Consider the following 57,671-nt stretch of genomic DNA (forward strand, 5'->3'; position numbering starts at 1 on the left):
GACTTTCATTGACGAGATACCTTGTATCTCTTTATTACGCTTGGCTTTTGTTCAGTTTTCAAAGAACTCGTTTGCGCCGTTCTCTCTTGGCGACTTCAATATAATAACAAGAATCAACAACAATCGTCAATAGGTTTTATAAACTTTTTTAAAAAAGATTTAAAAGCTTTAAAAATAGAACTAGAAAAATCACTTAAAACCTTACTAAAATAACTGTTAGCCAAGTTTTCTATTAAATTTATTTAGTAGACGTAAATAGGCCCCTGATGTTTTTAACATCAGGGGCCTGGCCTATGCTTCTACTTTTAATGATGTAAAAAGCCTAAATAAATAATGAATACAACGAACAATAGGTACATTAAAGGATGTAACTCTTTCGCTCGTCCTTTTACTACCATTGTCAAAGGATAAAGTACAAATCCTAGCGCAATCCCTGTTGCAATGCTATACGTAAGTGGCATTGTCACAACTGTAAAAAACACAGGAATAGCAATCTCCATCTTTGTCCAGTCAATATGGCGAAGTGCTGTTGCCATCATAACCCCGACAATAATAAGAGCAGGAGCAGTTACTTCATTCGTAATCACATCTAATAAAGGAGAAAAGAATAGAGCTAAAGCAAAAAACAAACCGGTAAAAACAGCCGTTAGTCCCGTACGACCACCTACAGCAACTCCCGAAGATGATTCAACATAAGCCGTCGTTGTTGAAGTTCCGAAGATGGAACCAATGGTTGATGCACTTGCATCAGCAAACAATGCCCGACCAACACGTGGTAAACGATTATTCTTCACAAAGCCTGCTTGAGTTGCTACTGCAAATAACGTTCCTGCTGTGTCGAAAAATACGATAAAAAGAAATGTTAAGATGACAATAAGCATTTGCAAAGTAAAGATCTCTTCTGTCCAGTTCACATCAAATGCCGCACCAAAAGTAGGAGCTAAGCTTGGTGGCATTGATAACACACCATTGGATAGCTGGTTAATTCCCGTTACAATTCCCAAAATAGCCGTCAATGCAAGGCCGTAAAAAACCGCACCTTTTACTCCACGAACAACAAGAATAATTGTGACAACAACACCAAAAATGGCTAGTAGCGTTGGCGGAGTCGTTAAATCTCCTAAAGAGACGAGAGTTGCGGGGTCTCCCACAACAATTCCGGCATTTTTTAAGCCAATAAATGCTATAAATAGCCCAATCCCTGCACCCGTTGCATACTTCAACTCTTCTGGTATTGCATTTATAATCATTTCACGTAGTTTAAAAATCGTTATAACAACGAAAATAACACCTGATGCAAATACTGCAAAAAGCGCTGCTTGCCACGACATCCCGTAACCAATGACAACCGTGTAAGCAAAGAAAGCATTTAATCCCATCCCTGGAGCAAGCGCAATCGGATAATTCGCAATTACTCCCATCATAATGGAACCAACTAGTGCAGCAAGTGCTGTTGCCACAAATACAGCTCCTTGATCCATTCCAGCTGCCCCAAGTATTTGCGGATTTACAAACAAGATATAAGCCATCGCTAGGAAGGTTGTTAGCCCAGCTACTCCCTCTTGTTTGATTGATGTTTGGTTCTCACCTAATTTAAAGAAACGATTCATCCTTTTCCCCCCATAATTAAATAACCCTAGGTGGTTTCTACCTAGAGCTGACATGAAGAGGTTGTTCTATGCAAAAGAACCCTTCACATCGTAGTCAAGCCATTTACGGTAGCCCGGTAGAAACGTGCAGACCTTATTTCTGCGTTTATACGATAGTATTAATGAAAATTTGTACTAGATCAGTTTAGCAACACAGTGAAATAAAGTCAATAAAAATACGAACAATACAATCGTTTTTAATTTAATCATTCGCTTTTATCCATTTTCTTGCTTTCCATTTTTAAGTATAATAGGATGGAAGGACTAGATGGAGGCATTACAATGTATGCATGTAAAGTAACGTGTCGCACTACTCTTTACCATGATGTTGGTGAGAATGAGATTGATTTATCTTCAACAAAAGCGTTTTTTGAAAAGCATTTTTTTAAAACGATTACACCTATATTGCGTGTGACCCAGCTCTCAGACTATAAGTATTGGAAAAATAAGTTTAACGAAATAGCCGGAACTGCAGTTGTTGAAGTACTCGTGCCCTATGACCAGCGCCTTCAATATATGGCTGATTATGAATCAATCGCTTGTCGAACTGTCCGCAGACTCTTACCTACGCAAGGTGCCGCTATTCAGGTTACATCAAGTGAATGGTTAACGCCACCACGAAAGAAAGGTTTTTCCTAAATCAACCTATAATGAAGAAAGACGACAATACAGATTAAAGGAGAGAACAACATGATTCATAAAATTACAATTGAACTCGCTATAAAGAACCTTGAGGATCGTGGTGTAACAATAGAAGACATCATGGATCTCGTCTACGATTTGCAAACTCCTTATGTGCCGCACTTAACAAAAGAAATGTGTCGCAATCACGTTATGAAAGTACTCGCAAAACGAGAAGTTCAAAATGCGCTCTTAACTGGAATTGAACTGGACCGACTTGCAGAACAAAAAAAGCTCTCTTCGCCACTCCAAGAGATTATTGAGTCCGACGAAGGTCTTTTTGGGATTGATGAAATTATTGCGCTCTCTATTGTAAATGTGTATGGCTCAATCGGTCTTACAAACTTCGGTTATGTGGACAAGGTTAAACCAGGAATTCTAGGGAAGCTTAACGAACATCAGGAGAATACATGTCATACGTTCCTAGATGACATCGTTGGGGCGATCGCTGCCGCTGCATCAAGCCGTCTTGCACACTCCCAAGAGGGTGCGGGTGTAAGAGATTAAAGGTTTAGTAGTAAACAAAGAAAAACCGCTTCCCTTAAGTGGTTTTTCTTTGTTTATGACGTTTTTTCCATTTCGTTGATTTACACATTATCTATCCCCCAACTTTTAAAACGCCAAGCGGACCAGTACTAAACTTACTTTCACAGTTCATCATAAAACAACCCATTTCGCTGAATTTAGGTTATTAGACTAGTTCGTCACACCCCTCATCTCCATACAATACGATAAATGGTTTTAAAGGAGGGGAAACTCAATGGGATTTAGTCGAAAATGTACTTGCGGAAAATACAATGGCGACGTTCACTTTCATGAGAGTGAACCCGTTGTTCATCCAACCAAACATCGGGTAGTTGATGAAACAGAAATCGTGATTATTCCAGAAATTCATCCAACTCACACCACTGTAAGAAAAAAACGAGTCTATCGTCATGTGCATAGTTATCCAGAGTCCATCTCAATCGAAGAAAGTTCAGATGTTGAAAACGTTGTTGATCGTCGTCCTAGACGAGATAACGGGGAACGACGCGGTAGAGGTTGGAGCTGGATTTAAAAAGATCCTGTCCATTCGGACAGGATCTTTTTTAATAAACTTTATCACCATTAAAAATAGAATTTTTTACAATCACATAGTCTACATTGCGAATGGACTCTAGCTTCGTTCCACCTGCGTATGATATTGATGATTGTAAGTCTTGCTCCATTTCCTGAAGCGTATCTGCTAAAGAACCTTTATGCTCTACAAACATCTTTTTTCCTTCAACATTCTTTTTCTCACCCTTTTGGAATTCCGATGCCGAGCCAAAATATTCTTTTACTTGTTTTCCATCAATAACAGATGTTTCACCAGGAGACTCTTCGTGCCCAGCGAACAATGAACCAATCATAACCATAGTTGCTCCAAATCGAACGGACTTGGCAATATCTCCGTGAGTTCGAATGCCTCCGTCTGCAATGATCGGCTTACTTGCTGCTTTGGCGCACCAACGTAAAGCTGCTAATTGCCAACCACCTGTGCCAAAACCTGTCTTAATTTTTGTAATACATACTTTCCCTGGTCCAATACCCACTTTTGTCGCATCAGCGCCTGCATTCTCTAGTTCACGAACGGCTTCAGGTGTCCCAACATTACCAGCAATAACAAAGCTAGCAGGTATGTGCTTTTTAATATGTTCGATCATATCAATCACTGCATTTGAATGGCCATGAGCAATGTCTATTGTGATGTACTCAGGTACAGTATTTTCCGCTGCAAGTTGTTCAATAAACGCGTACTCTTCACGCTTTACACCAACGCTAATAGAAGCATACAACCCTCGACCTTGCATGTCTTTAATAAAGGCTAGACGAGTTTGTGGTTCAAAACGGTGCATTACATAAAAATAATTGTTTTCTGCTAAATAAAGTGCAATCTTTTCATCTATAATTGTTTGCATATTCGCCGGAACTACTGGAAGTTTAAAAGAGCGTCCCCCAAGCTCAACACTTGTATCACATTCAGATCTACTATTTACAACACATTTTGCAGGAATTAGCTGAATATCTTCATAATCAAATACATTTTCCATTTGATACACCCCTAAAAACGAATAATAAATTCATTAGGCGATTAAATTGTTCGCCCATTTGGTAATATACAGGATTAAACAAAAGATGTCAAAGCTTTCATACCAATTTATTTAAAGCGCTTTCTTTGTTATAATTATAAATTCAGTCTCGAGACAAGCAAAATTGTTATGAATAAGCGCAATTTCTTCCCTTTTATTTCGTCTATCAAGCGATAAGATTGGTTTAGGAGAGTGATACTAACGTGGAAAAACAAATCATTCAGACAATAACAAATCAGTTTCAAGCTACTCATACTAAACAACCAGACTCGATATACTTTGCCCCGGGGCGTGTAAATTTAATTGGTGAACACACCGATTACAATGGAGGTTACGTATTTCCAGCTGCACTAACGATTGGAACATACTTAGCAGTAGGAAAACGAACTGATCAGATTATCCGTCTACAGTCAGCTAATTTTGAACAAATAATTGAGTGTTCCGTTGATGACCTCTCATATCAACAGTCACATCAGTGGGGCAATTACCCAAAAGGTGTGCTCAACGAATTTCAGAAATTAGGCTATGACCTTCCAGGGCTTGAGCTTTATTTTTATGGAAATCTCCCAAACGGAGCTGGTCTCTCGTCTTCTGCATCGATTGAGATGGTTACTGCTTATTTTCTTGCTACGTTGCTAAATGCACCTTTAAGTCGAACGGACTTAGCTACATTATGTCAGCGGGTTGAGAATGGGTATATTGGTGTCAACAGTGGAATTATGGATCAATTCGCAGTTGGTTTGGGTAAAGAACACCATGCATTGTTTTTAAATACGCACACCCTTGAACATGACCTCATTCCTCTTGATCTGGCAAACTACAAAATTGTCATTACGAATTCAAATAAACAACGCGGCCTGTCCGATTCAAAATACAACGAACGTCGTTCAGAGTGCGAGCAAGGATTATCTGACATCCAAGCCGCGGGCTATGCCATTGAGACCTTAAGCGATTTATCTGTTCATCAAATTCAAGAGGTGGCGTCCGTTGTTCGTTCAGCTGAAATTGCCCAAAGAGTTGCTCATGTTGTTAGTGAAAATGATCGTGTTACTCGAGCAGTTCAGTTACTTAAAGAAGGAGATCTGGAGGGATTCGGAAAACTCATGGGCGATTCTCATCAATCCCTTTCAATTGACTATGAAGTAACTGGCCCTGAACTTGACTTACTGTTTTCACTTCAAGCAGACGCTCCAGGATGTATTGGAACCCGCATGACCGGCGCTGGATTTGGTGGATGTACAGTTAGTTTAGTCGATCATCAATCGATTGATAGTTTTACTGAGCACGTTAAGCGACACTATACAGAGAAGACTGGCCTGACACCAGAATTTTACATTAGTGAGGCAGGCGAAGGCGTTTATCAATTATAAGAAGGGGGGATCTCATGACTCATTCCATCCATCACCAAGTTGAAGCTCTACTCGCCTATGGGCAAAACAAGCAGCTTTTCGCCAAAGAAGATACAGAATACGTGCGTAACCGTGTTCTTGACATGCTTGGTCTACAAGCACCTTCTTTTGAACAAGTGCCACCTGACGACATGAACGCTTTACCTGATATACTTGGTCCCATTCTTTCTTGGGCTGTTGACCATTCACTAATTAAATCGGACACCGTTACGTATCGTGATTTGTTTGACACAAAACTCATGGATTTACTGTTACCTCGGCCAAGTTCTGTAATCAACACATTTTACACAAACCTTTCTAAATATGGAGCAGAACAAGCAACTGCTCTTTTTTACGCGTTTAATCAAGATTCCAATTACATTCGAACCAATCGGATTAAGTTGAACCAAAGTTGGTCAGTCCAGACTACTTACGGAGACTTGGAAATCACAATAAATTTGTCTAAACCTGAAAAAGACCCTGTTGCCATCGCCGCTGCAAAAAACGATAGTCAATCTATCACCTATCCGGGTGGACCGTTAGTGAAAGAAAATGTTGGCTTTGCTGGTAGTGTACAGCATCCTGCACGACAGAACTTGCGTATCATCCCCATTAGGTTAGCTGATGAGCAGTGGTATCTTCAGTTTTCACCCTATGTTTACTACAATCAACATGCTATAGCATTTTCCGGCATTCAAAAACCTATGGCAATTACCGAGAAAACATTTCAACGACTTGCTGATTTTGTTGATCAGTTTCCTCATTACTTTATTGGCTCAAATTCAGACCTACCAATTGTTGGCGGTTCTATTCTAAATCATGACCACTATCAAGGTGGGGACCATTCATTTCCAATGGCTAGGGCTCCGCTTAAAGTCGAGTTCCCCATTCCAGATGCTGATCTTAAAATAGGTATTGTAAAATGGCCAATGAGCGTCATACGATTAACAAGTACCAATCGCGAGCGCATCATCTCATTTGCCACGACTGTACTAACAACATGGCGGGGCTACAGTGATGCACATTCCGATGTATTTTCGCATACGGAAGGCGAACCACATAATACGATTACACCGGTTCTGCGAAAAAGTGGTGTCCATTACGAGATGGATTTGGTTTTACGTAATAATCGTAGAACAGAAGAACATCCATTAGGTTTATTCCATCCCCATAAAGAAGTACATCCGATTAAGAAAGAAAATATTGGGCTAATTGAAGTGATGGGCTTAGCGATCTTGCCTGGAAGATTAAAAGAGGAACTTCAAGAGCTTGCAAGCATTTTACCTTCTACTAATGCGGAAGAAGAATTAACGAATTCAACTCTGGTCGCAAAGCATAAAGAATGGGCACTTAATTTCAAACAGCGTTTAGGAAAAGAGCTACTTACAGCAACAATCGAGCAGCAATTACAGCTAGAAGTAGGCAGGTTATTTGAAAAAGTGTTAGATCATGCTGGGGTCTTTAAAGATTCTGAAACAGGAACAGCACGATTTACCAAATTCATCTCGGAGTGTATTAATTCTTATAACAATTCTCGATAAAGAGCGCAAAAATGCGCTCTTTTTTTGATTAACTTTCCTAGTTGAGGGTATGCGATAACTGAGGAGGTCAACAATGGAACATTCTGTTCGAAAGAGCTTCGGGCTAACAATAAGTGCCCTTGGCTTGATCCAATTTATCTTGTTTCTCTACTTATTTTTAACTCAGTTTTCATCAGAATTTATGCGCTCAAATTGGATTTCAGACTGGCGCACTACTGCGTTTATTTTGCCCCTTTTCTTTTTTTCAAACGGACTCTTTATTGCCTTCCAAAAGAAACCTTTATCAACGCAGCGTTTACTCTTTGTCCTAATTTTTTCGCTTGTACTGCTCGTTTCCTTACCTCTACTTTGGTTAACAGCTATCGTGATCACATTCCCTCTTGACCCAACATTACGTTCTTAAATTACGAAAAGAACCTCTGCTGGAAGCAGAGGTTCTCGTGTCTTAATACAATTAACGCGACTTGCTCCGGAGCATCGACAATTCCATCACTCAGCTTTCCCTTGCATTTTCAAATCTTCACTCGTTCGAACACGTTCATTGCCCATGAAAAAAGTAGCCAGAAGAGCTAGCGCAATGGGGATAATGGCTAAACTAAAAACAAACGTAATTGAATCAGACATCGCTTCAGTAATTGTCGCCAGCGCCTCAGGTGGTATTTGCGCTCTCCCTTCTGGTGTAAACAACTCTTGTGGGTCCATTCCGCTTGTGGGAAGAGCGGAATCGACAAACGCTTCCTGAACTCGATTTGAGAATGAAATGGTTTGAACCGTTCCGAAAATAGCAATTCCGACTGTCATTCCAAAGGATCGTAGAAATGAATTAGTCGAATTGGCTGATCCTCTAAAACGCTTTGGCAAATCATTAATAGAAGCTGCCGGTAACAATGAAAAGGAAAACCCAACACCAACACCAGCTAAAAACATATAAAGGGCTAATGCGAACCGGGAAATATCTGGACCCATTGTTGATAGCAAGCTCATACCTGTTAAAAAACAAATTGCAGAAAAAATCATCATCGTTCGGAAGCGAATTTTTGTTTGCAGCACCCCACCAGTCATACTTCCCACTACCGAACCAATCATCATTGGCATCAGCGTTGTTCCTGCACTTGATGCGGTTCCACCAAAAACGGCTTGAACAAAGATCGGAATAAAGATAGCTAAGATGACAAACGTTCCTCCGTAAATAAAGGCAATAATTTGTGATGTCGCAAAAAGCTTCTTTTTAAACATCCAAAAAGAAATAATTGGCTCTGATGCTTTTCTCTCGGCAAAAACGAAGATATTGAATGCTACAAGCGATACAGCAAATAAACTGAGTAATTGAGGAGATGACCATGCATATGCCCCTCCGCCTAATTCAAGTGCAAACATTAAGCAGACAACAGCAAGGACAAGCGTTCCCGCACCAAGCCAGTCAATTTTTTGCTTTCTTGTTTCCAGCGTTTCTTTGTAATAACGAGCAATTAAAAAGATCGCCACTGCACCTATTGGAACATTTATATAAAAAATCCAGTTCCAGTTGAATGTTTCCGTAATAAAGGCTCCCATTAATGGACCAAACACACTTGATACACCAAAAACAGCGCCTACCAACCCCGTCATCTTTCCACGTTTTTCAGGTGGAAAAATATCAAAAATAATCGTGAATGCAATTGGCATCAACGCGCCTCCACCAATACCTTGAATCACTCTAAAAGCAATGAGTTGATTCATTGTTTGTGCGAGTCCACATAGGATTGACCCAATTAGAAAAACGATTAACCCAAATAAAAAAAAGCGCTTCCTTCCGTACATGTCAGATAACTTCCCATAGATTGGCATACCGGCCATCATGGCAACCATATAGGCAGCAGTCACCCATACAAACTTATCGTAATTTCCTAAATCACCAACAATTGTTCCCATTGCGGTAGCAACAATCGTATTGTCGATAGCCGCCATAAAAATACCAAGTAACAACCCACCGGTTACGAGAAAACTTGTACTGAACTTATTCATATGTATACTCCTTAAAACGATAACTGAGGCAAAAAAGTAAGATTTGCTTATCTCAGTGTACGACATCTTTCATTCAATTTCCTAGCTCTATTTCTAACTCTTAATCCCTATTATTGTTGTAAAGCCTTCTAAAAAGTAAAAACCGCTTATGAAAATGCTAAACGGTTTTCACTTCTGCCAAGCGTTCAATCGCATGCCGTAATAAGGCAGGTGCCACTTCTGTTGAATACCTTATATGAAGGCGCTCTGTTCTTTTATGCGCATCTTTACCAAATGGGCCAAGGTTAATTGTCGGTATATCCAAATTACGAATAGCTTCTAATGGAATGTGGTAACTTTTTTTATAAAGTGGCATGTATCGTTCAAGAGCCTCAACCGCCATATCCTCTTCGCTTGTTCGACAATAGCTCACATCTGATAATCCAGGAAAGAATGTTTTATTTACTAACGTCTCACCATATTGATTCATTGCAATCTCTTGTAGTTCTTGCGTTAATGCAATCAATTCGCCATCATTTGCTGGGTTAAGTTGAACATGAGGATAGTAAGGTGGCTGTAGTAACATTAAATAAAACGGCGCTTGATCAAGAAAGTATGCTGAAATGCCTCTTGCTAAAGCAAGTGTTTGATTTGTAAAGTCATTCTCTTTTATACTCGCTTCCACGACTTCATCATAAGACTGTTTGAAGGAATCCCCGAACTTCTTTAATCCTCGCTGGTATAACTCAGGAAGTGTATAGACCTTTGGAGCTGACACAGCTTCTGCCATCGCTTCATTTCCGAATACGGAACGATGTTTGACAAGACGTTCATGAATAAGTTCACTCGCTCTCAAACAACTTTTCTTTACGTTACTCATGACTTCCTCTGGTCCGGAGTGAAGCGTTAATACATTGTAGTATAAATAAGATTCATTCGGCGTCTGAACATCATACGTTTCTTTTAAATCCCGTATCCGCAAGCAAGTTGGCGAAGGTGATGCCTCCACCCCTACTTTATCGGAAAAAGAATCAGACCACTCCATTTCTACAGCAAGTTGAGCTGCCATGACCGAAGCATTAATACCTTCCAGCGGTTGACCCACATGTGTCTCTCTTCCCACACAGTAAATAAAAGGTAACAATTTTCCCGTTGAGCCTGTGTAGATATATTTATTAAAATCATTTGGATAAGCAGAAAAATTCGGTTCAGAACAAATACAAGCTTGGAAGTTCCAACCCTCTCTTTCTTGCAGACTCTCAAGCTCTTCCACTGCCGCAAACATACCTGCTGACAACTTCTCTTCATCTGGTACAGCAACTAAACAAACGTTAGCAGTAGAATTTGCATCTTGTGCTATATCCTCCATTACTGAGAGCTGCATGGCAAGCCCTGCTTTCATATCCATTGACCCACGACCAAATAAATAGGATCCTGATGCAAGGTCTTTGCGAGCATCGTGATCAAGATACCCTTCCTGTTCACTTTTTAACTTTTCTTTCAATTCATCCGGTAAAAAAGCAGCATCTTTGTACATTCCAAAGTCATCGACTCCGACTACATCATAATGACTTAGTAACACGGTTACGTTTTTATTAGCGGGGTCTTTTATTTGCATCGCAACAACCGCATGACGTTTCTGCTGATCGTCTTTAAGGGGGACTTGCTTGATGTGACTTAGATTGTTTTTAAAGTATAGGTTGCGTTGAAGAATCGTACAGATAAGCTCCATCATCTTATTTTCTTGATCAGTTCCCGATATACTTGGTTGATGGACTAACTCCTTTGTTAAAGCGAGCACCCGATCTCCATGAGGATATTTGTTCCTTAATGTCATTCTGTTCCCCTCCAAACACGGTTTTGTTGAGGTACTACATTTTACCTGGATTAAAAAGGTGATTACTAATTGTTAACTTTAGCGTAAACAGAGAATCTAACGGACCGACTCTCTGTTTACTACTTTATTTTTCTAGACTATGTCTGAACCGCTTGTTTTGCCAGAAGAATCGCACCCTCAATTCCTGCGTTGTCTCCTAGTCCTGGAGCAACTATGTACTCATTAGGATTACCGATATCGACGTAATTGTTTAACTGCTTAACAAGTGATGCTCGAATTAATGGGTATAGTTGTTCTTGCTTCATAACTCCCCCGCCAATTACAATACGTTTTGGCGATAGGACAAAAGTATAGGCCGCAATGGCTTGAGCTAAATAATAAGCTTCTAGTTCCCAAACGTTCTGATCAGCAGCTAATTCTATCCCCGCTTTGCCCCAACGATCTTGAATAGCCGGTCCTGCCGCCATACCTTCGACACACCCGCCGTGGTAAGGGCACTTCCCCTCATATATATCCTCAGGATGACGTTGCACCGGTATATGCCCCATTTCTGGGTGGGTCAGCCCGTCTAGCACAGTCCCATTAACAACAGCGCCTGCCCCTATACCCGTCCCAACTGTGATATACATGCAGCTGTCTAACCCTTTAGCTGCCCCTTTTGTTGCTTCCGCTAGTGCCGCACCGTTCACATCGGTTGTGATTTTTATCGGTACATGTAATTCTGCAAATGCTTGAAGAAGAGGATAACCTTCCCACCCTTCTTTTGGTGTACTTGCCAATGATCCATATGTAGGTGACCCTTCCTTTAAATCAAGCGGTCCAAAACTTCCTATGCCTAAACTTGTAATATCGTTTCGCTTAAAGAATTCCACTATTTGCGACATGGTTTCAGTTGGGCGCTTAGTTGGTATCGTTAATCGGTCAATCCACTGACCTTTATCATCAACAACCGCACACACCATTTTTGTTCCTCCTGCTTCAAGTCCCCCGTAACGTTGTTCCATTGTCTCTCCTCCTAAACAGTGTCTCTCCTATAATTATAGCATTTCACTAAAAGGTTGGTCAGTCATTCTCATGAAATTCATAGAGAATTCTGCTTTACGTTTAAACAATTTATTTGAGACAATAAGGAGAAAAGGAGGCCGCTGATGACGTATAAACGAGCAAGGCAATATGGATTTACATTCGGCTCCATCCCCACGGGAAAACAAAACAGCATCACGGATGTAAAAGGGGTGAAAGTTGGACATCAAACCATCATAAAAGGGTCAGCTATTCGAACGGGCGTGACAGCCATCCTGCCCCATGGAGGAAACCTTTTTCAGAAGAAAGTAATCGGGGGCTCCTTTGTTCTAAATGGGTTTGGTAAAACTACTGGTCTTGTACAACTCGAGGAGTTAGGAACAATTGAAAGCCCCATTTTACTTACAAATACGTTTTCAGTTCCTGCTGTAACAGAAGGTGGCCTTGCTCACTTATTTGCCAAAAACCCTGAGATTGGTGTAGCCACGGGAACTGCCAATGTCATCGTCGCAGAATGTAATGACGGATATTTAAATGATATTAAAGGATTTCATGTTCGTCCTAATGATGCGGAACAAGCGATTAACCATGCATCTCGTAAGTCCGTTGATGAAGGATCAGTTGGTGCTGGCACCGGTATGTCATGTCTTGGCTATAAAGGTGGAGTAGGAACAAGTTCAAGATCAATTGGCTCTTATACAGTTGGCTGTCTTGTCTTAACGAACTATGGAAAAAAGGAAGATTGGCAATACAGTAGGCACGGCAATCGACTACAATCACAACCGTCCTCACAATCCCAAGCTTTGCCCGATGGATCGATTATTATTGTATTAGCTACTGACGCTCCACTTGACGCCAGGCAATTAAAACGGCTTTCAAAGAGAGGAGCGCTTGGACTTGGGCGAACAGGTTCTTATGCCGCAAATGGCAGCGGCGACATCGTTCTTTCATTTTCTACCGCTTTTAAAGTTCCCCATATTTTCCCAAGGCATTTAATGACTTATCACTTTTTGCATGATAGTGACCCCCAGTTGAATCAATTGTTCGCTGCAAGTGCAGATGCTGTAGAAGAAGCCATCCTAAATGCACTATGTGCAGCAGGACCAATGACTGGTTTTAACGGGCACCAACGCACATCATTTACAGATGCCTTGCGCAAGTAACTGGCACACACGCCCAGTTGTTGCATACCCTATAGCAACAATGGGAGGGGTTCGCATGAATAAAGATTATGAAAATAAAGCTACATCGTATTATCAAGGCATTAATCAACAGCTGTTTCATTTAATTGAACCATCTGTGAAAAACGTGCTGGATATTGGCTGTGGAGAAGGCGCACTAGGTGAAGCAATTAAACATACGTACAAAGCAGGAGTACACGGCTTCGAGCAATTTCCTAACGCCGCTGAGAGAGCACAAGAAAAGCTCGATAGTATAACGATTGGAAACATTGAAGAAGACTTATTACCTTATAAAGAAGCTTCATTTGATGCCATTATCTTTGCAGATGTTCTTGAACATATGATCGATCCTTGGGCCGTCCTTGAAAAAGTAAAACCTTATTTAAGCGAAACAGGTTGTGTGTATGCAAGCATTCCAAACGTCGGCCATATTTCCATCATTGAAGAGTTACTTAAAGGAACGTGGGGCTATGTTGATGCCGGTCTACTGGATAAAACACATCTACGTTTTTTCACAAAACATGAGATTCAACAGCTCTTCAACACAAGTGGCTATGCTGTCGAGATGATTGTTAATAATCAGAGCGCGCTTCCCCATCAACAGGAGCTTGTCGCAAAATTAAAAGATGCTGGCTTAGCAATTGGCTTGCCCATCCATGATTTTGAACAACGCGCCTTTGCTTATCAGTATATGCTCAAAGCCAAACCGATTTAATGAGAGATGCAACCAATGCGACTCTGCAGAGGTTGCATTTGCGTTGGACAAACTCAATTCTTGGTTTATGTTTCCCCCTATTCGGTTATAGAGGAATATTGGCATGAGGGAGAGGGGTGAATCGCATTGAGCTTAACAAAAGAACAAGAGAGCCGAAAACTACCGTCAAAACACCGTGGTGATGAAAAACGCGCCGAAGAAAATGAACGATTTGAGCAATTATTGGATAAACTAGAAGACATGACGACAAAAGGTCGTTTGAAAGATATGGCTTTTCATTTCACAGATACAAAACAAGTGATAAAATCAAATCTAATAGCGGGAATCGCGCGAGGCGTTGGTCTGACGATCGGAGTAGGAATATTTGTTGCTTTACTCGCGTGGCTCATAAGTTTATTTGAACCACTTCCGTATATTGGTGAGTTGCTTGCTAGACTCTCCAACATTATTGAAGCAAACCGCTAACAACAAAGGAGGATAACTTAATGGACTGGATAGGAATTGGTGTATTTGTATTAGCAATTGGCTTTTTAGTTGCTGTAATCTTTTTAATTCCGGCATTAAATAATTTAGCCAAAACGCTCGATAAAACCGCAAGTACTGTCGCGCAAGTGGAAAAAAGCCTTGACGAAATAACTGGAGAGGTTAAAGTAACGCTCTACAACGCTAATGAGACTTTAATGGACGTAAATGGAAAAGTGGCAAAGCTTGATCCATTATTTGATATCATCCATGATTCTGGCGAAGCTGCACATCGTGCTTCTTCTGCACTCTCTACATATACATCCACGCGCGTAAACGCAGCAAAGCAAGAAGCAATGACAGCTGAACCAAATCAGATACATGGCATTATTAAGAGCCTTGCTTTCTTGTATTACTTCCGCAAAGCGAAAAAGAAGCAGAATCAACCGCCAACTTTATAACAAAAAAGGAGCTGTCTTAAACGCCTGAGAAAGGTCGTTTAACGACTAAGCTCCTTTTTTATGGTTGGTCTTTCGTACCAAACCGATCAGTCTATGTCAGCAGACTTGATTTTCATTAAAAGGGATTAATGATAGACGTTTAGTAGCTCATCAATCGATTGAGCGAGCTGTTCTTTGCTAACATTGTACTTTCCGCCAAGCACAATTCGATCAAACTTGTCATTGTTTCGAAGTAACTCTAAATCATAAAAATCTTTTTCCGAATGATGAACACTTACAACAACTCGCTGCTCATTCCCTGCTGCTACATATAAGAGAACTCCACTATCCATCGGGATATACCCCTGTAGATTCCATTTAGAAAACCAGTCATGACCGTTCTCTTGAAGCGTTGCTAAAATACGTTCTGCCATATCCTCCACCGCCTGTTTCCCTCCTTTAAGTCGTCATAAGTTTATCACGACTTGGACTTTGCAAAAAAGGAGGAAAGGAACTTTTTCTCGGCACGAAGTGGTTCTTCTATTTGAATGGCTCTTCCTTCTAATAAGTTAGTTAAATTGGTTAGAATATAATCTCCGTACTTAGGACTGTGTTTACGAACAAATTCGTTAACTGTTGCACGATCATGTTCCTCTTCTAAAAGGATCTTTGTGTAATTTCCGACCATATGAACGAGCTGGCTATTTAATAAGGCTCGAATAAACTTCTTCTGTTGCTTGCTGCTTTTAATCATACTACTTGCGTCTATCAATGTGTAAGCTCCGCTTTTTACAAGTTTATACAAGAGGTCTGGATTCTCCTGAAACCGCTCGTCTTTTTCTGGGTAAAGAATAATCGGATAATAACCAGCAACTGCTAGGTTATAAAAGTCAGTTGTCGCGACTTGAAGAGACGTATTGCTCAAATCAATTAATACAAATTCCGTTTCGTTCAGCGGCAATGCTCGTCCTGTCATTAAATCATTTAATAGTTCAGGACTGAGCGTAAGTGTGTGACCTGCTGACAAGTTAAGGCCTGCAGGAAAAGATTCATCTTCACTATATTTTTCAACCGTTTTTTGTACAGCTTCTCCCCAAGTATTGTTATTGTCCATCTGAAAAGGAGGAATATAGCAGATTGAATCCATACCACTTTGCTGTAACACTCTGAACTGTTCAATTGTCTTAGATTTTGACCGCGAAACACCACTTAATTCCGGTAAAACATGACTTATTGTATCAAACATCGAGCACTCCTCCTTTTTTCTAAACCATCTCTATTTATTACACGTTTTGAATGAAAAATCCTTCTTCATGAACGCTAAAGACTTTTATCCATTAAAGTAAAAGAGCTGAAACAATTACAAATACAATCAACAAACCAACATGCACCCATTTGTACATTTCAATTAAAGCTAAAAATTCTCTCGTATAGGCATTCGGCAAGTAATACCATGTAGTGGGAGATCCTATTCCATCTCCTTCTATACCTGATTGTCTTGCGTAAAGGCTCGCTCGGAAAAGATGATAGTGATTTGTTACAAAAACAGACGGTGCAGCTGGATCCTGAAACAACGACTTGGAGTATTGAAAGTTTTCCATTGTATTAGTCGCTTTATCTTCAAGTATAATTTGCTGGGCTGGAATGTGTTGATCAAGCAAGTACCCCCTCATTGCTTCAGCCTCTGAGATGAGCTCATCTTCACCTCTTCCCCCTGTGACTATTATCTTCGGGGGAGGAGCTACTTTTTTCTGCATCTCATAGAAATGGCAAGCTCGATCTAAACGACTAGCAAGCAATGGCGAAATTTCTTTACCCTTTAATAATCCGGCGCCCAGAACAATAATGTACGACTTGTTTTGAGATGGGCGATTAAATCGATATAAGAAAGAAGATACGAGGTAACTGACAAATAAGAAACCATAAAAACCAGCATATAGCGTCATGCTGACCCAAAGAGGATCAACTGTATAGATCGTCAAGGCAACCAGGATTAAAAAAAGAAAAACCGCTATACTTAAACATAGCGACAGCAAATTAGACATTCGTTTTCCTTCTTTTCTTACTAAATCTCTCGCATTCTTAATTAAATAGACAGCTATCGTAATTAATACAAGTGGCGTTACCGCTGCTAAAATTAACAATGAAAAGAGAATTAATTGATCCAATTGATGAAGAGGACCGGATAAAATTATTCCTGTAAAACCAAGCAATACAAACAATCCGCTCGCTGTCAATAAAATCCCATTCCACAAACGACGCTTATCCGTTAACACGCTGATGAGAAATGCTAATAAACATATAATCCCATAAAAAAGAAAATCATCCACATGCTTGTTCCTCTTTTCTTTATTTGCTTATCTATTCCTTGTTAGAGATCCCATTAAACGTAGACTTATATTTTTAGAGAGTATTTGATATTCTAACAAGGTACTTGTTATTCCTGCTTAGATATAGAAGAACGATCCTTAACGCTTGTAAAGAAAGGAAGATTAGTATGAGATACATCGATAATCTATATGGTATTCCAATTCGTTACACTGATCAGATAACAGATCGCGTCCAGCTACTAACAAGTAGTCAAGGTCTATACATATTAAAAAAACATCCTAATTCATTAAAAGCAAAACAAGAGGCCGAGCTGTTACACTTCCTTCACACTAGAGGCCTTTCCGTACCACTTCCACTAGAAACCAGGCATCGTTCTTACGTTTTCACGCAAGAAAATAGCTACTATACACTTAAATCTTACCTGCCAGGTTCACCCCTACCAATGACCGATTTACTCTCAAAACCAGATTTGATGTCGATTGTTGGCTCAGAGTTAGCCACTTTACACGATCACTTCTTAGATAAAGAAGCGAACCTTTTTCGAAAGCGACATCTCATTCAATCATTGTTCTCGAATGTCATTCCTTTTTTGGAAGCTCATGAGATAGCACTTGATGTCGTTTCTGTTCTAAGACACCATGAAATGGAGATAAAAGAAACGTTCTCCTCTCTTCCTGTCCAACTTATCCATCGAGATCTCCATTTTAATCATTTTCTTTTTCATCATAACCAGTTTTCTGGAATGATTGATTTTGAACATGTGGAAGAGAATATTCGGCTCTTTGACCCTTGTTACTTTGCGACCAGTTTTCTAAACGAGATATACGCCGACCCGAACTTACGAAGCGACTGGATACCAGCCATACAAACAATGTTTCTTTCGTACCATCGAAAAAATCCCCTCACACATGCTGAGCGTAAATCCATTGGTTTTACGATGCTGGGAATTGAAGCCATCTTTATCGCCTTTTTTAGCCATGACCTTGACCTTGTTGAGAAAAACCGTTCGATGTTTTTCTGGATTTATAACAATAAACAGGAGATTGATCGTTTGCTTCATCTGCGGTAAGAACAAAAGAGCGTTGATACCCGGCAAAAATCCGTCAGAATAACATCTGACGGATTTTTATTTTTTCTAATGACCCTTACGATGTGCGGTCTCCTTCCAAAAGAGCACTTAACTGTTTTAATGCTTCTTCTTCATCATCACCTGTAGCTGTTAAGGTGACTTCATCACCAGCATGGAGTACAATGCTCATTAACCCTAAAATACTCTTAGCGTTAATAACTGAGAATCCTTTTTTTAAATGCACATCCGATTTAAACTGACTTGCTTCATGAACAAATGCACCTGCTGTTTTGGCGTGCAAGCCCTCTGTTAATCCAATCTGAATGATTTTTTCCATATTGAACCCTCCTTTGTTTGCCTTTCATATATATGCAGGAAATCAGAAGACATGAAACTTCTTTAAAAAAGTCATTTCAATCACATACGCTACATACAATTAAATGAATGGACAAGGAGGGTGGAAATTTTGACTGAGAATCATTTACTTGCTCATATTCAGGCAGTTAAACCGCTCGTCGCGACGTTAAACCGGACTGATACTGAATGTAATCAATTAGAGAATAAAATGAAAGGACTAGAACATGGACGCTTACGAAGTCTGTATCATTACAACTATTTAAATAGCCTCTTTGCACTCGTAATCGTTGTTTATTTTTTTGTTTTTCATCTTATCTTCGGCGACATGCTTGTTTCAACGTATCATACCTTACTCTTTTTCGATTCATTTGTACTTACGTTCTTTTTAGTGTTTTGCTTATTTCTTGCTGTTCCGTTAAGTCTTTACTTCCTTCTCATCTACGGGATTAATACTCTTATTAAAAAGACGAGCACTCATCAGAGTAAGTTGCAGCATGTTCGCTCGGCGTTAGCTGAAGCAACTTCTTATAGAAAAGCAACAAAACAAGAATTGCATGAGCTCACGGATATTCCAGCCTACTATTTAAAGCCTTATTCCATTGAAAAATTTGAGACCTACTTTAAACACCAACGAGCAGATTCCCTAAAAGAAGCGATTAACTTATTTGAAACAGAGAAAAGTTTTTTACTTCATCAATATACATTGTTTCGCTTTCACGGTGAAAAGAGACTTTATCAATCCTATGAACAAGCTGTACGATTTGAGAAGCAGACGCTTTAAGCCTGCTTCTTTTTTTGGTTTCTTTGCATTCTGGTCTCGGCGGTTTGAGCTTCAACTCGCTTCACTTGTATAAATCTTCTGTGTAAAATCCAGAAAGCTATAAGAACGATTCCTGTCAGCCCGCCTAGACTATCTAACACGATATCTTCCACTAATGGTGTTCGTCCCGGAGTCAAAGATTGGCGGTATTCATCCACTACGGCGTAGATGAAAACGAAACCTGCCGCGACAATCATCGCCATCCTAAGCTTGATTTTGTAAGCAATTAAGCGGCAAACAAGCGCTCCAATTAGCAGGAAAGCAAAGAAATGAGCTGCTTTTCTTAAAAAAAACTCAAGAAAGGATTCAACACTCATATAGGCTAGTCCAATTTGTTGATTTCCATAGAAAAAAGAGTAGTTTGCTAAACGAGTCTGTTCCAACCACGATAATGGCAAATGACTTAAATAACTGCGTATGTCTTGGTTTGCGTAAGGCGTTGAACTTGAGAATGCAATAAACCCAACAACACAAACAAGTATGCTAAACAATAGACCTATTTTTATTGTACGTGTCACGGCTCCACCTACACCTTTCGTAATTACAGCCTATTATAACTGAAACAATGTGGAAATAGTGCGTATGTCTAACAGACAAAAGCCCCCTTACTGTTCTTGAGCAAGGGGTTACTTTTGTCTTTTTTCTACTTTTAAATAAGTAAGAAGGGCATCACGCCAATGACGCATCTCTTTAAATCCATTTAGTTTTAAACTTTGATGAGCAAAAGCAGAATAGGCGGGACGAGGTGCTAAGCTAGGAAATTCTTCCGTTGTACACGGAATAACAGAGATTGGCTGTTTCGTATAGGAAAAAATAGCTTCTGCAAATTCATGCCAGCTGCAAGCTCCACTGTTCGAAATATGATACACACCAAAACAGTTTGACTTTATTAAGCTAAGAATAGCTTCAGCTAAATCCTCTGCATAGGTTGGTGAGCCTATTTGATCAGCAACAACTTTCAATTGCTCCTTCTCGTCTCCAAGTCGCATCATTGTTTTTACAAAGTTTTTTCCTTGATGACCAAACACCCAAGACGTTCTAACAATAAAAAACCGGGAGTGCAGGTCTCTCACATACGTTTCTCCAGCTAATTTTGATCGCCCGTAGACGCCAATAGGGGCTGTCATCGTCCACTCATCTATCGGCGCTTTGGCCTGACCATCAAAAACATAGTCTGTACTGATATACACGAATTTCGCCTGAATTGCTTCTGCAGCAAAAACTAGATTACGCGTCCCTACCGCATTTACTTGGTATGTTGTGTCCACTTCAACTTCAGCTTGATCGACGTGCGTGTATGCAGCGCAGTGAATGACAACATCAGGTTGCTCTCGAAATAGCATAGACTCTACTAGAGCACTATTCGTTATATCGAGCTCGTCTCTACTGTAAGCTAAGACTTCCATCCCAGCGCTAGAAGCACATCTTACAACAGCAGACCCTAACTGTCCCTTAGCTCCAGTTACGAGTATTCTCATTCCGCTCTCCGCCTGTACTCACCAGAAAGAACTCGCTGCCACCATTCTTTTTCTTGAATGTACCAATCAATGACTTCGACAATCCCTTCTTCAAAAGCATAATCCGCTTTCCAGCCTAATTCTGATTCGATTTTGCTCGCGTCAATTGCATAGCGCCGGTCGTGACCTAATCGATCACCTACAAATTGAATAAGAGATTTGGACACACCAAGAGTCTGTACAATTCGTTCGACAATTTCTATATTCGTGCGCTCATTTTGACCACCTATATTATAAACCTCTCCTGGCTTGCCTTTCCGCAAGACTAGGTTAATTGCTTTACAATGATCATCCACATGGAGCCAATCACGAACATGCAAACCATCTCCATAAACAGGTAGCGTCTTATTTTGCAGCGCATTCGTAATCATGAGTGGTATTAGTTTTTCTGGAAAGTGATACGGTCCATAGTTGTTCGAACATCTTGTAATGTTGACATCAAGTCCATATGTTTCATGGTAAGCACGAGCAAGTAAATCAGCCCCTGCTTTGCTGGCGGAATAAGGGCTATTCGGAGCGAGTGGCGAGAGTTCCGTGAAGTACCCACTTGTACCAAGGGAGCCATAAACTTCGTCGGTTGATACTTGAATAAATTTATGAATTCCGTGTTCCTTTGCTGCATTTAATAAGGTTTGAGTGCCAACAACATTTGTTTTAACAAACACATCAGCACCATTAATGCTGCGATCAACGTGAGATTCAGCAGCGAAGTGAATAATTGCTTCTATTTTATAGTCCGCTAATGTAGATTTGACTAAAGATTCATCACAAATATCGCCGTGAATAAACGTATACGCAGGAACTGAATTTAAGTTCTCTAAATTTCCTGCGTATGTTAATTTATCAAGTACATAAAGGTCATCTTCAGAGTGACGTTTTGCCAGAAAGCGCACAAAAGCACTTCCAATAAAACCCGCTCCACCTGTTATTAAAAGTTTCATTGCTTTCCTCCAATTAAAAATTCATTTCCGCTTGATGAAATAAAGGATGTACCCGGTCCTTCTTCGATAAAGTCGGCGCATAAGCGGGCCAGTCTATCGCAAGCTCAGGGTCGTTCCAGCGAATACCGCGATCATTTTTTGGTGAGTAAGCGTTATCTACTTTATACGCTACGATTGTATCTGGAACAAGTGTACAGAAACCGTGGGCAAATCCTTTGGGAACGACGAGTTGCGTTTGGTTTTCCGCACTTAGAATAACACCTACCCACTCTTTGTACGTCGGCGAATCTTTTCGGATATCCACTGCTACATCATAGATCGCCCCAGCAGCACAGCGCACGATTTTCGTCTGCGCATCTGGAGCCAATTGGTAATGAAGCCCTCGAATCGTTCCAGCTTGCTTGGATAGCGATTGATTATCTTGAATAAATTTTGAATCAACTCCAACTCGCTCGAATTGTTCTTGATTAAACGTTTCAACAAAATAACCACGATCATCACCGTATATTCTTGGTTGAAGTATGACAACTCCTGCTAATTTCGTTTTTTTGATCTCCAATGACGTTAACTCCTTTGCTCGGCAATTCGTATTAAATATGCACCATACTCATTCTTTTTCAGTGGTTGGGCAAGTTCTTGGAGCTTCTCAGCAGAGATATATCCCATCCGATAAGCAATTTCTTCAATACAGGCGATTTTTAAGCTTTGTCTTTTTTCAACCGTCTGGATGAACTGCGATGCTTCAAGAAGTGATTCATGCGTTCCTGTGTCTAACCAAGCAATTCCTCTTCCAAGTTTCTTTACATGAAGTTTACCTTGTTCTAAGTAAACACGGTTAATGTCCGTTATCTCTAATTCGCCCCGAGGAGAAGGCTTTAGCCCTTTAGCAATTTCCACCACTTGATTGTCATAGAAGTAAAGTCCCGTTACTGCATAATTTGATTTTGGTTTCGCAGGTTTTTCTTCAATAGAATTAACTCTCCCCTGTTCATTAAAATCAACAACACCAAAGCGCTCCGGGTCTTTCACATAATACCCAAACACGGTTGCTCCATCGTTCGATTGAATGGACTCTTTTAATAGTTCAGGAAGCCCGTGACCATAAAATAAATTATCGCCAAGAATTAATGCCACGTCTGATGTGCCAATAAAGTTCTCCCCAATTAGAAAAGCTTGAGCAAGTCCGCCAGGTTCTGGTTGGACTGCATACTCCAATTGAATGCCAAGTTCTTTTCCATTTCCTAACACTTGCTCATAACGTTCTGTATCCTCCGGAGTCGAGATAATCAGAAATTCTTTGATTCCCGTTAACATCAGCAAAGACAACGTATAATAAATCATTGGTTTGTCATAAATAGGGAGCAATTGCTTCGATATTGCTCTTGTAATTGGATATAACCTCGTTCCACTTCCTCCTGCAAGAATGATACCCTTCAAGTGAAACACCACCTCCCATTGAAAAGTACATATACATGTAATCTATGCGCCAAAATAAAAAACCTGCATCTTTTATGCAGATTCTTTCGTTAATGTCTTCTAGCAGATCTCTCACTATATCAAGCAAAAGAAAATACCGTTCGCATGCGAACGGTATTTTTTCACCCTTTTACTGAACCAGCGAGAAGACCACGAACAAAATATTTTCCTAAAAAAATATAAACAAGTAAAGTTGGTAAAGCAGCAAGGAGCGCACCTGCCATTTGTACATTCCACTGAACAATCTGACTACCAGACAAGTTCTGTAACGCCACCATAATTGGTTGATTTCCAGAATTCGTGATCGTTACAGCAAAGAGAAATTCATTCCATATGTTTGTAAACTGCCATATTGCAACGACCACAAAGCCCGTAATGGAGAGCGGTAGAATAATTCTGCGAAAGATCCCTAAAAAACTCGCTCCGTCTACCTTGGCTGCCTCAATCATTGTATCTGGAATGTTCGCATAAAAATTACGAAACATTAATGTGGTAATCGGTAGCCCATAGACAACATGAGCAAGAATTAAGCCCGGAATCGTATTGTATAAATCGATCGTTCTTAAAAATTGAATAAGCGGAATTAGAATGCTTTGGTATGGGATAAACATCCCAAAAAGCATACAGGTAAAAATAATTTCCGACCCTTTAAATCGCCATTTTGATAACACATATCCATTCATCGCACCGAGAAGTGCGGACAGAATGGTGGCTGGAATAACGAGGTACAGCGTGTTCACAAAATTAGGAGCTAGCGCATTAAATGCCTGCACATAACTTGAAAAATCAAGCGCTGATGGCAGCGTCCACATTGCGCTTAACGATACTTCATCCAGTGGCTTAACACTCGTTATTAAAATAACGTAAACCGGCGAGAGAAAGAAGATCGCTAGTGCAAATAAAACGATATATTTTGATACTTGGCTTAACTGACGCATTATCCTTCCCTCCTTTTATTATTCCATAAGTAAGGGACGATAAATAAAGCGACAAATACGAGCATAATCATAGCAATTGCCGCACCTTGACCATAATAATTTCCTCTAAACGTTGTCTCGAACATATACAACCCTGGAACATCTGTAACAAAATTTGCTCCTGGTCCGGTCATTGCATAAACGAGGTCAAATATTTTCAGCGAAATATGAGCCATAATAATGATGACGCTTAATGTTATCGGCCGAAGCATTGGAATGACGATCTTTCTGTAAATTTGACTTTCCGTTGCTCCGTCTACTCTAGCCGCTTCCCTTAGTTCATCGGGAATACCCCTTAATCCAGCCAAGTACATCGCAAGTGAAAACCCGGTCATCTGCCAGATCGCTGCAAGCACCACAGCTAAAATAGCAACAGGAACACCAAATTCTATTTCTCCCCACTGAAAACCTCCCAGAATGGTTGTATCGGTGTACCATAGTGGCTGTATATTAAAAAACGCCAAAAAATCATTGAATCCAGTTGAAGGATTTAACAACCACTGCCAAATAACACCTGTTACAACAAAAGAAAGCGCCATCGGAAAAAGAAAGATGTTCCTAAAGAAACCTTCTCCCAAAAGCTTCTTATCGAGCATTATGGCAATTCCTAAGCCTAAAATAATAACACCTGCGATAAAGAATAGAGTAAAAAACAGCGTGTTGCGTAAACCAGATTGAAACCGAAAATCTTCAAATAATCTCGTATAGTTTGATAAGCCGGCAAACGAAAAATCCGGAGCTAATGTGTTCCAGTTACTAAGCGATACGTATCCGGTCCAGCTAATGAAGCCATATACAAAGATTCCAATTAAGATAAGCGATGGCAACAGGAAAGCAATAGCTGTCCACTGATCTGTTGATCGTCGCTTTTTCTTTTTAGGTTTAAAGACAACCTCTTGCTCTGCAAGTGACGATTCATTGGCTTTCACTTGAGACTCCTCCTTTAGAAAAAACGGCCTGGCACTTACACCAGACCGTCTCTTGTTTATTCACTTCTTGCATTTTCAAGTGAGCTCAAGAATCGGTCTACGTCTCTTTGTGTAACAAAGATATTAACTGCTTGATTCGCCTGAGTTAGATATCCTTCTGACATGGCCGAACCATGAGCCAAGCTTGGCGTAAGCGCGCCATTTCGGAAGTCTTCAATAGCTGATTGACCATAAACATCGTAGTTGCTTTCATCTGCGTCAACTCTAGCAGGAATGCCGCCCTTAAGCGGATTGAATATATCCTGTGCTTCTGGTGTAGCTAACACACCTAAAAACTCTTTTACTTCATCTGGATTTGACACTCCACTAGGTAAACCAAATGTGTCACTTACCACATTAAACGATCCTTCTGTCCCCGGGAATGGGAAATAGCCATAGTCTTCGTTTACTGCAAGGTTAAGGTCATTAAGAAAGTACCCATGAGCCCAGTCACCCATATTAATCATCGCAGCTTCACCTTCGCCAACGAGCTGAGCTGAATCCTGCCAGTTTCTTGATGCATGATCTGTATTTACATAATCGAGTAGCTCACCAAATACTTCTGCTGCATGAACAACACTTGGATCTTCAAACGAAAGCTCCCCTTGCCACAGGCTGTTGTAAGCATCTGGTCCGAGCTCAGCAAGCAGGATATTTTCAAATAAATGAGTAGCTGTCCAAGGCTCCTGATCGCCTAGTGCGATAGGAGTAACTCCCGCAGCGTCTAGCACCTCTGCAACTTCTAACAGCTCCTCTAGAGACGTTGGCGGTTCAAGGCCATTCTCTTCAAACACGCTGAGATTATAGAAAACGACATTACTCCTGTGAATGTTCATTGGGACTGAATAAATCGTGCCTTCTGAACTAACCATTTCAATTAGTTCTTCTGGGAATTTATCCATTAGCTCATTTTCTTCATAAAAGTCATTTAATGGTTCCATCATATCAGCTGCAACCCATGTCTGAATTAATTCCTCTCCAGCATGAACTTGAAAAGTTGATGGCGGATCATTACCTTGCATTCTTGTAGCGAGAACCGCTTTAGCATTTGTTCCAGCACCACCTGCAACTGCAGCATTGTTAACGGTTAACTCAGGGTACTCCTCTTCAAAATAGTCAATTAGCGCAAGTAGCCCATCTTCTTCACCTGCACCTGTCCACCAGCTAAAAATTTCAATTTCTCCTTGCTCATCGCCACTACCGCTACCCTCTCCACCTACTCCTTCATCACTATTACAACCACTTAAAAAAACAGCTACTGATAAAGCTGAAATGAAAAACCAGCCCTTTCTCTGCATGTGTACACCTCCACTGTTATGATAACGCTTTCATAACTCAAGTATACGTTTCCTTTCTTTCAGGATAAACAGCCTGCATCCGCACTTTCTTTAGAAATGAAGTATTTTTTTTAGAATTGAAATTGACTTGGAGCGACTTGATAGTGTTTTTTAAACACCCTGCTAAAATAGTTCGGGTCATTGTATCCAACCATATAACTGATTTCTTTTAAACTATAGCGCTTTTGGATAAGGAGACTCATCGCTTTCTCCATACGTAGTCTTGTTACATAGTCAACGAAACTAAATCCAGTTGTTATTTTGAAAAGATTGGAGAAGTAAGCAGGACTGAGATGAACGTGTTCTGCTACTTCTTGTAAGGTAAATTGCTCATCATAATGATCTTTAAGCCATTGCTTAGCTCGCTCGATCTGGTTCATAGAATGATTATATACTTTGAATTGATCACAGCAATCCTCAATGTAGTGATACCAATCTCTTTCTGTTTGAAGCTGATGTAGTGTACGCCCTTGGCCATTTATGTTTCGTATTGTTAACAAGTGCTCAACCTGATAATAAAGCTGTTCTTTTTTAAAGGTGTCATTCCGTATTAAAACCATGAATTCTTCTAATGTCTTTGTTTTATCACCAGTTACAATCATCGTTAAAAAGTTGTTAAGGCGATTGGCTCTCCCCTCTTGGTCACTGCTTTTTTGCAGCATAGCCATTGCTTCAAAATAACTCTCTTGCAGGTTTTCATCGACTTGCTTTGGCTTACCAATACCAATCTCAACTTGTTTTCCATATTCATGCAAAATTCTTTTTCTCAATACATCCATATCTAAATGTAATTGGTTATTTTTGCTCAACGCAAGCACAATCCACCTGCAATCATATTCCTGTTTGTATACAATCAGATACCCATTTGACCAACTCTTTAAATTCTCCGTGACCTTTTCCATTACATAGCCTTCAGCTGGCTTGATTATCATTATAATTCCTGAAGAAGCATCTACTTGCATATGTTTATGGAGATTTAAAACAGCACCTTGTTTGTACAATAAGTTAATCATTAATAACTCTTCCCGTTGCGTTTTTTCTTGCTGCTTCAATCGCATTTTCTGCCAAACGGCTTCCTGGGCAGATTTTATGGCTTTGATCGTCTCTTCTTTTCTACTTGGTTTCAAGATGTAATCTCGGACCCCAGCAGAAAGAGCTTGTTTTGCATAAGCGAACGAATCATGAGCAGTTATCATAATAAACTGAGCGTCCGGTAAATAGGCTTTTATTTCTTCAATCGCTTCAAGACCATTAATTCCTGGCATATTAATATCCATTAAAAGCAAATCTGGTTTCGTTATTTTTGCAAGTTCAATTGCTTTACGGCCATTCTCTGCTTCCGCTACAATCTTTAAATCTGGAAATTGAATTTGTAAAAACTTAATCATCGCCTTACGTTCCAAAAGTTCATCCTCTGCAATAAGAACATTCATAGTATTCACCCTTTCCTACCTCTTATTGGTCAGAGGCAATCTCACACGGACCAATGTTCCCTCCCCCTCATCTGAATGAATTGATAGTAAATGATCTTCTTGGAAAAACAAGCTCAACCTTTTGCGGACATTAGCGATACCGATCTGAGTTGAATGACCATCTGCTACCTTATCCGTTACAAGTTGATCCATAACTTGTCTAATTTTCTCTTTTGTCATTCCAACTCCGTTATCTAGAACATCACAGATGATCTGATCCTGTTCACGGTAAATGCGTAATTCAATCTCCCCTCCCTCTTCAAGAAACTCAACGCCGTGAATACAGGCATTCTCAACTAATGGCTGCAAAATCAACCGGGGAACTAACACATCCAGCTGCTGTTCATCCTGTACAAGGCGAAAAGAAATTCGATCTTGAAAACGCGTCTGCTGAATATGAAAATAACTTTCAACAACTGCAACTTCCTCACTTAAGGCCACGGCCCGATCTGTTTTAGAATGGCTTAAATTATATCGAAGTAGAGCTGAAACAGAATCAATTAATCCTGAAGTTGTGTCTGCATTTTCAAGATATGCCATCTTTGAAACCGTATTAAGTGTGTTAAACAAAAAATGAGGATTCATCTGATTTTGTAAATGGCGAAATTCCAATTCAGATAGCAATCTTTCCATTTCCGCTTTCTCTTTTAGTTCTTCAATGTAAATAGTCAGGTCGTTTCTCATTAAATTGAATGAATCTCCCAGTAATTTAAGTTCATCATTGGTTTTTATATCAACTGGTGGACCAGAAAAATTCCCCTTAGAAACCTCTTTTGCAACTATAGAAAGCCGTTTTAAGGGTTTATTAATTCCTTCAGCAACCCATAAGGCAATTAAAGCTCCTAAAGAAACAGTTGTTGCAATGAGTGAGACAGTAAAATTGACATAGGTTTTATTCCGATCTTCCATCTCTTGGTACAGCGTTTGATAATCCGTTAATCTGATATCTATTAGATTTAATGTATCCGCTTGAATAAAGTTTGCTGTATTTTGAAGGTTTTGAAGAAACGAAGTATAACCTTCTACGTTATCTCGCAGGACAAATCCCACTGCAATTTCACTGTTCTGAATATGGGTATTAATAAGCTGTATATACGAATCGAGCTGAAATGCTTCTCCACCTTGTTCTGCCTTTAATTGATTTAGCATGGTTATCATATCCATACGATTATTAAAATAAGCTTGCAGCTGTTCGTCACTACGTTCGTTTAGATACGCTCTTGTATGTTCATATAAATCGCTGGCACTTTGTGATAGTTGATTATACAGTAAGAAGCGCTCAAACGACTCGTGGTATTCCGTCGATAATTTATTAGAACTTGCATACACAACAATAACAATGCCATTAAATAAGAGAATAAAAATGAAAAAACTTAATAGCAACTTCGTACGAATGGAGGAAAGTCGGTTCATTTCAGTCCAACTCCCTTTTCTCCTTCTAATATAAGTAACAGCTCTTCCATCGCTGCTTTTCCTAACTGTTCAGGTACCTCACCCTTGATTGTGAATTCTTCTCGCTCTAGATAATCAAATACATACATTGCTGGTTGACTTGCATTCATACTCTCTTGAACTCCTTGAATCATTCCGTTTCCATTTAATTCACTTAAACTTATTAAGGTTGTTAGCTGGGGGTTATCGCGCATTAAAGAATAAGTAGCTTGTGTAGCTGCAAACTCTGTGTGGGTTGCCTCAATTATGTCAACAACATGCATCCGCTCATTGTCAGCAAAAACCTGTTGTAAACCAGCCAATCTTTCCTGTTGATCTACAAGTTCCATTGATCCAGTTATAATACCAATAAACGCTTCTCCTTGTGATTGCTCTTCTATTTTATAGCCAAGCTCTTCACCTTCTGTAAAATGATTTGCACCTATGAATGCATGTCGCTGACTAAGAGGCATATCACTATGCACAGTTACAACCGGAATGCCCATTTCTTTTGCTTTAAAAACAAGTTGATTCGCTTCCTCACCAGCTATACCTTGCATAATGATGCCGTCCACATCTGTGGCAATCATACGATCTAAAGCTAATAGTGCTTCATCAATGTCCACATTCATTGATCCAACACTTTCTAAATAAATGCCGTTCATCACAGCTTCCGACCTTACACTCCGCTCAATTAATTGCCAGTAATGGCTTCCTCTATCAGTTGAAACAAATGCAACATGCTTCGTATATTGATTTTCCAAAGAAAGAGGCTCTGTTGAACGAAATGTCTCGTAGCCAAAAGAAATCGTTAGTAGTAAAAAAATTAAAAATAATGCACCGACTAAAAAAAATGCTCGAGGTTTTTGTTTATCTATTTTCATTAATCATCCACTCTCTTATATAACGTTGTTTAAAGACTGATAATGAAATTCAGTAATGGACTTTTACGGAAGCGCTTGCTTTTTTATGTTTTAAAAGACTTATCCACACTTGGCTCTATCTCTCCATACAATAGCACATCAATTTGATGCTATGGAAGCTGTCAATCAATAAAACCGTAGCGAGTGGGATTAAGCCCACTCGCTACGGTTTTATTCTAAATAACTTAAATCCACGAGTCCTTCAATATCCGTTGATGTCATTTGATCCGCTTCATGACTAATCTCTGCCATTTCTTGTAACACTTGTTCATTCACATCTGTGGTTGGGAACAATCGTTGCATGGACTGCTTAATTTCATCAATATCAAGCGTACTGCTCGTTTCTGCTTCAATATGCTGCACAAATAATTCAGCTGCTTCATCAGGATTCTCACTTACAAAATCAACCGCTCGTTGATGGGCGCGCAAATATGACCTTGTTAGTTCGTCATTTACTTCCATGAAATCATGAGTTGCTACAACTACTGTATTCGTCGATTCCTCACCCCATGCGAACTCATCCGCATCAAGCAAGAAGCTCGCATTTAGGTTATCCGCTAAATAGCTGCCCCAAGGCTCTTGAGTTGCCGCTGCTGCTACATCTTCTTGGCTAAACAAAGTAGATGTATCTGCAGGGGCTTGAGGGACAAGATTTACATCATCTGCATCAATTCCCGCGTCCGCTAACGCTTTTCGCAACATCAAGTCCTGAGTAGAGCCGTATGTTGGGATTGCTACACTTTCACCTACCAAATCAGCAACTGATTCAATCCCAGCACCTTCCCGTGCCATTAATACAGCTCCACCATTTACTGCACCTGCCACAATTGAGTGGGCTGGATTACGCGTATACGTATTCATCGCGGGCCCTGGACCCACTGTACCGATATCTACCTCGTTTGCCGTCATCGCTTCCATAAAGGCGCCACCGTCAGGGACTGTACGTGTTGTTATTGACACATCGTCTCCAAGCTCCTCCGCAAAATAATCGTTTTCTAACGCAACGATTGTTGCAATATGCGTTAAGTTTGGAAAGTACGCTATCCTCACTTCTCCTTCTGTTGCCCCGCTACCGCATGCACCAAGAATAGCCGCCGTACCTACAGCACCAATAGAGCTTTTTATCCATGTTTTCATCTTATTATCTCCTTATCTTCAGCTTTAATTTAAACTGGGCTTGAGACCCCATTTTTTCTGGACAGACCGTTCCATCCTTAAAAAGACCAGATTGTCTACAAGAGTTCCTACAATCCCAATGATAATCATAATAGATAAAACGAGATCCATATTTTGCAAGGATCGTCCTAAATTGAGTAAATAACCTAAACCACCAGCACCACCAAGCATTTCACCAGCCATAATGGCGCGCCATGCAAACGCCCATGCCATTCTTAATCCTGAGATTAAATGCGGAACCGACGCAGGTAAGATAACCGTTCTTGCTAAGTGACTTCCACTTGATCCTAATGTTTTTGCTACATTCATATATAAATTCGGTACGTTCTTAAAACCCGTACTTGCACTTACGGTCATTGTCCATGTAGCGCCAATTGTCACAATGAATAAAATCGATGCATTGCCCATACCAAACCAAATAATTGCCAGAGGAAACCAGACAATACTGGGAATTGATTGAAGTGCAGTTACCAAAAAACCTAATGTGTCATCAACAAGTTTGTAGCGAGCAATTAAGTAACCTAGGAATAAACCAAGACTAATGGCAATTAAAAAACCAATAAGCAAACGCCCAAGCGTAAGCCCCGTTGCCTCTAAAATTTGACCACTAAGAATCCCATTAATTAAGGTTCCCATGACCGTTACTCCACCTGGATCATTTGGTATTAGAAGAGGGGGAAACGATATGGTCGGAAATACACCTGATTTAGATATGATCTCCCATATGGCCACGATCATCGCGATGAACACGATTCGTCTTATAGCTGTAACCATCTCCAAACTCCTCCTTTAACACTTTTTCCATTTCCTCTTCCAGTTCTCCGAGGATACGCCGTTCTAAATCAACAACGTTGCTATCTGAAGGGTCTCGTGGCAACGCTGCCTGAACCGAGAATTCTCGCTTAATGTTTCCTGGCCTTGTACCCATTAATACAATTCGATTAGAGAGCATAACAGCTTCTCGAATATTGTGGGTAATAAATAAGATGGTTTTCCCTGTCTGCGCCCATATCTCTAACAATTCTTTATGGAGAACCATTCTTGTCTGTTCATCTAGTGCCGCAAAAGGCTCATCCATTAAAAGAATATCTGGGTCCATCACAAGCGCACGAGCAATCGCCACCCGTTGCTTCATTCCCCCAGAAAGCTCATGAGGATAAGCTTTTGTAAACTGTCCAAGGTGAACCATTCGGAGTCCTTCCTCGGCTTTTTTGTTTATTTCACTTGTGGATAAACCTTTTAATTTCAAACCGTATGTCACGTTTTCAAACACGGTCATCCACGGGAATAATCCTGCTTCTTGAAAAACAACAACTCGATCATTCCCGGGCTTTTTTACGACTTGTTCGTTTGCTATTACTTCTCCACTAGTCGGTTTTTCAAGCCCCGCAATTAAATTTAATATTGTTGATTTTCCACAGCCCGATGGTCCGAGCAATGATAGAAAATCACCTTGATTAATCGTTAAATTAATATCACTCAATACATGAAGTGATTCTTTTTTATTTTTCTGAAATGATTTTTCAACATGTTTTAATTGAACCTGCACGTTTATTCCCCCCCTTAAACCTACAAAACCTAGTTATATGATATGTTTAATAGTTTTTTAAGTTTAAGCCATGTATACAGGACCGTCAAGAATTTTGTGTAAATTACTTTCCTTCACAGTTTTTATTGATCTTTATGCTTAAATTCCTAGCGTATTTTTATCCATTCTAGATGTTAACAATCGATTTTTTGCCATTTATCCTTTTCGCTTATATGTAAGCGCCCTCTTTCATGATCGGATAAATACTTCCATTTTACACAACATAATAAAGATTAAACGTCAGCTTGTCATGACGAAATTTGTATGGTATGATTCGAAACTTATGACTGAAACTCAGGAGGAACACTTGAAAAACTTAAAACTTGACTGGCCAGTACTTGCACTATCTGGTGGTTTTTTGCTCTTATTTATTATTGCTTCTATTGTAAATGCAGGTTTTGTCGGCAACCTTGTTAACACGGGTTTTGCCTGGTCATCACTTAATTTTGGAGCTTTCTGGCAAGTTCTGATGATCGTAACCTTTATCATTGCGGTCTTTATGAGCCTCACAGAACTTGGGACGGTTCGATTAGGCGATTCACTTAAACCTAAATTCTCATACTTTAAGTGGTTTTCTATGATTATGATTACCCTACTCGCAGGTGGTGGCGTATTTTGGGCTGCTGCTGAACCCATGTACCATTATTTAGATACTCCTCCGATGTTTACTGAGATGGGTGCTGAAGCGACAGATGTACAGGCGGGTCTATCAGCAGGGTTCTTGCATTGGGGCTTTCTCGCGTGGAGTATTTTAGGAACTCTTGGCGTTGTCGTCCTCATGTATGCACGAAAAAAAGGGCAGCCCCTTAAACCACGAACTCTTCTCTACCCAATATTTGGTGAAAAAATCATGAAAAAGAGCGTGCTTGGTACGTCCATTGATGTTTTTTCAATCCTTGCTGCTTGCGCTGGCACAATTGGACCAATTGGGTTTTTAGGGTTACAAGCAGGCTACGGGTTAAATATGCTGTTTGGTTTACCAGATACATTTGCCATTCAGTTTGCGATGATTTTCTTTTTAGTTGGAATTGCTGCTGTCTCAGCAGCTACAGGAATCAATAAAGGAATTCAGTGGTTAAGTAGCTTTAACGTTATTGTTACAGTTATACTTGCAGCCTCGATCCTAATTCTTGGACCTGCACGCTTTATTATTGATTCATTCGTCAGTAGTTATGGTTCTTACTTACAAAACTTCCTTCCGATGAGTTTGTATCGGGGTGATGAAGGATGGCTATCTGGCTGGACCATCTTCTTCTGGGGTTGGTTTATTGGCTATGGACCAATCATGGCTATATTCATTTCTAGAATATCCGACGGAAGAACGATCCGTGAATTGTTTTTAACCGTTGCATTTCTAGCACCAGTCGTAACAAATTTCTGGTTCACTGTTGTTGGAGGAACTGGGATCTTCTTTGAAATGAATGACCCAGGATCAGTTAGTAACATGCTCAATGAAGGTGGATTACCCGCTTCCATTTTTGCGATTGTCAATCAGCTCCCTCTCGGTGCTATCTTTGCCTTCTTATTTATTTTTGTTACTTGTGTATTTGTAGCAACAACTGCCGATTCCATCTCCTATTCGATCTCAATGATTATTACAGGTTTGGAGACGCCACATAAAAGCATCCGTATTTTTTGGGCACTTGCATTTGGCGCAGTAGCAGCCGTTCTTCTTTACATTGGTGAAGGTAGTATTGATTCATTGCAATCATTTATTGTCATCACCGCTGTACCAGTGTCACTTGTTATGTTACCAACACTGTGGCTAGCTCCTCTTACAGCAAAGAAATTATTAAAAGAGCAGAAGCGCTCTCAGGAAAAACTGTAAACACCGCATAAAAGCCATAAGCTGAACCAAATGAAACTGGTCCAGCTTATGGCTTTTTATTGATTTTATTCTTTTTTAGTAATTGGTCTAATTGCATTGTAATTTGCATTAAAATCCCAGCTATAAGTCCAAGCATCACACCTAGTTGACCAGCTGTTACAAATCCAATCAGTACACCTGCTAGTAAGTACAGTATCAGAGAATTCATTAAACACCTCCTAAACATGATTGTTGACCTTTTATTTAACTACAACATTTCCTTGCTACATATCATGCCAGCTTTTGATTTCACTCAAAAGTTTACCTACAACTACTTCCCAGAAAGCTGGTTCAGACAAATTGATTTGAAAATGGTTTAGAATAAGGTCTTTTATCGGCATTTTCCCTGTTTCACTTAAGAGTAGGCCAAATTTATTAACAAAAGCAGCATCTTTGCTTGCTAACTCCACTAAACCTTGGCTTATTAAAAAACCAAAAGTATAAGAATAATTATAAAAAGGGAATTCCGCCATAAAGAAATGACTCTGCTTGATCCATTTATAACGCTCATATCCAGTAAAGACAGCACCAAAAGCTTCTTGCTGACTAGAAAGAGAGAGCTGTTCTAACTCTTCAGTGATTAGTGGACCATCTTTCCGTTTTTGACAAACAGCCTCTTCAAACAGAAAGGCAGAACGAATGGACATCAGGTAATGAACCATCTGCTCGATTTTCCAGCTAAGCATTTGCTTTCTCAAAGCTTTATTCCGTTCATCTGCAACCAATGAATCGATTACTATCGTTTCAAAAAAGATTGATGCCGTTTCTGCTGAAGTCATCTCAAACCTTTCGTCCGAGAAGTAAAGATTGTTTGCACATTCCATTTGCTTGAAATGCCACGCATGTCCAATTTCATGAGCAAGTCTGCGCACACTATCAATTGATTCATCGTACGCAAGGGATATTCTTGATTCTCCTTTCGTCAAGAATGGCGCGCAAAAACCACCTTGTTTACGCTCATGGAGCGTCGCATCAACCCAGCCCTGTTCAAGCGCCTTATGTACAAAACTACCCAATCGTTGATCAATAGCTGATAATGAATCACCAATTCTTTCAACCGCTTCATGAAAACGAATGTTCACTTGAACTTTTTTTGAACGAGTCATGTAGTCGTACCAGGATACCCGCTTCCCGTCTTCACGCTTTACAATGTACGATGTCAACGCAGGGATTAACTGATCGACTGTTTTCCACATAAGTTTGAGAGTATCATTCGTTATTCCATTACTCTTCAATGACTCGGCAAGCGGATTGGTTTTATCATATTGAGACTCTGTTATCCTCGTCTGAATTAATTGATTATACATTATCGCAAAAAAAGGAGCCTGCTTTTCAAGCGCTTGGTTCAAATCCGCTACTATAGTTTCATCGCTTTTTTCATTTGAATTATGAAGAGCAATCTTATTTGCTTCTGCAATCGAAAGTTTGCCTCCTGTTAAACGATTCGTTACAACTAATTGCTTTTTCATCTCATTTATCGCTAATTCTACTGATTTCTTTGTTTCTCCTGCCATTGAAAATAAAGCAGTCTCCGCCTCTGATGGAGTCGTGCTTGTTACACGACTTACATCAAATTGACCTTCCAGTCCTTCGTTAAATAGCGCTTGTTCATCAAGACTTAGTTTGGCATACAACTGACTCTGTCTGTTAAGAACGCGTTTCATTTTCATTTTTAAGCTTCGCTCATGCTCACGAACAATCGTTAAAACGGATTGCGCTGCACCTTCCATTAGAAGAATATAATAAAGCGAATCAAACGCTTCAATCTCGCTAATGGTTGTGGCAACGTCTTTCCATTCCTTAAGAGAAAGCAGCGATTCTCTGTTCTCCAATTGTCCTAACATTTCACTAAGACGTTTACTTTCTCTGTTTACCTCTTCTTCACCATTGTAAATGCGAGTCAAATCCCATTTTTGTAGATTCATTTCCACTCATTCCATTCGCTTATTATGTATGGCTTATAATAGCTTCTATATTCCCTCTTAGTTTAAAAGTAGAAACAATCTCCTTAGGAATCACTAGGTGGTCACCTTTTTTAAGTTCGAATGTTTTCTCATCAGCTTCCAAAACTCCATCACCTGTTAGAACACTGACGAGTAAATAAGGAGCATCAATTTGATTTTCCCACAATCCCGCTACCGTTACCTTGAATACTGAAAAAAACGGGGTAGTGACAAGTTTCAATAGTTGATTTCCTTCTTCAGCTAGGATTACCTCAGGCTTTACTGAATAAGGTTCATGGGGAACCATCGTTACTTGCTTCGCTTTATCAAGATGGAGTTCCCTTTTCTTCCCTTCGTCATCGGTTCGATCAAAGTCATACACACGGTAGGTCGTATCTGAACTTTGTTGTGTTTCTAAAATGACACTGCCAGCACCGATCGCATGAATTGTTCCACTTGGCACATGAAAAAAATCACCGGTCTTGATTGGAACACGCTTTAATAATTGACTCCACTCTTCGGTTGTAATACGTTCTTCAAACTCTTCAGATGTTGCTGCGGTATGGCCAAGTATTAGCTCTGAATCTGCTTCAGCACTTACAACATACCAGCATTCAGTTTTTCCATACGCTTCTCCATCTTCAAGTAATGAGGCTTGATCATCATTCGGGTGAACTTGCACAGATAAGTCCTCTTTTGCATCTAACAGCTTAACGAGCAACGGAAACTCTGTCGTCGTCTCTCCCCCAAACAATTCAGGTTCGGCCCGCCACAACTCTTCTAATGATTTGCCTTTAAACTGGCCAGACCGCACAATGCTCATCCCGTTTTGATGGGCTGAGATCCCCCAGCATTCTCCTGTCTTCTCATAAGGCAAATCATAGCCAAACGCACTTAATTTTTGCCCGCCCCAAATACGTTCTTGAAAAACAGGCGATAGATAAATAGGTTCGTCTATTTTCATTTTCAACCACTCCTTTAAAATTCCTCATAAAAGCGTATCACGAAAGGAACGATTCGACCATGAGAAAAGGCATTTAACCAAATTAAATAGGGTATAGTTCAATTAGAACTATACCGGCTAACTCATGTGTGATACCGCTCATTTTCACGTTTTCTAAGTTCAATTCTCCGCGTTTTTCCGGACACTGTTTTAGGCAGTTCATCAATAAACTCAATCACTCGTGGATACTTGTAAGGAGCTGTTTCCCTTTTTACAAACTCCTGTAGTTCTATCGCAAGTTCATCAAGCTGATTCATTTCTCGGTTTAATACGACAAACGCCTTTACGATGCTGCCTCTTACTTCGTCTGGACTGGCAACAACTGCACACTCCTTCACATCCGGATGCTTCGTTAATGCATCTTCCACTTCGAAAGGACCAATCGTATAGCCAGAGGAAATAATGATGTCATCACCTCTTCCTTCAAACCAGTAATACCCCTCTTCATCTTGCTTCGCTAGATCACCCGTTACATAGTAATCACCAATAAAAGCTTGTTTGGTTCTTTCACTATCTTGATCATAGCGTTGGAATAAGGCTGGAGCTGACTTATGTACAGCAATCATCCCCACTTCTCCAATCGGTGCCTCTTCTCCTAATTCTGTTATAAGTTTAACTCCATTTCCGACCGTTGGCTTCCCCATAGAACCGGGGCGAGCTTCCATCCCAATCATTGTTCCGATTAACAACGTATTTTCCGTTTGTCCATAGCCATCACGAACGGTTAAACCAAACTCTTCTTGAAATGTTGATATGACTGCGCGATTTAATGGCTCTCCAGCAGAAACCGCCTGCTTAACGCTATCAAGTTTGTACGTTGAGAGCGCCTCTTCTTTTGCAAGCATGCGATATTCTGTTGGAGTCGCGCAAAATACCGATACTTGATAGTCATCAATTAATTGAAGGTATTTTTTTGCATCAAAAGGACCATCGTAAACGAATGCAGTCGCATGTTTACCGATCACAGATAAAAACGGGCTCCAAACCCACTTTTGCCAACCAGGAGCAGCTGTCGCCCAGACGACATCACCTTTATTCACTCCTAACCATTCTGTAGATGCTGTTTTCAAATGAGCATACGCCCATCCTTGTGTATGAACAACTGCCTTAGGATTTCCTGTTGTTCCTGACGTATACGGCAGGAACGCAACATCATCCTTCGTCGTCTCAACTTGATAGTAATCGCTTTCATTTTCCTGAAGTAAGTGAAGATCATGCCATCCCTCTGCGGACTGAGCAAACACTCCTTTTACTTTTAATGAAGGAAGCTCATCCGTTATCTTATCTACCTCTTCTGTTAAGCTACCGTATGCGATTACACCTTTTGCCTTAGCATGCTGAATCCGATATGCAAGATCTTTTGCCCGTAACATTCCAGAACAAGGTATAATGGCAAGTCCCGCTTTTATACACGCTAAATAAGTCGCATACGCTTCAGGAACTCGTGGAAAAAGCAGAAGAACACGATCATCTTTCTCTAGCCCAAGCGTCATAAAGACATTTGCTAATTGATTCATCCTTTTAATTAATTGGCGATAATTCCACTCCACTTGATCTCCTTGATCATTCCTCCATATAATTGCTAATTGCTCAAGGTCTGCTTCCTTTTCGACTTCTTCTGCTAAATTATAATGTTGTGGAATTGTAACTGTTTGCTCCATCACCTACGATGCCACTCCTTTCATTACTTATCTTCATTATAAAGAACATTTATTTTTTTGAAAAGAATAAGTAATTAGAAATAATGATGAACCCAACAAAAAAGTCAGCACTCTCATCAGAGCGCTGACTTTTTACCTTATCCTTTAATACCGGTAAACGTAATTCCGTTAATAAAGGTTTTCTGCATGAAAAAGAAAAGCACGATAATTGGAAGTGTCATCATTGTTGAAAGAGCCATCATTAGATGCCACTGAGAGCCTTGTTGATTTTGGAACTGCTGAAGTCCAAGCGATAATGTATATGAAGCTTCTTCTGTTAAATATATGAGTGGCCCTAAGAAGTCTGTCCACGATGCCATGAATTGGAACAAAGCAATTGCTAATATAGCGGGCTTGGCAAGAGGGAACATGATTTGCCAATAGATACGCCATTCACTTGCACCATCGATTTTGGCTGCTTCCCTTAACGTATCAGGCAGCCCTTTAAAGAATTGACGCAAGAGGAATATTGAAAAAGGTACGCCAAAGAAAGCAGGTACAATGAGCGGAAGATTCGTTCCTACCCAACCAAACTGATTAAACAGCAAAAACAAAGGAATCATCGTTACTTGAGCAGGAATCATCATAACGCCAATCGTTATCGCAAACATGGTATTCCTTCCACGCCATCTTAACTTGGCGAAGCTATAGGCCACTAATGGGCAGGAAATCACTACACCAAGCGTACTCAAACCAGTGATTACGGCTGTGTTATAGGTGTACGTCCAAAAGGGAATGTATTTTGTTGCTTCAATATAATTTTCCCATTGAAAAGGTCGGGGCAAAAATTCAGGCGGAAACGTGAATACTTGAGTGATCGGCTTAAACGATGTTGATACCATCCAGATAAACGGAATTAAGAATACAATAGATGCTGCCACTAAAACAATATGAGCATACACACTTTTCAGTTTTTTCTTTTTCAACGCGTCCATATCCTTCCCCTCCCTTTAATCTCCTTGATAATGAACCCAACGTTTTGAACTCCAAAATACGAGCGCCGTTAAAAGCATGATAATAATAAACAAAATCCAAGCCATCGCAGAAGCATAGCCCATTCTAAAGTAGCTAAACGCATTGTCATACAAGTACATGACGTAGAAAGTTAACGAGTCTGCTGGACTACCAGTTCCGTTCGTCATTGTGTATGGCAAAGTGAACTGCTGCAAGGCTCCTATGATACCCATAATCAAATTAAAGAAAATAACCGGTGTCAATAGCGGTATTGTAATCCGGAAGGTTTTTTGCAAGAAACTTGCTCCGTCTACTTCCGCAGCCTCATAATACTCTTGTGAAATATCACTTAAGCCGGCTAAATAAATAATAACCGCTTGCCCAATCCCCCATAGTGACATAAGAATAAGTGACGGTTTTGACCAGAATGTACTACCCAACCAAGGTGGTCCCTGAATACCGACAAAGTCGAGCAAGGCATTAACCAAGCCAAACTGTGGATTCAATATCCAGATCCATAGAATTGCTAGAGCAACGTGAGGAACGAGTGTGGGCAAAAAGAATATCGTTCGATAAATGGCCATTCCTCGAACTTTCATATTTAATACCATTGCTAAAGCAACTCCAAAAATAATGCTTAATGGAACAAACAATAAAGCAAAGTAAAGTGTGTTGTAGATGGAAATCCAAAACAAATCATCTTGGAATAACTCACGGTAGTTAGCTAAGCCAATAAATTCACCGCTCTGTAAAATACTAAAGTCGGTAAAGCTATAATAAATCGAGGATATTAATGGGTACGCAAAAAATAGCAACAACCCTATCACCCAAGGAAGAGCAAACAACCAGCCTGTCAAGCTCTCGTTGGACCTTCTTTTGCTTTTCCTAACTTTAGGTGACTTTCCTGTTTCTAGTTTCTCCATTTGCTCACCTCCTATTTCTCCGCTTCCTCTACTTTTCTCGCAACTTTTTCTAGCAACGTTTTTGGATCATCCCTGCCGTGAATCGCATATTCTACGGCGCGATCAAGTTCATTCCATAAGAGCTGACCACTTGGTATTGGAGGCTTAGTGTTAGAAAATGGCAAAATTTCAATAAATTCCGTCATGATTGGGTCATCCGCATAAAGTTCTTCATTTACTTCAGCAATGACGGACATCTGGCTATTCATATCACTATACGTTAATTGCCCTTCTACACTGCCAACATATTTTAAAAACTCCCATGCTTCTTCTTGGTTTTTTGCACCACGAGGCATGATAATTGAAGTTCCGCCAGACCATGTTGCAAAGTCGTCTCCAGTTGGAGTAGGTACTGGTGTGACACCATAATTTAAGTCAGGTTTATACTGATTGATGGTTGAAATTGAAAAGGGGCCATCCACCTTCATACTGTAAATACCTTGGATAAATGGATCCATTTCATTACTTCCTTGAGCAGTATCAAAACTTGTCACAGTAGCAGCATCATATTCATCAGCAACAGAAACAAGCCACTCAAGGGCTTCAATGTTCTTTGGGTGGTCGATTGATAATTGATTTGTTTCTAAATCATAGAAATCACCACCAAAAGCCCATGCCCAGGTGTATAACCAACCTTGTGCCGTCCACGGAACCATACCGAGCTCTTCCACACGACCATCTTCAATTGTTGATAATTGCTCAATCGCATACTCAAGCTCTTCAATTGTTTGCGGTGGATCTTCTGGGTCGAGACCAACTTCAGCAAAGCGGTCTTTGTTGTAAAATAACAACCTTGAATCCGTCGTTACAGGCATTGCATAAATTTCCTCTTCATATGTGGTTTCTTCAACAGCGTAGTCGTAATAAATGCCCATGTCGTAATTGTCAGCCTCAATAAATGGAGTAAGAGATTCTAGCGAATTCTCATTCGCATACTGAGCTACTTTAAACCGATCAAAATGAGCAAGATCAGGTGGATTCCCACCAGCGATCGCCGTAAGCAATCGCTGGTCATCCCCCTCTGATGAAGCGCTATAGATTGGCTGAACAAAAATATCTGATTGACTGGCATTAAAATCAGCTACAAGTTGTTCAATCGCCTCAAGTCCTCTGCCCGTATGATTGTGCCAATAGGTTACAGTTGTTCTTCCTTCGACCGTAATGGTCTCTTCAATTGTGTCTACTTCTTCGTCCCCACAGCCCGTTATGAAAACTGCCCCAACCGCTAGGTAGCTTGCCCATACAAATAAACGACAGTCTTTTATTGCAACAGACATTGACTTGCACCTCCATCAGTTAGAAGTGATTGGCTCGTTCGCTTCGTTGAAATAAACCGCTTTACCAGTTTTAGCTGATTCATAAATCGCTTCTAAAATTTCACTCACAACAAGAGCTTGTTCCGCTTTAACAACCGGCTCTGTGTCATTGCGTATGGCCTCAATCCACAGACGAGCTTCCTTATCAGCTTGACTCTCTGATCCACCGGAATAATAAGCGACTCCACCAGCATTTAAATCAGGTTTTGTGACATAAAGCCTGCTTAATTTCTCGCCATTGATTCGAAGTCCATCTTTCATATCAGCCCCTGCCTTAGTCCCGCAAAGAGTTGTTTTTGCTTCGTCCACATCAAGCGTATTAAGTGCCCAGCTTGCTTCAAGTGAAACGGTGGCACCATTTTCCATCGTAATAAACGCAAATGCTGAGTCTTCAACCGTGAATTCTTTCGGGTCCCATGGACCAAAAGCATTTGCCGCGTTTTCAGTATCGGAGAGCTTGTAATAGACATTACCAACAACGCTTTTTACCTTATAATTGTTCATTGTCCACAGCGTCAGATCTAAAGCATGAGTACCAATATCAATTAATGGACCGCCACCCTGTTCTTCTTCGTTTAAAAACACTCCCCACGTCGGAACCGCTCTTCTTCGTATGGCGTGCGCTTTAGCAAAGTAAATATCACCGAACTCGTCTTGATCAACAAGTTCTTTCAAATAAAACGAATCATTTCGATACCGATTATCATAACCGATGGTTAGTTTCTTCCCTACGCGCTTTGCTGTTTCAACCATTTGACGAGCCTCAGACGCTGTTTTAGCCATCGGTTTTTCACACAACACATGTTTATTTGCCTCAAGTGCTGCAATACTTATCGGGGCATGGGACTTATTAGGTGTACAGACATGAATGACATCAATGGACGTATCCTTGAGCAATTCATTATAATCCGTATACACATCTGCATCAGCGACTCCGTAATCATTTGCTGCCTTTTCCGCTTTTTCCTTGACAATATCACAAAAGGCAACGAGCTCAACACCAGCTACTTTTGAAAGACTTGGCATTTGCTTTCCATTTGCTATTCCACCGCAACCAATAATTCCAATACGAATTGTTCTTTCTGACATGTCCATTCACTCCTGTTTAGCGATTTAGTAAAGAATTTAAATACTGGGCACTCTCTTTTATAGAAACAAATTCATTCTTATCAAACTGTTCTTGTTCGACTGTATACCAATCAACCTGATACTGTTTTGCTGCCTCATGGATGCCAACAAAATCCATTACACCTGAGCCAACTTCGACATTCCGAAGCTCTTTCGGATTGTTCATATCTTTCATATGAAGAAGATTAATACGTTCTTTATAACGATGAATCCAATCAACTGATTTTAAACCCGTTGCCTCTAGCCAAAATGTATCAAGTTCCATCCAGACATAACGGGGGTCTGCATGTTGAAAAAGTAGATCAAGTCCATATTCTCCATCAAACTTCTTTAATTCAATATCGTGGTTGTGGTAACCAAAACGAATATTCGCTTCAGCTGTTTTTTCTCCGATTTTCGAGAATAACTCACCAGTTCGTTTGTACGCATCGACGCTATCGCGGTATTGTTCAGGTAGTCCAGGGCAAACGATGTAAGGGCTTTCAATATTGTGAGAGAACTCAATTATCCCATCAAGTGATTGTTCAAGTTGCTCAATTGAGATATGACTCCCAGCTGCAGCTAGTCCAATGTCTTTCAGCTTTCTATTTAATTCCTGGCTTGTTTTATCATAATACCCAGCGAACTCAACACCATCGTAGCCTGATTTAGCTACCTCATCTAATGTTCCAAAAAAATCTTCTGCACAGCGTTCTTTTACAGAATACAATTGCAATCCAATTTTTGCCACGATACATCCCTCCTTTTTCTCTTTGCTTGCAAAAAGGGTACCATGCAGAACAAATTGATTATATACTAGAACTATTCAATTATATAAAATTTTTGTCATCGGAGTGATTTCTCATGTTTCCACAACTGGAACCTTACCAGGAAAAAAGACTACCCGATAATCAAATTAAGCACCCCATTCACTGTCATATGGAATACAGCCCTCCTATGAACCGCATTGCTAATCCCCATTTTCACGATGCGATCGAATTGTTGTATTCATTTTCAGGCTCGACACGTGTTTTCGTTAGTGGTCAGTCATTCATTATGGAACCTGGTGATCTCATGATTATTAATTCGAATGAAGTTCACGCCATTTATGCAGAAGAAGGAGACCATGTAAACTATATTGTTCTCAAGCTCGGTCCCGAAGTTCTCTACTCAACGTCGAGATCTTTGTTTGAATCGAAGTATATCGTTCCTTTTACCATGGCCAAATCCAGTCCACAAACCTTACTTAAGCAAGCTGAGATTTCACAAACAACGATCCCTTCAACAATTAGTAAGATTGAACAGGAATTTTCCGCCAAGGACTACGGCTATGACTTTGCAATTCGAATCCATATCTGTGCGATCTTTTTAGCTGTTTTGCGCCATTGGCGTAAATCCGGAATCTCAGTCGGTTTAAACGATGCCATTAATGATGAGGATGTTCAGCTAATGCGTGACGTATTTTCCCTGCTTGAAACCAAGTACACCTCTCTGCTCACAGCAAAAGAAGCTGCTCATCATTGTAATTTAAGCTACAGTTATTTCTCTCGGAAAATTAAAAATGTAACAGGACGTTCCTTTACTGAACTGTTGAATTACGTGAGAATTACCGAAGCAGAAAAGCTATTAACGACAACTTCTTTATCAATAACAGAAGTAGCAGGAACAGTTGGTTATTCAAGTACAAGTTATTTTATCTCTCAATTTAAACAAGCAAAACATATATCTCCGCTCCGGTTTAAAAAACTGATCCTCCATCGAGCATAGTCAGAAAATAATACTTTTTTGTCTTGACAGTAGAATAGAAGCTCTCTAGTATGTAGTGTAATTAACGTACAAGGAGGATTTTTATGATTCGAGTTGCACTATTAAGCCGATGGCATGTTCATGCAAACGATTATGCGAGGGAAGCGAATGAGCATCCTGACATTGTCATCCAAGCTGTTTGGGATGAGGATAAAGAACGAGGAAATCAATGGGCGCAAGAATTAAACGTCGATTTTGAAGAAAATATCACCACACTATTAAATCGCTCAGATATAGATGCAGTTATCGTTGACACACCTACCTCAATGCATACCGATGTGATACTTGAGGCCGCAAAAGCAAAAAAACATATCTTTTCTGAAAAAGTGTTGGCGCTTACAGAAGAAGACTGCTCACTCATTTTTGAAAGTGTAAAAGAAAACCAAGTTTCACTAATGCTGTCTTTACCGCGGTTAAACGACCCCTCTTATCTGTATGCTCAGGACGCACTTGATCAGGGGTTATTAGGTGATTTAACGTCGATCCGCTGTCGCCTTGAACATGGTGGTGCGTTAGCAACGGATGCGAATCCTAATGGCTGGCTCCCTGCACACTTTTACGATAAAGAGACATGTGGCGGTGGCGCATTAATTGATTTAGGTGCCCATCCGATCTATTTAACAAATCGTCTTGCTGGTCAGGTCAACGATTTGTACTGCCAAATGAATTCAATTACAAATAGGGAAGTAGATGACCATTCTACCGTTCTTGTTAACTATGCTTCTGGAGCAAGCGGAGTCATCGAAGCTGGCTTTGTTGCAGACAAGAGTCCTTTTCTTTTAGAATTACATGGTACAAAAGGATCCATATTAGTTGAAGACCGTTCCGTTCGTATCCGCTCTTCCATGTTAGACCATTCTGATTGGCATACACCAGAACTACCAGCACAAGCGGATAGTGCAATGACTCAATGGATTAAGCATATACAAACAGGTGAACAAGCGCAAATCACTGAGAAAGATATGCTCGATTTAACTCGGATCAATCAGGCAGCAAAGCAATCGGCAGAGGAAGGTCGACGAATTTCTCTATAAATTGTATGTTTGCACGGTACGAGAAACGGGCATTTGGCTATCAGAGGTGAATAATGAAAAACTTAATTGTCTTTTATGATGGCCAATGCCCACTCTGTCGTTTTGCAAAAAAAAATTATTCGTAGCTTAGATTGGCGCGATCAAATTAACTGGGTACCAGTTCAGTCTGTAAGTAGTTCAACAAAAACAAAAGCTCATCAGGTTACAGGTATTAATATGTATGAAGAGATTTACGTGGTTACAAATAAAGATAAGGTGGCTATAGGCTATCGTGCTATTCAAGAAATTATCTCTGTTTTACCGAGTACATCTTGGTTAACTTGGTTTTTTCAGTTATCGTTAATCGAAGCAATAGGACACCAGCTGTATCAGTATATCTCGAAGAAGAGGCATCAATGGTTTGGTCGGTTGCCTTATTATGAAGCTTTTTCCTAACCCAATCGTTTTATTTTTTGAAGCTCTTTTATTAAAGAGCTTTTTTCGTGTCTTAATGTAGGCAATTGCATAGTATAAACTAGTAAATGTTGTGCTCGAAAGTAAGGAGCGATGTTTTATGGATAACAACAATGATCAAAAAATAATTGTCGGTCTCTGGATTACCGCTATTGGTACTATTTTTTCAGCGATTGCAACCACCCAACGTGTTGATTTAGTTGAGGCTACACGCTCAAGTTACAGCATTTACGGCAATGCTCTAGAAGCTGGTGGAAATGCTCTTATTGCAGATGGGCTCGCTGAAGTAAGCCCTGAAAAAACGGGTACTTATATCCAAACAGTCGGTAATTTAACTGTGCTTTATGCCGATATTGCACCCGTTCCTGATGAAAAAGAAATCACTCTAAATATTCAAGGTGCTTTCCTTGAAGCATTAGGCACTTCTTATGCACTTTTTGGGACTGAATCTCCTCAAAACCCCTCAAGATTTGAAGTCATTTCAATCTATTCTGCTTTTTTACAGCTCTTCGGCAACGTCATTGAGGGGATTGGCGGTATTATAGAATTAAAAGGCGGAGACGGTGAACCTATTTTTGAAATAGGAACCATCTTACAAGCTATTGGTGCTGTCATAACAGCTCTTTTTTATGAAGGAAGTGGCAATCGATTTTGAACGATCAGTAATTACAGTTATTAAAGTATCTATTGACCTTAAACGTTTATCGATTCTCTTCGATTGCCTTCATTGACTTGACGGTCTCCATCAATCCCTCTTTAAACGATGTGTGTGTTATGCTCTTTAACTCACTACCTATTTTTGTTCCGTCCAAATGGACCGGAGTTTCATTTAGATACATCATTTCAACAAGTTCCCTCATCTGCGAATTAAAAAGTCCTAGAAATTGAATCATCGCTTTACTTACGACTCGAAATCCTTTTTCTGTGTTTGTTACTTCCTTAATATGCTTAAATAAATCGTCTCCTTTAATTAGCTGACCTGGAATATTCCAATTCTGATTAAATCGATTATCTTTCATAGCAAGATCAATCATTTGCTCTGCACCATCGCTAGTATATAGAAATTCACGCACGAGATCTGCTCTCCCAATATAATTTGCTTTTTTACCTTTAATCGCCCCTTTTAACGTTTCATGTAGAAGCGTATTCGTTGCATGAGGACCAAACAAATCGGGGAGATGCGCAATAATTACAGGTACTTTGCTCTTTAATAGTTCCTGCTCCATTTGTAAACGTATTTCACCTTTTTTGGCAATTGGCTGCTTGACCCTATTTTCTGGGACAGGATTTCTCTGTTTGCCGTAAGCATAAATGTTGTCAGCCAGCACAACTTTCGCCCTTTTTTCTTCTGCTACTTTGATTATTTTTTGGATGACATTCATTTGGGTGTTATGCCACTCTTCATACGGAAAATTTAGAGCGTGAAATACAATAGCCTCACTTTCAATTACATCGTACAAATTGGCTTCATTTAATGCATCGCCAGAAGAAATCGTGATTTGAGCATTAGTAGTAAATAAACGATTAAGCTTTTCTCTATCTCTCGCAAATGCTGTGACCTTCACTCCTCTTTTTGCAAGTTCCATTGTCAATGCATAACCAATACCACCTGAAGCACCTAATACAACAGCATGTTTCATATAATCATCCCTTCTTTTGACCAGTGGTCAATTGTTTTTATAGAAAAAGCCGATTAACGGCTTTCTTCTTCTACAATGCTTGAAAAGGTTTTTGTAAAAATAAAATATGCTTCTGCGCAGCCCCTTCAACTTCTGAAAAGTGTTTAACTCGCCCAATATAATGTGCAACAAATCCATGAAGGGATACAAATGCAGCATAAACATCGCTTATACTTGCACGAGCCGGTGCACATTCAAATAAAACCTGTGCAAACTTATCGTAACTCCTATTGGCCGCAGCTTTTGTCAATGTATCTACTTCAGTATTTTTCACCATAAACATAAGCTCATATTGACTTTGGTGATCTAATCCAAACTGCAAAAAACAGCGAAATAAGTTAAAAATTCCTTCCTGAGGATAATCATCTTGGGCTCTAACGTCGTCAACCATTGAATCCAATTTCATAAAGTAACTAGAAACCACTTCATAAAACAACTCAGCTTTATTTGTATAATGATAGTACAGTGCGCCGTGGCTGCAGCCGAGTTCCTTTGCAACCTTTCTCATGGAGACTTGAGAAAAACCTTGTTCGGTAAATTGTTTATCTGCTTCTTGTAAAATAATTTCTTTCGTTAACTCTTGTTGTGAAGACTTTCGAGGAGTCATTATTCCACCTCTTCATTTATTAATTGACCACCGGTTAATAAATAAAATAACTCTACTTTTCAGATTTGTCAAGTATAGAAAAACAAGGGCGAATGTCGCCCTTGTTTTTCTATACTTCATTAGCAAGTGTTTCCTCAACTGCTTTTAATAGATTGAACGCCCCGTCAGAATGATTGGAACAAACAATTACGGTAGTGTCAGACTTTACAAAGTGAGTCATTCGGTAATTTACTCCCGGATCATACCCCATGAAGATGAAAAGTGACGGCTTCTCATCAGGAACTTCCATATAGCTGCAATAACTATAATAGAGGTCTTCTTCAATTTGAACTTGAGGACTTAGCAAGACATTGCGCATTTTTTTTGATAGTAAATCCCCATGATATAGCTGTCGCCAAAGCTTCTCCATATCTGCCACAGTAACAAAGATTCCCCCATCAGCGCCTCCTTTTACTGGGACTGAATAGAGATTTGTCCTATAAGAACCATCCTCTTTCTCGATGTAACCTAATGCCGTTCGACCAGGCAGGGCATCGAGTTCAAAATAACCTGAGTCCTTCATACCAACGGGAGTAAGAATATGTTCAGTAACGTAATCAGAAAACGGCTGACCACTCACTTGTTCGATTATTAGCCCAAGAAGAATATAGCCTGAGTTATTGTAACGGAACAAACTTCCCGGTGTCTCTTTCATTGTTTTGTACTGAAATAAAGGTAAAGAATCGACAAGCTTTCGGATCCGATACATCGGTGTATTGATCCATAATTCTTCGAAATCATCCATTACAGATTCATCAAAATAATCTGGAATTCCCGACGTGTGCGTTAGGAGATGTTTGATTGATATTTCATCATCAAAATGAGGAAAGTTAAACGTAAGACAATCGCTTATCTTCGTTTCTAGCGTAACAAACCCTCTTTCAATCAATTGAAAAATAGCGATCGATGTAAAAAGTTTGCTTCCAGAAGCAATCCCATATCTTGTTGCATGTGTATTTTTAAGTTTTTCGGCTTTATTAGCGTAACCAAAGCTTTCGATTATAGAATGATTGTTTCTTTTGACGAGAATTGTTCCAGAAAACGATTGATTTTCAGCTTCAACTTTTAATTGTGTTAACATCAAATAATCCTCCTAAATGGTTAATTACATGCATTTTCTTCAAACCATTTAGATTAACTCTGTCATGTCTGTCTAAAGAATAAAAACATTTGTTGAACCTCCTTTACAATTTATTTAATCGTATCACTTATTCTATTTTTCAGCTAATACCAATTTTACTCTGTGTATTTGTGCAAATGAACTAACAACAAACCTTCCTTTAATTCAAACGACTGTTTACAGAACCCTACACTTTCATAAAGCTTAATTGCCGGTTTATTCGCTGCACCTGTCGAGACAGAATAGTGGTAAATCGATGGAGTGGAACTTTCAATGTGCTGTAGTAGTTGTCGCGCTATCCCCCTTCTAAAGTAGCTTGGATCCACCATTAGACGGCAAATATCTATTGTTGTTTTATTCCGTTCAATTGAGATGGCTCCAATTATTTGACCTTTTACAACATACGAAAAAAAGATCTCCTCTGTTGACCGCAATTGTTCGATCGTTTCTACTAATGGGCGTAAACATTCAAACTGAATTAATTCGGCTTCGACCTGATATGACTTTCTTTGTAGCTGATAAATTTGTTCAGCAACTTCTCTTACCTGTATATCTATGCGTTTAATCATAATTCTCTCGACTCACTTTCTGCTTTTTCTCTTATTCGTTTTGAAAAGTTATGGTATGATGAACAGGAAAATTATCCTAAATTCTATTTACTTTATAAAAGATAGGTGATCTAGTGACGGTTATCCTTTTTCACGTTTTTGCTTACTTATCTGGCTGTATAAACGGGGCTTATTGCATTAGTAGATTTATTTATAAACAAGATATCCGCTCATTAGGGAGCGGGAATGCTGGCGCTCGAAATGCTGGTCGTAATTTCGGTTCAATCGCTTTTGTAGGTACAGTTGTGGTAGACACTTTAAAAACAATTATTCCGCTGGCAATCGCACTATATCTGTTCGAGCTTCCTGATTGGGCGTTCATTGGGATTGGCGTGTCTATTATGGTTGGACATATATGGCCTGTCCACTTAAAGGGACAGGGTGGTAAAGGTGTGGTTGTTTATCTAGCACTTTTACTTATATTAGCTCCCTACGTCCTGCTTCTTATTGGCGCAATTGTTGGTTTAGGAAAGTTAGTGGGAATATCCTCCAAGTATTCTGGTTTGACTGCCCTTTCAATTGTCCCATTTGCTTTTCTTATTTTCACATATTTTAAACTAAGTGTTTTATTCTTTATTTTATTAGGTTTAGTACTATTTGCACATCGAAAGGGGTCTTAATATGGCTTTTCCTTCTCTTACATATAAAATTGCTCAGACAGAAAAAGAATATGAGCAAATCTATCATCTAAATTACAAAACGTTTGTTGAGGAAATACCACAGCATCAAGAAAATCAACAGCATCAGTTAATTGATCGATTCGACGATGAAAACATCTATGTGATTGCAAAACAGGAGGAAGAAGTTATTGCAATGATTTGCGTGAGGGATAAACGACCGTTTTCATTAGATGAAAAACTCTCGGATCTAGATGAACAATTGGGTCTTTATGGCGAGCTATGTGAAATTCGCCTACTTTCAATAAAACAAGAATATAGAAAAGGGCTTGTTTTCTTTCGTCTTGTTTCAGAACTTGTGTCCTACTGTTTAAAACAAGGCTATACCGTTGCCCTTATTTCTGGTACTACAACACAACTTCGCCTCTATCAAAAAATTGGCTTTGTTCCGTTTGGACCGCTTGTCGGTAAGAAAGATGCTTATTTCCAACCGATGTACTTAACTGAAGACAATTTCGTTCAAGCGACGAAAGCGTTTAGAAAAATAACAGCAAAACGGTCTCACTTTAAAGAGCAATTGTTTTTACCGGGGCCAGTATCAATGACAAGCAAAGTACAGCAAGCCTGGTCAAAGCCCCCCTTTTCCCATCGCTCCGAAACAATGGCTACCGTTGTAAAGGAGGTTAAAGAAGAACTACTCTCACTAACGAGTGGACATTTTGTTGAAATAGCAGTCGGCACTGGCACCATGGCAAACGAAATGATAGCGGGACAACTTGCGAAAGTAAAGGAACACGGCGCAATCATTGCAAGTGGTGAGTTTGGTGAGCGCTTACTGGAGCAAGCTGAACGCTGGGACCTATCATTTGACCGAGTGCATCATCAAGATTGGTCGCCCGTCTCACTAGATTCCATTAAAACGTTGCTTGCTGGTAACCGGGCGATAAAGTGGCTTTGGACAGTCCATTGTGAGACATCTACAGGTTATTTATACCCACTGGAAGAATTAAAACAACTTTGCAATACGTATAAAGTAAAGCTATGCGTGGATGCCTGTTCAAGTTTAGGCTGCGTTCCCGTTAATTTATCTGGTGTTTACTTAGCGAGTTCGGTTAGCGGGAAAGGACTAGCCTCCTATCCTGGACTTGCTCTCGTTTTCTATCAGTATCCAACAAGACCAGCGAATATGTTACCAAGCTATTTGGATCTAGGGCTTTATTGCCAGAATAATAGCGTCCCATTTACACATTCTACTAATTTGATAACCGCTCTTCACCAAGCTTTACAGGACAGGCCTACGTCATCAACTTCTTTATGGTATCAAATTAAGGATTTAATGGAAGTGAATGAGCTGGACACACTTAAATTCAACCATTTTTCACCCGCTATTTTAACGATCCGTTTGCCAGAAAGGGTGAACTCAAAGAAGCTGGGTGACGCACTAAAACTCAAGTCGATCTTTATTAGTTATGAGAGTAGCTATTTACTGTCTCGAAACTGGATTCAAATTGCTTTAATGGGCAGGGTTGATCATTCTAATGCTCTTAAAGCTGCCCGTATTATTGCGAACACGTATCACGCGTATGCAGGAGAGAAGGTTATGAATTAATGAACGCCATTAAGCTTTTCCTCTCCGAGAACCTAGTTATCCTAGGTGTACTCATTTTATGGATTAAAACCATTGCTGTCAGTTTAATTGGTTTCTCCTTACCACTTCAGTCTTGGTTAGATTGGTTTTTACTGTTAATTGGTCCGCTTGGTACTCTTATGCTCTTACTTGGCTTTAGTTTTTTCTTTAAAAACCACGTTCGACCGATTGTCTTTTTGATTATACATATACTGTGTACAGCTCTGTTGATTGGAAATTTATTGTATTATCGGTTTTACATCGATTTTCTAACGGCATCGGTCTTTCTACAATTTAATAATGTAGGGGGTCTCGGCTCTAGCACACTTGAGTTGTTCTCTCCCTACGATTTACTTTTACTAATTGATGTCCTTGTATTCACTTGGTTCGTTATCGTGGTTAAACGTGACAAAATTCGCGTAAAACGCCCGAATAAAAAAGCATATCGACTGGGACTAGTCGGTTTATTGCTGACATCGATTGGACTAAGCCACTTACAAAATCCTTATTTACTGCATACAGATTATACTCGAGATCAGCTTGTTTCTTCATTAGGAATCTACAACTACCAAGCGATAAACCTTGTTCATTCGTTGCGAGCACCTGCTAAGGAACTATTTGCGAATCAAACGGTTGCGTCTGAAGCAACAGCTGATATGGTGGAACCTCCTGCTCCTAACATGGAAGTCTTTGGTTTAGCTGCAGGAATGAACATCGCACTCATTAGTCTTGAATCGACGCAGCAATTTGTTGTTGATAAAGAAATTGATGGAGCGCCACTTACACCCTTTTTAAACGAATTGATTAAGGAAAGTTTTTATTTCCCGAACATTTATGACCAGACAGCGCAAGGCAAATCATCAGATATGGAATTTATGTTGGATACTGGTTTTTATCCTTTATCAAGCGGCTCTGCTTTTGTTCGTCGCTATACAAATACGTACGAATCGCTTCCGCAACTGTTAGAAAACCATGGAGACTATACGTCCGCCGCCTTCCATGCGAATGATGCATCCTTTTGGAACAGAGAATTAATGTACGAAGCACTTGGGTATGACCTCTTTTTTTCGAAAGACGAATACGAGGTGACAGATGAATTAAGCGTTAATTATGGGTTAAAAGATAAGCCATTCTTTGATCAATCTATTCCTTTGTTAAAATCAGTCAACGAACCCTATATGGCGAAGTTCATTACACTCACAAATCATTTTCCGTTTTTATTAGATGAAGAGGATCAGCTAATTGAACAACCTGATACAGGCGTTAGCGTTGTTGACCGCTACACAACGACAGTCCGCTATCAAGACGCAGCAATCGAGCAATTTTTTAACACATTAAAAGATGAAGGCATGTATGAAAACACCATGTTTGTTTTATATGGCGATCATTACGGAATTTCACGCCAATACGAAAGTGGCGTTCATACTTTATTAAATCAGGAAGAGACAACATTAACTCATATTGACTTGCAAAAAATTCCACTTGTTATTCACATACCAGGACAAGAAGGACAAACGATTGAAACAGAAGGTGGACAAATTGATATCCACACAACCTTGCTTCATTTGTTAGGAGTTTCCACTGATAATAACTTAACCTTTAGCTATGATTTATTTACTCGTCCAGCCGACATGCCTATTATTTTTCGTGATGGACACTTCGTCTCTAACGATTATGTATACGCCGACCATGCATGCTTTGATCGCTCTAGCGGAGATCAAGTCAGTGACGATCTATGTTTCTCCGATCAGCAAGTGGTACGTGAACAGCTTGAGCTATCAGATGAATTCCTTTTAGGAGATTTGCTTCGATTTATTGACTAGCTATAAAACTGTTTTTCTTTTGTAAAGAAAAGCAGTTTTTTCTTTTTGAATGTTTAAGAGATTCGTAGATTGGTGAGACTTCTAAAACACGCATCATAAAGGAGGACACACCAATGAACCTTAAACGAGTTATTCTATTTATAACAATCTTAATGACACTTTCTCTTACATTTGCGGCTTCTTTCGCTTCAGCAGTTGAAGAAGGCGAAGTAAATGTCAATACATCACTTAACGTTCGTAGTGCTCCAGGTACATGGGCAGATGTTGTAGGAACAAAACAATCCGGGGAGCGAGTTACCTTTACCGATGAAGGAAATGGCTGGGGCCGCCTGACAGATGGAACCGGTTATGTAAGCCTTGAATGGATCAAGAGAGGCGTGGTTACTTCTTCGGATCCAGGATCAGGAGGACAAAAGCGCATCATGCTTGACCCGGGACATGGTGGACACGACAGTGGAGCAGCTGCTAATGGACTTCTCGAGAAAAACGTCGTGCTCGATATTTCGCGCAAAACTAAAGCAATCTTAGAAGAACATGGGTACACGGTCTCATTAACACGCAATGATGACGTTTTTTTATCGTTAGAAGAGCGGGTTGCACGAACGAATACATGGGGGGCAGACCAGTTTATTAGTATTCACGCAAACGGATATACAGATCCAAACGCCAATGGAATCGAAACCTATTATCACCCCAGTAGCCCGGTTGGTAAAACAATAGCAACTTCGATTCAATCAGGTCTTATTAATGAGACGAACGGTGTCAATCGAGGTGTAAAGGAAGAAACGTTCTATGTATTACGGAATAGTACTGTTCCTGCCGCTTTAGTAGAGGTCGGTTTTATCACGAACCAAAACGATGCTAGTAAACTTGCAAATGAATCCTACCGTAGTCAGCTGGCACAGGCAATAGCAAAAGGCATTATGGCGCAATAAAGCTGTACAATCTTCTCCACTGCCCGTACACTGGAAGGTATCTTAATGTGGGAGATGATTTTGTGAAATACAATCAAATGCCTGGTACTAATCTAGAAGTCTCTAATCTAGTCATGGGAAATATGCGAATCAATCAGCTTTCTTCAAGTGAAACAGAAAAACTAATTCGAACAGCCCAAGATGAGGGCATTAACTTCTTTGACCATGCCGACATCTATGGAAACGGTGATTGTGAATCACACTTTGCAAAGGCCATTTCTATGAATGCTTCAGTAAGAGATAAGATGATCTTACAAAGCAAATGTGGCATTCGTAAAGGAGCCACAGGTTATTACGACTTTTCAAAGCAACATATTCTCTCATCAGTTGAGGCCATTTTAAAACGCCTAAATACAGAGTACTTAGACATTCTGCTCCTACATCGCCCTGATCCATTAATGGAACCGGAGGAAGTTGCTGACGCATTTGAATCGCTATATACCAGCGGGAAAGTCCGGTATTTCGGTGTATCAAATCACACACCACTGCAAATTGAAAACCTTCAACAATCCATTAATCAAAAACTAGTTGTTAATCAAGTTCAATTCAGTCTTGCCCATACCCCCTTAATCGATTCGAGCATGTCCCTGAATATGAAGACGGACAACGCCATCAATCGTGACAGTGGCACACTTGATTACGCGCGCTTACACCAAATGACGTTACAAGCATGGTCTCCATTTCAAAATGGCTTTTTTAAGGGTACTTTTCTTGGCGATACAGAAAATTTTGCTGCGCTTAATCAAGTTCTTGACCGCTTGGCAGAAAAATATGATGTTACTGCCACTGCCATTGCAACCGCATGGATTACTCGCCATCCGGCAAACATTCAAGTCGTGTTAGGAACGACGAATCCACAGCGCATGTCAGATGCCTGTGCAGGATCTGACATTCACCTTTCACGCGAAGAGTGGTTTGAGCTTTACGCTTCAGCAGGTAATCCTATCCCTTAATAAGATCTAAATCAATGCAAAAAAGAGCGAACCAGTCATGGTTCGCTCTTTTTCTCTTAGCGCTGTTCTAAGCGAGCAATGCGAT

59 protein-coding genes and 1 riboswitch (1 of these 60 running past the window's edge) are annotated in these 57,671 nt (G+C 40.0%); of the genes, 22 read left to right on the top strand and 37 right to left on the bottom strand.

The genetic code is table 11. The features are described from left to right. Nucleotides 1–305: 305 nt before the first annotated feature. Nucleotides 306–1,610 (bottom strand): NCS2 family permease, encoded by a 1,305-nt coding sequence (locus JOC54_RS15670; RefSeq protein ID WP_204467335.1) that lies wholly within the window; start codon nt 1,608–1,610, stop codon nt 306–308. A gap of 71 nt (nt 1,611–1,681) precedes the next feature. Continuing rightward, nucleotides 1,682–1,783: riboswitch (purine riboswitch) on the bottom strand. A gap of 148 nt (nt 1,784–1,931) precedes the next feature. On the opposite strand from JOC54_RS15670, the gene JOC54_RS15675 reads away from it, so the two are divergent. The 3 genes from JOC54_RS15675 to JOC54_RS15685 all read left to right on the top strand — a co-directional run bounded on the left by JOC54_RS15675 (nt 1,932) and on the right by JOC54_RS15685 (nt 3,387). Beyond that, nucleotides 1,932–2,288, top strand: a complete 357-nt coding sequence (locus JOC54_RS15675; protein WP_204467337.1) for a hypothetical protein — start codon at nt 1,932–1,934, stop codon at nt 2,286–2,288. Between the two features lie 51 nt (nt 2,289–2,339). Next, complete coding sequence (locus JOC54_RS15680) at nt 2,340–2,837, top strand: phosphatidylglycerophosphatase A family protein (RefSeq protein ID WP_035418907.1); 498 nt, start codon at nt 2,340–2,342, stop codon at nt 2,835–2,837. 253 nt (nt 2,838–3,090) lie between these two features. Continuing rightward, nucleotides 3,091–3,387, top strand: coding sequence for a CotD family spore coat protein (locus JOC54_RS15685; protein ID WP_051991306.1), 297 nt, complete (start codon nt 3,091–3,093; stop codon nt 3,385–3,387). A gap of 31 nt (nt 3,388–3,418) precedes the next feature. Here the strand turns inward: JOC54_RS15685 and guaC are convergent, their stop codons facing one another. Next, nucleotides 3,419–4,402 carry a GMP reductase gene (gene guaC, locus JOC54_RS15690; RefSeq protein ID WP_204467340.1) on the bottom strand — a complete coding sequence of 328 codons (984 nt, stop codon included), beginning with the start codon at nt 4,400–4,402 and terminating at the stop codon, nt 3,419–3,421. 242 nt (nt 4,403–4,644) lie between these two features. On the opposite strand from guaC, the gene JOC54_RS15695 reads away from it, so the two are divergent. From JOC54_RS15695 to JOC54_RS15705, 3 genes are all read left to right on the top strand, one after another. Next, nucleotides 4,645–5,811 (top strand): galactokinase, encoded by a 1,167-nt coding sequence (locus JOC54_RS15695; RefSeq protein WP_035418903.1) that lies wholly within the window; start codon nt 4,645–4,647, stop codon nt 5,809–5,811. A gap of 14 nt (nt 5,812–5,825) precedes the next feature. After that, on the top strand, nt 5,826–7,370 hold the full coding sequence (locus tag JOC54_RS15700; RefSeq protein ID WP_204467342.1) for a UDP-glucose--hexose-1-phosphate uridylyltransferase: 1,545 nt from the start codon (nt 5,826–5,828) through the stop codon (nt 7,368–7,370). A 73-nt stretch (nt 7,371–7,443) separates the two neighbouring features. Further along, entirely contained in the window at nt 7,444–7,773 is a 330-nt protein-coding gene (locus tag JOC54_RS15705) for a hypothetical protein (protein ID WP_035418902.1), read from the top strand. An 86-nt stretch (nt 7,774–7,859) separates the two neighbouring features. Here JOC54_RS15705 and JOC54_RS15710 read toward each other — a convergent pair whose 3' ends face one another. The 3 genes from JOC54_RS15710 to JOC54_RS15720 all read right to left on the bottom strand — a co-directional run bounded on the left by JOC54_RS15710 (nt 7,860) and on the right by JOC54_RS15720 (nt 12,194). Next, complete coding sequence (locus JOC54_RS15710) at nt 7,860–9,374, bottom strand: MDR family MFS transporter (RefSeq protein WP_204467344.1); 1,515 nt, start codon at nt 9,372–9,374, stop codon at nt 7,860–7,862. A gap of 157 nt (nt 9,375–9,531) precedes the next feature. Then, nucleotides 9,532–11,190 carry a M20/M25/M40 family metallo-hydrolase gene (locus tag JOC54_RS15715; protein WP_204467347.1) on the bottom strand — a complete coding sequence of 553 codons (1,659 nt, stop codon included), beginning with the start codon at nt 11,188–11,190 and terminating at the stop codon, nt 9,532–9,534. Between the two features lie 137 nt (nt 11,191–11,327). Beyond that, the gene (locus JOC54_RS15720) at nt 11,328–12,194 is read right to left on the bottom strand and encodes an ROK family protein (protein ID WP_204467350.1); all 867 of its coding nucleotides are present in this window, start codon (nt 12,192–12,194) and stop codon (nt 11,328–11,330) included. A 144-nt stretch (nt 12,195–12,338) separates the two neighbouring features. Between JOC54_RS15720 and JOC54_RS15725 the strand changes: the two genes are divergently transcribed. The 4 genes from JOC54_RS15725 to JOC54_RS15740 all read left to right on the top strand — a co-directional run bounded on the left by JOC54_RS15725 (nt 12,339) and on the right by JOC54_RS15740 (nt 15,032). Then, the gene (locus JOC54_RS15725) at nt 12,339–13,376 is read left to right on the top strand and encodes a DmpA family aminopeptidase (RefSeq protein WP_204467352.1); all 1,038 of its coding nucleotides are present in this window, start codon (nt 12,339–12,341) and stop codon (nt 13,374–13,376) included. A 55-nt stretch (nt 13,377–13,431) separates the two neighbouring features. Continuing rightward, nucleotides 13,432–14,109 carry a class I SAM-dependent methyltransferase gene (locus tag JOC54_RS15730; protein WP_204467355.1) on the top strand — a complete coding sequence of 226 codons (678 nt, stop codon included), beginning with the start codon at nt 13,432–13,434 and terminating at the stop codon, nt 14,107–14,109. 126 nt (nt 14,110–14,235) lie between these two features. Then, nucleotides 14,236–14,574, top strand: coding sequence for a DUF5665 domain-containing protein (locus JOC54_RS15735; RefSeq protein WP_204467358.1), 339 nt, complete (start codon nt 14,236–14,238; stop codon nt 14,572–14,574). A gap of 20 nt (nt 14,575–14,594) precedes the next feature. Then, complete coding sequence (locus JOC54_RS15740) at nt 14,595–15,032, top strand: DUF948 domain-containing protein (RefSeq protein ID WP_035418897.1); 438 nt, start codon at nt 14,595–14,597, stop codon at nt 15,030–15,032. A 125-nt stretch (nt 15,033–15,157) separates the two neighbouring features. Here JOC54_RS15740 and JOC54_RS15745 read toward each other — a convergent pair whose 3' ends face one another. From JOC54_RS15745 to JOC54_RS23455, 3 genes are all read right to left on the bottom strand, one after another. Continuing rightward, nucleotides 15,158–15,445, bottom strand: a complete 288-nt coding sequence (locus JOC54_RS15745) for a hypothetical protein (protein WP_204467360.1) — start codon at nt 15,443–15,445, stop codon at nt 15,158–15,160. 44 nt (nt 15,446–15,489) lie between these two features. Continuing rightward, nucleotides 15,490–16,257 carry a CpsB/CapC family capsule biosynthesis tyrosine phosphatase gene (locus JOC54_RS15750; RefSeq protein ID WP_204467362.1) on the bottom strand — a complete coding sequence of 256 codons (768 nt, stop codon included), beginning with the start codon at nt 16,255–16,257 and terminating at the stop codon, nt 15,490–15,492. 91 nt (nt 16,258–16,348) lie between these two features. Then, entirely contained in the window at nt 16,349–17,341 is a 993-nt protein-coding gene (locus tag JOC54_RS23455) for a YdcF family protein (protein ID WP_204467364.1), read from the bottom strand. 167 nt (nt 17,342–17,508) lie between these two features. On the opposite strand from JOC54_RS23455, the gene JOC54_RS15760 reads away from it, so the two are divergent. Continuing rightward, the gene (locus JOC54_RS15760; protein WP_204467366.1) at nt 17,509–18,411 is read left to right on the top strand and encodes a phosphotransferase; all 903 of its coding nucleotides are present in this window, start codon (nt 17,509–17,511) and stop codon (nt 18,409–18,411) included. A gap of 76 nt (nt 18,412–18,487) precedes the next feature. On the opposite strand, the gene JOC54_RS15765 is transcribed toward JOC54_RS15760, so the two are convergent. Then, nucleotides 18,488–18,748, bottom strand: coding sequence for an HPr family phosphocarrier protein (locus JOC54_RS15765; protein WP_204467368.1), 261 nt, complete (start codon nt 18,746–18,748; stop codon nt 18,488–18,490). Nucleotides 18,749–18,877: 129 nt separating this feature from the next. Here JOC54_RS15765 and JOC54_RS15770 point away from each other — a divergent pair, with 129 nt between their 5' ends. Beyond that, nucleotides 18,878–19,549 carry a hypothetical protein gene (locus JOC54_RS15770; RefSeq protein ID WP_054794606.1) on the top strand — a complete coding sequence of 224 codons (672 nt, stop codon included), beginning with the start codon at nt 18,878–18,880 and terminating at the stop codon, nt 19,547–19,549. Here the strand turns inward: JOC54_RS15770 and JOC54_RS15775 are convergent. The 14 genes from JOC54_RS15775 to JOC54_RS15840 form a co-directional block, all read right to left on the bottom strand. Then, the gene (locus tag JOC54_RS15775) at nt 19,546–20,106 is read right to left on the bottom strand and encodes a VanZ family protein (protein ID WP_051991298.1); all 561 of its coding nucleotides are present in this window, start codon (nt 20,104–20,106) and stop codon (nt 19,546–19,548) included. The two genes, JOC54_RS15770 and JOC54_RS15775, sit on opposite strands and share 4 nt — an antisense overlap. A gap of 108 nt (nt 20,107–20,214) precedes the next feature. Next, the gene (gene rfbD, locus JOC54_RS15780; protein ID WP_204467370.1) at nt 20,215–21,066 is read right to left on the bottom strand and encodes a dTDP-4-dehydrorhamnose reductase; all 852 of its coding nucleotides are present in this window, start codon (nt 21,064–21,066) and stop codon (nt 20,215–20,217) included. Beyond that, nucleotides 21,063–22,046, bottom strand: coding sequence for a dTDP-glucose 4,6-dehydratase (rfbB, locus tag JOC54_RS15785; RefSeq protein WP_204467372.1), 984 nt, complete (start codon nt 22,044–22,046; stop codon nt 21,063–21,065). The genes rfbD and rfbB overlap by 4 nt, the downstream gene beginning before the upstream one ends. 13 nt (nt 22,047–22,059) lie before the next feature. Beyond that, the gene (gene rfbC, locus JOC54_RS15790; protein WP_035418889.1) at nt 22,060–22,605 is read right to left on the bottom strand and encodes a dTDP-4-dehydrorhamnose 3,5-epimerase; all 546 of its coding nucleotides are present in this window, start codon (nt 22,603–22,605) and stop codon (nt 22,060–22,062) included. A gap of 5 nt (nt 22,606–22,610) precedes the next feature. Next, nucleotides 22,611–23,483, bottom strand: coding sequence for a glucose-1-phosphate thymidylyltransferase RfbA (gene rfbA, locus JOC54_RS15795; protein WP_035418887.1), 873 nt, complete (start codon nt 23,481–23,483; stop codon nt 22,611–22,613). 161 nt (nt 23,484–23,644) lie between these two features. Then, the gene (locus JOC54_RS15800) at nt 23,645–24,460 is read right to left on the bottom strand and encodes a carbohydrate ABC transporter permease (protein ID WP_204467374.1); all 816 of its coding nucleotides are present in this window, start codon (nt 24,458–24,460) and stop codon (nt 23,645–23,647) included. Next, nucleotides 24,460–25,338: a carbohydrate ABC transporter permease gene (locus tag JOC54_RS15805; protein WP_437183561.1), complete on the bottom strand. Its 879-nt coding sequence runs from the start codon at nt 25,336–25,338 to the stop codon at nt 24,460–24,462. The genes JOC54_RS15800 and JOC54_RS15805 overlap by 1 nt, the downstream gene beginning before the upstream one ends. Nucleotides 25,339–25,484: 146 nt before the next feature. Next, nucleotides 25,485–26,765: an ABC transporter substrate-binding protein gene (locus JOC54_RS15810; protein ID WP_204467378.1), complete on the bottom strand. Its 1,281-nt coding sequence runs from the start codon at nt 26,763–26,765 to the stop codon at nt 25,485–25,487. Nucleotides 26,766–26,875: 110 nt separating this feature from the next. Then, the gene (locus tag JOC54_RS15815) at nt 26,876–28,237 is read right to left on the bottom strand and encodes a response regulator (protein WP_239586778.1); all 1,362 of its coding nucleotides are present in this window, start codon (nt 28,235–28,237) and stop codon (nt 26,876–26,878) included. Nucleotides 28,238–28,252: 15 nt separating this feature from the next. Then, entirely contained in the window at nt 28,253–29,689 is a 1,437-nt protein-coding gene (locus JOC54_RS15820) for a sensor histidine kinase (protein WP_204467383.1), read from the bottom strand. Then, nucleotides 29,686–30,591 (bottom strand): substrate-binding domain-containing protein, encoded by a 906-nt coding sequence (locus tag JOC54_RS15825; RefSeq protein WP_204467385.1) that lies wholly within the window; start codon nt 30,589–30,591, stop codon nt 29,686–29,688. Before JOC54_RS15825 ends, JOC54_RS15820 begins: the two co-directional genes overlap by 4 nt. 210 nt (nt 30,592–30,801) lie before the next feature. Beyond that, on the bottom strand, nt 30,802–31,767 hold the full coding sequence (locus tag JOC54_RS15830) for an ABC transporter substrate-binding protein (RefSeq protein ID WP_035418881.1): 966 nt from the start codon (nt 31,765–31,767) through the stop codon (nt 30,802–30,804). Nucleotides 31,768–31,791: 24 nt separating this feature from the next. Further along, the gene (locus tag JOC54_RS15835; RefSeq protein WP_204467388.1) at nt 31,792–32,580 is read right to left on the bottom strand and encodes an ABC transporter permease; all 789 of its coding nucleotides are present in this window, start codon (nt 32,578–32,580) and stop codon (nt 31,792–31,794) included. Then, nucleotides 32,513–33,355 (bottom strand): ABC transporter ATP-binding protein, encoded by an 843-nt coding sequence (locus JOC54_RS15840; RefSeq protein WP_204467390.1) that lies wholly within the window; start codon nt 33,353–33,355, stop codon nt 32,513–32,515. Before JOC54_RS15840 ends, JOC54_RS15835 begins: the two co-directional genes overlap by 68 nt. 346 nt (nt 33,356–33,701) lie before the next feature. On the opposite strand from JOC54_RS15840, the gene JOC54_RS15845 reads away from it, so the two are divergent. After that, a complete protein-coding gene (locus JOC54_RS15845; RefSeq protein WP_239586771.1) occupies nt 33,702–35,222 on the top strand; it encodes a BCCT family transporter in 1,521 nt (506 codons plus the stop codon). A 46-nt stretch (nt 35,223–35,268) separates the two neighbouring features. Here the strand turns inward: JOC54_RS15845 and JOC54_RS15850 are convergent, their stop codons facing one another. The 9 genes from JOC54_RS15850 to JOC54_RS15890 all read right to left on the bottom strand — a co-directional run bounded on the left by JOC54_RS15850 (nt 35,269) and on the right by JOC54_RS15890 (nt 44,997). After that, the gene (locus JOC54_RS15850; protein WP_157684359.1) at nt 35,269–35,430 is read right to left on the bottom strand and encodes a hypothetical protein; all 162 of its coding nucleotides are present in this window, start codon (nt 35,428–35,430) and stop codon (nt 35,269–35,271) included. A gap of 55 nt (nt 35,431–35,485) precedes the next feature. After that, nucleotides 35,486–37,186 (bottom strand): M3 family metallopeptidase, encoded by a 1,701-nt coding sequence (locus JOC54_RS15855; protein WP_204467395.1) that lies wholly within the window; start codon nt 37,184–37,186, stop codon nt 35,486–35,488. 22 nt (nt 37,187–37,208) lie between these two features. Next, nucleotides 37,209–38,168, bottom strand: coding sequence for a mannose-6-phosphate isomerase, class I (gene manA / locus JOC54_RS15860; protein WP_204467397.1), 960 nt, complete (start codon nt 38,166–38,168; stop codon nt 37,209–37,211). Between the two features lie 122 nt (nt 38,169–38,290). Next, the gene (locus JOC54_RS15865) at nt 38,291–39,868 is read right to left on the bottom strand and encodes an acetate--CoA ligase (RefSeq protein WP_204467573.1); all 1,578 of its coding nucleotides are present in this window, start codon (nt 39,866–39,868) and stop codon (nt 38,291–38,293) included. Between the two features lie 137 nt (nt 39,869–40,005). Beyond that, nucleotides 40,006–40,842 carry a carbohydrate ABC transporter permease gene (locus JOC54_RS15870; RefSeq protein WP_204467399.1) on the bottom strand — a complete coding sequence of 279 codons (837 nt, stop codon included), beginning with the start codon at nt 40,840–40,842 and terminating at the stop codon, nt 40,006–40,008. A gap of 15 nt (nt 40,843–40,857) precedes the next feature. Then, nucleotides 40,858–41,784 carry a carbohydrate ABC transporter permease gene (locus JOC54_RS15875; protein WP_054794594.1) on the bottom strand — a complete coding sequence of 309 codons (927 nt, stop codon included), beginning with the start codon at nt 41,782–41,784 and terminating at the stop codon, nt 40,858–40,860. Nucleotides 41,785–41,795: 11 nt separating this feature from the next. Further along, the gene (locus JOC54_RS15880; RefSeq protein WP_204467401.1) at nt 41,796–43,100 is read right to left on the bottom strand and encodes an ABC transporter substrate-binding protein; all 1,305 of its coding nucleotides are present in this window, start codon (nt 43,098–43,100) and stop codon (nt 41,796–41,798) included. A 15-nt stretch (nt 43,101–43,115) separates the two neighbouring features. Continuing rightward, the gene (locus JOC54_RS15885; protein WP_035418874.1) at nt 43,116–44,228 is read right to left on the bottom strand and encodes a Gfo/Idh/MocA family protein; all 1,113 of its coding nucleotides are present in this window, start codon (nt 44,226–44,228) and stop codon (nt 43,116–43,118) included. 16 nt (nt 44,229–44,244) lie between these two features. Further along, a complete protein-coding gene (locus JOC54_RS15890) occupies nt 44,245–44,997 on the bottom strand; it encodes a sugar phosphate isomerase/epimerase family protein (RefSeq protein ID WP_204467403.1) in 753 nt (250 codons plus the stop codon). 113 nt (nt 44,998–45,110) lie between these two features. Between JOC54_RS15890 and JOC54_RS15895 the strand changes: the two genes are divergently transcribed. The 4 genes from JOC54_RS15895 (at nt 45,111) to JOC54_RS15910 (ending at nt 48,194) form a co-directional block, all read left to right on the top strand. Beyond that, on the top strand, nt 45,111–46,013 hold the full coding sequence (locus JOC54_RS15895) for a helix-turn-helix domain-containing protein (RefSeq protein ID WP_204467405.1): 903 nt from the start codon (nt 45,111–45,113) through the stop codon (nt 46,011–46,013). Between the two features lie 83 nt (nt 46,014–46,096). Then, nucleotides 46,097–47,086, top strand: coding sequence for a Gfo/Idh/MocA family protein (locus JOC54_RS15900; protein ID WP_204467407.1), 990 nt, complete (start codon nt 46,097–46,099; stop codon nt 47,084–47,086). Between the two features lie 75 nt (nt 47,087–47,161). Beyond that, nucleotides 47,162–47,521: a thiol-disulfide oxidoreductase DCC family protein gene (locus JOC54_RS15905; protein ID WP_239586780.1), complete on the top strand. Its 360-nt coding sequence runs from the start codon at nt 47,162–47,164 to the stop codon at nt 47,519–47,521. Nucleotides 47,522–47,639: 118 nt separating this feature from the next. Next, complete coding sequence (locus tag JOC54_RS15910) at nt 47,640–48,194, top strand: DUF6944 family repetitive protein (protein ID WP_204467411.1); 555 nt, start codon at nt 47,640–47,642, stop codon at nt 48,192–48,194. A gap of 46 nt (nt 48,195–48,240) precedes the next feature. Here JOC54_RS15910 and JOC54_RS15915 read toward each other — a convergent pair whose 3' ends face one another. The 4 genes from JOC54_RS15915 to JOC54_RS15930 form a co-directional block, all read right to left on the bottom strand. Next, nucleotides 48,241–49,179 carry an SDR family NAD(P)-dependent oxidoreductase gene (locus JOC54_RS15915; RefSeq protein ID WP_204467413.1) on the bottom strand — a complete coding sequence of 313 codons (939 nt, stop codon included), beginning with the start codon at nt 49,177–49,179 and terminating at the stop codon, nt 48,241–48,243. 70 nt (nt 49,180–49,249) lie between these two features. Continuing rightward, nucleotides 49,250–49,825 (bottom strand): TetR/AcrR family transcriptional regulator, encoded by a 576-nt coding sequence (locus tag JOC54_RS15920; RefSeq protein WP_204467416.1) that lies wholly within the window; start codon nt 49,823–49,825, stop codon nt 49,250–49,252. 109 nt (nt 49,826–49,934) lie between these two features. After that, a complete protein-coding gene (locus JOC54_RS15925; protein ID WP_204467418.1) occupies nt 49,935–50,945 on the bottom strand; it encodes a serine hydrolase domain-containing protein in 1,011 nt (336 codons plus the stop codon). A 155-nt stretch (nt 50,946–51,100) separates the two neighbouring features. After that, a complete protein-coding gene (locus tag JOC54_RS15930) occupies nt 51,101–51,553 on the bottom strand; it encodes a GNAT family N-acetyltransferase (protein ID WP_204467420.1) in 453 nt (150 codons plus the stop codon). Nucleotides 51,554–51,666: 113 nt separating this feature from the next. Here JOC54_RS15930 and JOC54_RS15935 point away from each other — a divergent pair, with 113 nt between their 5' ends. The 5 genes from JOC54_RS15935 to JOC54_RS15955 all read left to right on the top strand — a co-directional run bounded on the left by JOC54_RS15935 (nt 51,667) and on the right by JOC54_RS15955 (nt 57,586). Continuing rightward, nucleotides 51,667–52,212: a glycerol-3-phosphate acyltransferase gene (locus JOC54_RS15935; protein WP_035418864.1), complete on the top strand. Its 546-nt coding sequence runs from the start codon at nt 51,667–51,669 to the stop codon at nt 52,210–52,212. A 1-nt stretch (nt 52,213) separates the two neighbouring features. Further along, on the top strand, nt 52,214–53,818 hold the full coding sequence (locus JOC54_RS15940; RefSeq protein ID WP_204467423.1) for a GNAT family N-acetyltransferase: 1,605 nt from the start codon (nt 52,214–52,216) through the stop codon (nt 53,816–53,818). Beyond that, nucleotides 53,818–55,659: an LTA synthase family protein gene (locus tag JOC54_RS15945; RefSeq protein WP_204467425.1), complete on the top strand. Its 1,842-nt coding sequence runs from the start codon at nt 53,818–53,820 to the stop codon at nt 55,657–55,659. The genes JOC54_RS15940 and JOC54_RS15945 overlap by 1 nt, the downstream gene beginning before the upstream one ends. Before the next feature lie 113 nt (nt 55,660–55,772). After that, the gene (locus JOC54_RS15950; RefSeq protein ID WP_204467427.1) at nt 55,773–56,594 is read left to right on the top strand and encodes an N-acetylmuramoyl-L-alanine amidase family protein; all 822 of its coding nucleotides are present in this window, start codon (nt 55,773–55,775) and stop codon (nt 56,592–56,594) included. Nucleotides 56,595–56,671: 77 nt separating this feature from the next. Beyond that, nucleotides 56,672–57,586: an aldo/keto reductase gene (locus JOC54_RS15955; RefSeq protein ID WP_239586781.1), complete on the top strand. Its 915-nt coding sequence runs from the start codon at nt 56,672–56,674 to the stop codon at nt 57,584–57,586. Between the two features lie 56 nt (nt 57,587–57,642). On the opposite strand, the gene htpX is transcribed toward JOC54_RS15955, so the two are convergent. Further along, nucleotides 57,643–57,671, bottom strand: partial view of a protease HtpX gene (gene htpX, locus JOC54_RS15960; RefSeq protein ID WP_204467432.1) — the 3' portion only. Its footprint extends 880 nt past the window's final position; only the last 29 of its 909 coding nucleotides appear in the window; the start codon falls outside the window, past its right edge; the stop codon is at nt 57,643–57,645.

This window comes from Shouchella xiaoxiensis (genome assembly GCF_016907895.1).
Taxonomy (GTDB): Bacteria; Bacillota; Bacilli; order Bacillales; family Bacillaceae_D; genus Shouchella; species Shouchella xiaoxiensis.

Coding starts and splice junctions, on each gene's coding strand:
- JOC54_RS15700 (WP_204467342.1), top strand. CDS start 5,826: ATGACTCATTCCATCCATCACCAAGTTGAAGCTCTACTCGCCTATGGG.
- JOC54_RS15765 (WP_204467368.1), bottom strand. CDS start 18,748: ATGGAAAAAATCATTCAGATTGGATTAACAGAGGGCTTGCACGCCAAA.
- JOC54_RS15920 (WP_204467416.1), bottom strand. CDS start 49,825: ATGACTCCTCGAAAGTCTTCACAACAAGAGTTAACGAAAGAAATTATT.
- JOC54_RS15685 (WP_051991306.1), top strand. CDS start 3,091: ATGGGATTTAGTCGAAAATGTACTTGCGGAAAATACAATGGCGACGTT.
- JOC54_RS15725 (WP_204467352.1), top strand. CDS start 12,339: ATGACGTATAAACGAGCAAGGCAATATGGATTTACATTCGGCTCCATC.
- JOC54_RS15715 (WP_204467347.1), bottom strand. CDS start 11,190: ATGACATTAAGGAACAAATATCCTCATGGAGATCGGGTGCTCGCTTTA.
- JOC54_RS15855 (WP_204467395.1), bottom strand. CDS start 37,186: ATGAATCTACAAAAATGGGATTTGACTCGCATTTACAATGGTGAAGAA.
- JOC54_RS15800 (WP_204467374.1), bottom strand. CDS start 24,460: ATGCGTCAGTTAAGCCAAGTATCAAAATATATCGTTTTATTTGCACTA.
- JOC54_RS15910 (WP_204467411.1), top strand. CDS start 47,640: ATGGATAACAACAATGATCAAAAAATAATTGTCGGTCTCTGGATTACC.
- JOC54_RS15915 (WP_204467413.1), bottom strand. CDS start 49,179: ATGAAACATGCTGTTGTATTAGGTGCTTCAGGTGGTATTGGTTATGCA.
- JOC54_RS15950 (WP_204467427.1), top strand. CDS start 55,773: ATGAACCTTAAACGAGTTATTCTATTTATAACAATCTTAATGACACTT.
- JOC54_RS15710 (WP_204467344.1), bottom strand. CDS start 9,374: ATGAATAAGTTCAGTACAAGTTTTCTCGTAACCGGTGGGTTGTTACTT.
- guaC (WP_204467340.1), bottom strand. CDS start 4,402: ATGGAAAATGTATTTGATTATGAAGATATTCAGCTAATTCCTGCAAAA.
- rfbB (WP_204467372.1), bottom strand. CDS start 22,046: ATGAAACTTTTAATAACAGGTGGAGCGGGTTTTATTGGAAGTGCTTTT.
- JOC54_RS15825 (WP_204467385.1), bottom strand. CDS start 30,591: ATGAAAATAGATAAACAAAAACCTCGAGCATTTTTTTTAGTCGGTGCA.
- JOC54_RS15925 (WP_204467418.1), bottom strand. CDS start 50,945: ATGTTAACACAATTAAAAGTTGAAGCTGAAAATCAATCGTTTTCTGGA.
- JOC54_RS15740 (WP_035418897.1), top strand. CDS start 14,595: ATGGACTGGATAGGAATTGGTGTATTTGTATTAGCAATTGGCTTTTTA.
- JOC54_RS15680 (WP_035418907.1), top strand. CDS start 2,340: ATGATTCATAAAATTACAATTGAACTCGCTATAAAGAACCTTGAGGAT.
- JOC54_RS15885 (WP_035418874.1), bottom strand. CDS start 44,228: ATGTCAGAAAGAACAATTCGTATTGGAATTATTGGTTGCGGTGGAATA.
- JOC54_RS15945 (WP_204467425.1), top strand. CDS start 53,818: ATGAACGCCATTAAGCTTTTCCTCTCCGAGAACCTAGTTATCCTAGGT.
- JOC54_RS15895 (WP_204467405.1), top strand. CDS start 45,111: ATGTTTCCACAACTGGAACCTTACCAGGAAAAAAGACTACCCGATAAT.
- JOC54_RS15750 (WP_204467362.1), bottom strand. CDS start 16,257: ATGTTTGATACAATAAGTCATGTTTTACCGGAATTAAGTGGTGTTTCG.
- JOC54_RS15820 (WP_204467383.1), bottom strand. CDS start 29,689: ATGAACCGACTTTCCTCCATTCGTACGAAGTTGCTATTAAGTTTTTTC.
- JOC54_RS15870 (WP_204467399.1), bottom strand. CDS start 40,842: ATGGACGCGTTGAAAAAGAAAAAACTGAAAAGTGTGTATGCTCATATT.
- manA (WP_204467397.1), bottom strand. CDS start 38,168: ATGAAAATAGACGAACCTATTTATCTATCGCCTGTTTTTCAAGAACGT.
- JOC54_RS15900 (WP_204467407.1), top strand. CDS start 46,097: ATGATTCGAGTTGCACTATTAAGCCGATGGCATGTTCATGCAAACGAT.
- JOC54_RS15830 (WP_035418881.1), bottom strand. CDS start 31,767: ATGAAAACATGGATAAAAAGCTCTATTGGTGCTGTAGGTACGGCGGCT.
- JOC54_RS15670 (WP_204467335.1), bottom strand. CDS start 1,610: ATGAATCGTTTCTTTAAATTAGGTGAGAACCAAACATCAATCAAACAA.
- rfbD (WP_204467370.1), bottom strand. CDS start 21,066: ATGAGAATACTCGTAACTGGAGCTAAGGGACAGTTAGGGTCTGCTGTT.
- JOC54_RS15675 (WP_204467337.1), top strand. CDS start 1,932: ATGTATGCATGTAAAGTAACGTGTCGCACTACTCTTTACCATGATGTT.
- JOC54_RS15745 (WP_204467360.1), bottom strand. CDS start 15,445: ATGGCAGAACGTATTTTAGCAACGCTTCAAGAGAACGGTCATGACTGG.
- JOC54_RS15955 (WP_239586781.1), top strand. CDS start 56,672: ATGCCTGGTACTAATCTAGAAGTCTCTAATCTAGTCATGGGAAATATG.
- JOC54_RS15730 (WP_204467355.1), top strand. CDS start 13,432: ATGAATAAAGATTATGAAAATAAAGCTACATCGTATTATCAAGGCATT.
- JOC54_RS15940 (WP_204467423.1), top strand. CDS start 52,214: ATGGCTTTTCCTTCTCTTACATATAAAATTGCTCAGACAGAAAAAGAA.
- JOC54_RS15720 (WP_204467350.1), bottom strand. CDS start 12,194: ATGGAACAACGTTACGGGGGACTTGAAGCAGGAGGAACAAAAATGGTG.
- JOC54_RS15850 (WP_157684359.1), bottom strand. CDS start 35,430: ATGAATTCTCTGATACTGTACTTACTAGCAGGTGTACTGATTGGATTT.
- JOC54_RS15810 (WP_204467378.1), bottom strand. CDS start 26,765: ATGCAGAGAAAGGGCTGGTTTTTCATTTCAGCTTTATCAGTAGCTGTT.
- JOC54_RS15865 (WP_204467573.1), bottom strand. CDS start 39,868: ATGGAGCAAACAGTTACAATTCCACAACATTATAATTTAGCAGAAGAA.
- JOC54_RS15875 (WP_054794594.1), bottom strand. CDS start 41,784: ATGGAGAAACTAGAAACAGGAAAGTCACCTAAAGTTAGGAAAAGCAAA.
- JOC54_RS15880 (WP_204467401.1), bottom strand. CDS start 43,100: ATGTCTGTTGCAATAAAAGACTGTCGTTTATTTGTATGGGCAAGCTAC.
- JOC54_RS15905 (WP_239586780.1), top strand. CDS start 47,162: ATGATGGCCAATGCCCACTCTGTCGTTTTGCAAAAAAAAATTATTCGT.
- JOC54_RS15760 (WP_204467366.1), top strand. CDS start 17,509: ATGAGATACATCGATAATCTATATGGTATTCCAATTCGTTACACTGAT.
- JOC54_RS15815 (WP_239586778.1), bottom strand. CDS start 28,237: ATGAATGTTCTTATTGCAGAGGATGAACTTTTGGAACGTAAGGCGATG.
- JOC54_RS15835 (WP_204467388.1), bottom strand. CDS start 32,580: ATGGTTACAGCTATAAGACGAATCGTGTTCATCGCGATGATCGTGGCC.
- JOC54_RS15705 (WP_035418902.1), top strand. CDS start 7,444: ATGGAACATTCTGTTCGAAAGAGCTTCGGGCTAACAATAAGTGCCCTT.
- JOC54_RS15930 (WP_204467420.1), bottom strand. CDS start 51,553: ATGATTAAACGCATAGATATACAGGTAAGAGAAGTTGCTGAACAAATT.